General features: G+C 59.7%; 56 protein-coding genes (2 of these 56 running past the window's edge). 34 read left to right on the top strand and 22 right to left on the bottom strand.

Features of this window, described 5'->3' with window-relative positions:
* Together CKW21_RS15320 and CKW21_RS15315 are read right to left on the bottom strand one after the other, a co-directional pair.
* A protein-coding gene (locus tag CKW21_RS15320) for a crotonase/enoyl-CoA hydratase family protein (protein ID WP_095194781.1) crosses the window boundary here: on the bottom strand, window positions 1–182 show its beginning. 631 nt of this gene lie to the left of the window's left edge; the window shows 182 of its 813 coding nt (coding positions 1–182); its start codon is at window positions 180–182; the stop codon falls past the left edge of the window.
* A gap of 207 nt (window positions 183–389) precedes the next feature.
* Window positions 390–1,163 carry a class I SAM-dependent methyltransferase gene (locus CKW21_RS15315; protein ID WP_095194780.1) on the bottom strand — a complete coding sequence of 258 codons (774 nt, stop codon included), beginning with the start codon at window positions 1,161–1,163 and terminating at the stop codon, window positions 390–392.
* A 187-nt stretch (window positions 1,164–1,350) separates the two neighbouring features.
* Here CKW21_RS15315 and CKW21_RS15310 point away from each other — a divergent pair, with 187 nt between their 5' ends.
* The 3 genes from CKW21_RS15310 (at window position 1,351) to CKW21_RS15300 (ending at window position 3,194) form a co-directional block, all read left to right on the top strand.
* Window positions 1,351–1,884: a tetratricopeptide repeat protein gene (locus tag CKW21_RS15310; protein WP_095194779.1), complete on the top strand. Its 534-nt coding sequence runs from the start codon at window positions 1,351–1,353 to the stop codon at window positions 1,882–1,884.
* Window positions 1,885–1,950: 66 nt separating this feature from the next.
* Window positions 1,951–2,436 carry a sigma-70 family RNA polymerase sigma factor gene (locus CKW21_RS15305; protein ID WP_095194778.1) on the top strand — a complete coding sequence of 162 codons (486 nt, stop codon included), beginning with the start codon at window positions 1,951–1,953 and terminating at the stop codon, window positions 2,434–2,436.
* Window positions 2,433–3,194 (top strand): anti-sigma factor, encoded by a 762-nt coding sequence (locus CKW21_RS15300; RefSeq protein WP_095194777.1) that lies wholly within the window; start codon window positions 2,433–2,435, stop codon window positions 3,192–3,194. Before CKW21_RS15305 ends, CKW21_RS15300 begins: the two co-directional genes overlap by 4 nt.
* Window positions 3,195–3,334: 140 nt before the next feature.
* Here the strand turns inward: CKW21_RS15300 and CKW21_RS15295 are convergent, their stop codons facing one another.
* From CKW21_RS15295 to CKW21_RS15285, 3 genes are all read right to left on the bottom strand, one after another.
* Entirely contained in the window at window positions 3,335–3,607 is a 273-nt protein-coding gene (locus CKW21_RS15295; protein WP_095194776.1) for a hypothetical protein, read from the bottom strand.
* Window positions 3,608–3,716: 109 nt separating this feature from the next.
* Window positions 3,717–5,015, bottom strand: a complete 1,299-nt coding sequence (locus CKW21_RS15290) for an ATP-binding protein (RefSeq protein ID WP_095194775.1) — start codon at window positions 5,013–5,015, stop codon at window positions 3,717–3,719.
* A 4-nt stretch (window positions 5,016–5,019) separates the two neighbouring features.
* The gene (locus CKW21_RS15285; RefSeq protein WP_095194774.1) at window positions 5,020–5,721 is read right to left on the bottom strand and encodes a response regulator transcription factor; all 702 of its coding nucleotides are present in this window, start codon (window positions 5,719–5,721) and stop codon (window positions 5,020–5,022) included.
* Between the two features lie 291 nt (window positions 5,722–6,012).
* On the opposite strand from CKW21_RS15285, the gene CKW21_RS15280 reads away from it, so the two are divergent.
* From CKW21_RS15280 to CKW21_RS15235, 10 genes are all read left to right on the top strand, one after another.
* Entirely contained in the window at window positions 6,013–7,170 is a 1,158-nt protein-coding gene (locus CKW21_RS15280; protein ID WP_095194773.1) for an efflux RND transporter periplasmic adaptor subunit, read from the top strand.
* A 15-nt stretch (window positions 7,171–7,185) separates the two neighbouring features.
* Complete coding sequence (locus tag CKW21_RS15275) at window positions 7,186–10,284, top strand: efflux RND transporter permease subunit (RefSeq protein ID WP_095194772.1); 3,099 nt, start codon at window positions 7,186–7,188, stop codon at window positions 10,282–10,284.
* Window positions 10,285–10,475: 191 nt separating this feature from the next.
* Entirely contained in the window at window positions 10,476–11,117 is a 642-nt protein-coding gene (locus CKW21_RS15270; RefSeq protein ID WP_095194771.1) for a DUF1345 domain-containing protein, read from the top strand.
* Between the two features lie 77 nt (window positions 11,118–11,194).
* Window positions 11,195–12,034, top strand: coding sequence for an AraC family transcriptional regulator (locus CKW21_RS15265; protein WP_095194770.1), 840 nt, complete (start codon window positions 11,195–11,197; stop codon window positions 12,032–12,034).
* Window positions 12,035–12,086: 52 nt separating this feature from the next.
* Complete coding sequence (locus CKW21_RS15260) at window positions 12,087–12,695, top strand: LysE family translocator (RefSeq protein WP_095194769.1); 609 nt, start codon at window positions 12,087–12,089, stop codon at window positions 12,693–12,695.
* 135 nt (window positions 12,696–12,830) lie between these two features.
* Window positions 12,831–13,856: a LacI family DNA-binding transcriptional regulator gene (locus CKW21_RS15255; protein WP_095194768.1), complete on the top strand. Its 1,026-nt coding sequence runs from the start codon at window positions 12,831–12,833 to the stop codon at window positions 13,854–13,856.
* Between the two features lie 153 nt (window positions 13,857–14,009).
* The gene (locus CKW21_RS15250; RefSeq protein ID WP_095194767.1) at window positions 14,010–14,792 is read left to right on the top strand and encodes a sugar phosphate isomerase/epimerase; all 783 of its coding nucleotides are present in this window, start codon (window positions 14,010–14,012) and stop codon (window positions 14,790–14,792) included.
* The gene (locus CKW21_RS15245; protein ID WP_141232968.1) at window positions 14,785–15,819 is read left to right on the top strand and encodes a sugar kinase; all 1,035 of its coding nucleotides are present in this window, start codon (window positions 14,785–14,787) and stop codon (window positions 15,817–15,819) included. The genes CKW21_RS15250 and CKW21_RS15245 overlap by 8 nt, the downstream gene beginning before the upstream one ends.
* A gap of 47 nt (window positions 15,820–15,866) precedes the next feature.
* Window positions 15,867–17,159 carry an MFS transporter gene (locus tag CKW21_RS15240; RefSeq protein ID WP_095194766.1) on the top strand — a complete coding sequence of 431 codons (1,293 nt, stop codon included), beginning with the start codon at window positions 15,867–15,869 and terminating at the stop codon, window positions 17,157–17,159.
* Window positions 17,160–17,180: 21 nt separating this feature from the next.
* A complete protein-coding gene (locus CKW21_RS15235; protein WP_095194765.1) occupies window positions 17,181–18,158 on the top strand; it encodes a D-glycerate dehydrogenase in 978 nt (325 codons plus the stop codon).
* A 436-nt stretch (window positions 18,159–18,594) separates the two neighbouring features.
* On the opposite strand, the gene CKW21_RS15225 is transcribed toward CKW21_RS15235, so the two are convergent.
* Window positions 18,595–19,782 carry a pyridoxal phosphate-dependent aminotransferase gene (locus CKW21_RS15225; RefSeq protein ID WP_095194900.1) on the bottom strand — a complete coding sequence of 396 codons (1,188 nt, stop codon included), beginning with the start codon at window positions 19,780–19,782 and terminating at the stop codon, window positions 18,595–18,597.
* Between the two features lie 337 nt (window positions 19,783–20,119).
* Here CKW21_RS15225 and CKW21_RS15220 point away from each other — a divergent pair, with 337 nt between their 5' ends.
* The gene (locus tag CKW21_RS15220) at window positions 20,120–20,404 is read left to right on the top strand and encodes a LuxR family transcriptional regulator (protein ID WP_095194764.1); all 285 of its coding nucleotides are present in this window, start codon (window positions 20,120–20,122) and stop codon (window positions 20,402–20,404) included.
* Between the two features lie 145 nt (window positions 20,405–20,549).
* Here CKW21_RS15220 and CKW21_RS15215 read toward each other — a convergent pair whose 3' ends face one another.
* Together CKW21_RS15215 and CKW21_RS15210 are read right to left on the bottom strand one after the other, a co-directional pair.
* Entirely contained in the window at window positions 20,550–21,392 is an 843-nt protein-coding gene (locus tag CKW21_RS15215; RefSeq protein WP_095194763.1) for an RHS repeat-associated core domain-containing protein, read from the bottom strand.
* Window positions 21,392–21,916, bottom strand: coding sequence for a hypothetical protein (locus CKW21_RS15210; protein WP_141232966.1), 525 nt, complete (start codon window positions 21,914–21,916; stop codon window positions 21,392–21,394). The genes CKW21_RS15215 and CKW21_RS15210 overlap by 1 nt, the downstream gene beginning before the upstream one ends.
* Between CKW21_RS15210 and CKW21_RS15205 the strand changes: the two genes are divergently transcribed.
* A complete protein-coding gene (locus CKW21_RS15205; RefSeq protein ID WP_095194761.1) occupies window positions 21,909–22,169 on the top strand; it encodes a FimD/PapC C-terminal domain-containing protein in 261 nt (86 codons plus the stop codon). The genes CKW21_RS15210 and CKW21_RS15205 overlap by 8 nt on opposite strands.
* Window positions 22,170–22,218: 49 nt before the next feature.
* A complete protein-coding gene (locus CKW21_RS15200; RefSeq protein WP_095194760.1) occupies window positions 22,219–22,917 on the top strand; it encodes a hypothetical protein in 699 nt (232 codons plus the stop codon).
* A 479-nt stretch (window positions 22,918–23,396) separates the two neighbouring features.
* On the opposite strand, the gene CKW21_RS15195 is transcribed toward CKW21_RS15200, so the two are convergent.
* The 4 genes from CKW21_RS15195 to CKW21_RS15165 form a co-directional block, all read right to left on the bottom strand.
* The gene (locus CKW21_RS15195) at window positions 23,397–25,376 is read right to left on the bottom strand and encodes a hypothetical protein (RefSeq protein WP_095194759.1); all 1,980 of its coding nucleotides are present in this window, start codon (window positions 25,374–25,376) and stop codon (window positions 23,397–23,399) included.
* Window positions 25,377–25,763: 387 nt separating this feature from the next.
* Window positions 25,764–26,906 (bottom strand): glycerate kinase, encoded by a 1,143-nt coding sequence (locus CKW21_RS15190; RefSeq protein ID WP_095194758.1) that lies wholly within the window; start codon window positions 26,904–26,906, stop codon window positions 25,764–25,766.
* A 171-nt stretch (window positions 26,907–27,077) separates the two neighbouring features.
* Window positions 27,078–27,536: a transposase gene (locus tag CKW21_RS15185; protein WP_095194757.1), complete on the bottom strand. Its 459-nt coding sequence runs from the start codon at window positions 27,534–27,536 to the stop codon at window positions 27,078–27,080.
* 814 nt (window positions 27,537–28,350) lie between these two features.
* Window positions 28,351–29,472 carry a sugar diacid recognition domain-containing protein gene (locus CKW21_RS15165; protein ID WP_095194756.1) on the bottom strand — a complete coding sequence of 374 codons (1,122 nt, stop codon included), beginning with the start codon at window positions 29,470–29,472 and terminating at the stop codon, window positions 28,351–28,353.
* Between the two features lie 168 nt (window positions 29,473–29,640).
* Here CKW21_RS15165 and CKW21_RS15160 point away from each other — a divergent pair, with 168 nt between their 5' ends.
* The 3 genes from CKW21_RS15160 (at window position 29,641) to rarD (ending at window position 33,240) form a co-directional block, all read left to right on the top strand.
* Window positions 29,641–30,951: an MFS transporter gene (locus tag CKW21_RS15160; RefSeq protein WP_095194755.1), complete on the top strand. Its 1,311-nt coding sequence runs from the start codon at window positions 29,641–29,643 to the stop codon at window positions 30,949–30,951.
* 193 nt (window positions 30,952–31,144) lie between these two features.
* A complete protein-coding gene (locus CKW21_RS15155) occupies window positions 31,145–32,158 on the top strand; it encodes an aldo/keto reductase (protein ID WP_095194754.1) in 1,014 nt (337 codons plus the stop codon).
* Between the two features lie 200 nt (window positions 32,159–32,358).
* Complete coding sequence (gene rarD / locus CKW21_RS15150; protein WP_095194753.1) at window positions 32,359–33,240, top strand: EamA family transporter RarD; 882 nt, start codon at window positions 32,359–32,361, stop codon at window positions 33,238–33,240.
* 127 nt (window positions 33,241–33,367) lie between these two features.
* Here the strand turns inward: rarD and hppD are convergent, their stop codons facing one another.
* Both hppD and CKW21_RS15140 read right to left on the bottom strand, forming a co-directional pair.
* A complete protein-coding gene (gene hppD / locus CKW21_RS15145) occupies window positions 33,368–34,444 on the bottom strand; it encodes a 4-hydroxyphenylpyruvate dioxygenase (RefSeq protein WP_095194752.1) in 1,077 nt (358 codons plus the stop codon).
* 227 nt (window positions 34,445–34,671) lie between these two features.
* Complete coding sequence (locus CKW21_RS15140) at window positions 34,672–35,637, bottom strand: DMT family transporter (protein WP_095194751.1); 966 nt, start codon at window positions 35,635–35,637, stop codon at window positions 34,672–34,674.
* Between the two features lie 77 nt (window positions 35,638–35,714).
* On the opposite strand from CKW21_RS15140, the gene CKW21_RS15135 reads away from it, so the two are divergent.
* The 3 genes from CKW21_RS15135 to CKW21_RS15125 all read left to right on the top strand — a co-directional run bounded on the left by CKW21_RS15135 (window position 35,715) and on the right by CKW21_RS15125 (window position 38,833).
* The gene (locus CKW21_RS15135) at window positions 35,715–36,587 is read left to right on the top strand and encodes a LysR family transcriptional regulator (protein ID WP_095194750.1); all 873 of its coding nucleotides are present in this window, start codon (window positions 35,715–35,717) and stop codon (window positions 36,585–36,587) included.
* 112 nt (window positions 36,588–36,699) lie between these two features.
* The gene (locus CKW21_RS15130) at window positions 36,700–38,232 is read left to right on the top strand and encodes a cyclic diguanylate phosphodiesterase (protein ID WP_095194749.1); all 1,533 of its coding nucleotides are present in this window, start codon (window positions 36,700–36,702) and stop codon (window positions 38,230–38,232) included.
* Window positions 38,233–38,467: 235 nt separating this feature from the next.
* Window positions 38,468–38,833 carry a histone-like nucleoid-structuring protein, MvaT/MvaU family gene (locus CKW21_RS15125; RefSeq protein ID WP_095194748.1) on the top strand — a complete coding sequence of 122 codons (366 nt, stop codon included), beginning with the start codon at window positions 38,468–38,470 and terminating at the stop codon, window positions 38,831–38,833.
* Between the two features lie 176 nt (window positions 38,834–39,009).
* Here CKW21_RS15125 and CKW21_RS15120 read toward each other — a convergent pair whose 3' ends face one another.
* A complete protein-coding gene (locus tag CKW21_RS15120; RefSeq protein ID WP_095194747.1) occupies window positions 39,010–39,534 on the bottom strand; it encodes a DUF4946 domain-containing protein in 525 nt (174 codons plus the stop codon).
* 145 nt (window positions 39,535–39,679) lie between these two features.
* Between CKW21_RS15120 and gloA the strand changes: the two genes are divergently transcribed.
* A complete protein-coding gene (gene gloA / locus CKW21_RS15115; RefSeq protein ID WP_095194746.1) occupies window positions 39,680–40,201 on the top strand; it encodes a lactoylglutathione lyase in 522 nt (173 codons plus the stop codon).
* 317 nt (window positions 40,202–40,518) lie between these two features.
* On the opposite strand, the gene ahpF is transcribed toward gloA, so the two are convergent.
* From ahpF to CKW21_RS15095, 3 genes are all read right to left on the bottom strand, one after another.
* Complete coding sequence (gene ahpF / locus CKW21_RS15105) at window positions 40,519–42,081, bottom strand: alkyl hydroperoxide reductase subunit F (RefSeq protein WP_095194744.1); 1,563 nt, start codon at window positions 42,079–42,081, stop codon at window positions 40,519–40,521.
* Between the two features lie 129 nt (window positions 42,082–42,210).
* Window positions 42,211–42,774 carry an alkyl hydroperoxide reductase subunit C gene (ahpC, locus tag CKW21_RS15100; protein ID WP_095194743.1) on the bottom strand — a complete coding sequence of 188 codons (564 nt, stop codon included), beginning with the start codon at window positions 42,772–42,774 and terminating at the stop codon, window positions 42,211–42,213.
* A gap of 233 nt (window positions 42,775–43,007) precedes the next feature.
* A complete protein-coding gene (locus CKW21_RS15095) occupies window positions 43,008–43,940 on the bottom strand; it encodes a site-specific integrase (protein ID WP_095194742.1) in 933 nt (310 codons plus the stop codon).
* 278 nt (window positions 43,941–44,218) lie between these two features.
* Between CKW21_RS15095 and CKW21_RS15090 the strand changes: the two genes are divergently transcribed.
* Window positions 44,219–45,214, top strand: coding sequence for a DNA-binding protein (locus CKW21_RS15090; RefSeq protein ID WP_095194741.1), 996 nt, complete (start codon window positions 44,219–44,221; stop codon window positions 45,212–45,214).
* Window positions 45,215–45,585: 371 nt separating this feature from the next.
* Here CKW21_RS15090 and gorA read toward each other — a convergent pair whose 3' ends face one another.
* Window positions 45,586–46,944, bottom strand: coding sequence for a glutathione-disulfide reductase (gorA, locus tag CKW21_RS15080; protein ID WP_095194739.1), 1,359 nt, complete (start codon window positions 46,942–46,944; stop codon window positions 45,586–45,588).
* 114 nt (window positions 46,945–47,058) lie between these two features.
* Window positions 47,059–47,898: a UTP--glucose-1-phosphate uridylyltransferase GalU gene (gene galU / locus CKW21_RS15075; protein WP_095194738.1), complete on the bottom strand. Its 840-nt coding sequence runs from the start codon at window positions 47,896–47,898 to the stop codon at window positions 47,059–47,061.
* Between the two features lie 290 nt (window positions 47,899–48,188).
* Between galU and CKW21_RS15070 the strand changes: the two genes are divergently transcribed.
* Both CKW21_RS15070 and CKW21_RS15065 read left to right on the top strand, forming a co-directional pair.
* Complete coding sequence (locus CKW21_RS15070; RefSeq protein ID WP_095194737.1) at window positions 48,189–48,377, top strand: hypothetical protein; 189 nt, start codon at window positions 48,189–48,191, stop codon at window positions 48,375–48,377.
* 127 nt (window positions 48,378–48,504) lie between these two features.
* The gene (locus CKW21_RS15065; RefSeq protein WP_095194736.1) at window positions 48,505–48,786 is read left to right on the top strand and encodes a hypothetical protein; all 282 of its coding nucleotides are present in this window, start codon (window positions 48,505–48,507) and stop codon (window positions 48,784–48,786) included.
* Window positions 48,787–48,823: 37 nt separating this feature from the next.
* On the opposite strand, the gene CKW21_RS15060 is transcribed toward CKW21_RS15065, so the two are convergent.
* Complete coding sequence (locus CKW21_RS15060) at window positions 48,824–49,180, bottom strand: hypothetical protein (protein ID WP_095194735.1); 357 nt, start codon at window positions 49,178–49,180, stop codon at window positions 48,824–48,826.
* Between the two features lie 213 nt (window positions 49,181–49,393).
* On the opposite strand from CKW21_RS15060, the gene CKW21_RS15055 reads away from it, so the two are divergent.
* From CKW21_RS15055 to ada, 5 genes are all read left to right on the top strand, one after another.
* The gene (locus tag CKW21_RS15055; RefSeq protein ID WP_057400164.1) at window positions 49,394–49,696 is read left to right on the top strand and encodes a DUF1883 domain-containing protein; all 303 of its coding nucleotides are present in this window, start codon (window positions 49,394–49,396) and stop codon (window positions 49,694–49,696) included.
* Between the two features lie 48 nt (window positions 49,697–49,744).
* Window positions 49,745–49,915, top strand: coding sequence for a hypothetical protein (locus CKW21_RS31505; RefSeq protein ID WP_095194899.1), 171 nt, complete (start codon window positions 49,745–49,747; stop codon window positions 49,913–49,915).
* Between the two features lie 94 nt (window positions 49,916–50,009).
* Window positions 50,010–50,714, top strand: a complete 705-nt coding sequence (locus CKW21_RS15045) for a 2OG-Fe(II) oxygenase (RefSeq protein WP_095194734.1) — start codon at window positions 50,010–50,012, stop codon at window positions 50,712–50,714.
* A gap of 5 nt (window positions 50,715–50,719) precedes the next feature.
* Complete coding sequence (gene alkB, locus CKW21_RS15040) at window positions 50,720–51,385, top strand: DNA oxidative demethylase AlkB (protein WP_095194733.1); 666 nt, start codon at window positions 50,720–50,722, stop codon at window positions 51,383–51,385.
* 87 nt (window positions 51,386–51,472) lie between these two features.
* A complete protein-coding gene (gene ada / locus CKW21_RS15035) occupies window positions 51,473–52,540 on the top strand; it encodes a bifunctional DNA-binding transcriptional regulator/O6-methylguanine-DNA methyltransferase Ada (protein ID WP_095194732.1) in 1,068 nt (355 codons plus the stop codon).
* A 118-nt stretch (window positions 52,541–52,658) separates the two neighbouring features.
* On the opposite strand, the gene CKW21_RS15030 is transcribed toward ada, so the two are convergent.
* Window positions 52,659–53,642, bottom strand: a complete 984-nt coding sequence (locus CKW21_RS15030) for an MDR family oxidoreductase (protein WP_095194731.1) — start codon at window positions 53,640–53,642, stop codon at window positions 52,659–52,661.
* Between the two features lie 194 nt (window positions 53,643–53,836).
* Here CKW21_RS15030 and CKW21_RS15025 point away from each other — a divergent pair, with 194 nt between their 5' ends.
* From CKW21_RS15025 to modB, 3 genes are all read left to right on the top strand, one after another.
* Window positions 53,837–54,901: a nitronate monooxygenase family protein gene (locus tag CKW21_RS15025; RefSeq protein ID WP_095194730.1), complete on the top strand. Its 1,065-nt coding sequence runs from the start codon at window positions 53,837–53,839 to the stop codon at window positions 54,899–54,901.
* Between the two features lie 274 nt (window positions 54,902–55,175).
* Window positions 55,176–55,943, top strand: a complete 768-nt coding sequence (modA, locus tag CKW21_RS15020) for a molybdate ABC transporter substrate-binding protein (protein ID WP_095194729.1) — start codon at window positions 55,176–55,178, stop codon at window positions 55,941–55,943.
* Window positions 55,944–56,228, top strand: the 5' end (the start) of a protein-coding gene (gene modB / locus CKW21_RS15015; protein ID WP_095194728.1) for a molybdate ABC transporter permease subunit. Its footprint extends 396 nt past the window's final position; the window shows 285 of its 681 coding nt (coding positions 1–285); it begins with the start codon at window positions 55,944–55,946; its stop codon lies off the right edge, out of view.

Here is a 56,228-nt window from a genome sequence, read left to right as displayed (position 1 = left end):
TGCTTGCCGGCGCCGCTGAGGACCACCACGCGCACTTCGTCGGTGTCGTCGACCCACTGGAATATCTCGATGATTTCGCTCCAGAACGCAGCGTTCATCGAGTTGATCTTTTCCGGGCGATTGATCTGCACATGAGCGATTTTATCGACCAGTTCGACGGTGAACGCGGTGTATTGAGACATGCCGGTGATCCTTTTAGCGGGCAAAAAAAGAGACCCGACTATAACAAGGCATGGAGGTGGGCAGTAAGGCAGTGGTTCGGCCAAAAGCGGGACTGCTTTTGGACATGGGGTGTCTGGGCGGGCCTCTTCGCGAGCAGGCTCGCTCCCACATTTGAAATGCGTTCCACTGTGGGAGCGAGCCTGCTCGCGAATGGCCGCACAACCGATCTAACTGCCCTTCACCGCCACAAACACCGCCGTTTCATAGGGCACCGTCACCACATCCCGCCCCCGCAGCCCAGGCTCACCCGCGATCATCGCCCGGATCTGTTCATCAACCTTCGCCCGCTCAGCCTCCGGCAGCGCTGCGATGAAACTGGTGGAGCGCACCCGATTGAAAATCACATCCTCCGGCGACCCGGTATGGCCATGGCTGAAATGCTGCCCCTGCAACGGCCCGAACGCTGGATGCGGAAACACCCGACGCCAGGCCCCGGTGTAATAACGCGGTGTATCGCCTTGCAGCGCATTGACGATCGCGTCCAGTTTCGGCACCCAACCGACGCGGGTGTCACGCAGGTTCCACACCAGCCCCAGCTTGCCGCCGGGCTTGAGTACGCGGGCGATTTCGTCAAGGGCTGCGCCGCTGGCGAACCAGTGAAACGCCTGGGCACAGACCACCGCATCCACCGAGGCATCCGGCAAGGGCAAGTCCGTCGCCGTGCCGTCGACAGCCAGGACGTCGGGAAATGCCCCGGACAGTTTTTCCAGCATCTGGGCCACCGGTTCCACGGCGATGACTTGTGCGCCGGTCGCCACCAGCCGGCCGGTGAACTTGCCGGTGCCGGCGCCGAGGTCGACGACGGTTTTATCCGCATTCAACCCGAGGGTGCCCGTCAACCAATCACCTACCTGCGGCGGATAGTCCGGGCGCCCGCGCACGTAAGTGTCGGTACCGGTCTTGTAGCCGGCGGCCGCCGCGTGGTGAATGTGATCTTTCATGGCAAAACTCCAGATCGACGAACGATGCCAACGAGCATAACCCTTCGATTTGAGCTTTCCTTGCACAGAACGCCACAAAAAAATGAATAATTGTTCACGCTGTGGTGTTCAAGTTAAGCGGGTCACCGGCTCACGAGTTTTTCGGCCTGTTCGATGTCCCAACCCTGACACCCCTGGAGCATTGTCCATGATTAGCCGTTATTCGATGTTCACCGTTGCGCTGACATTGGCGACTGTCCTGCCCGGCTCGCACGCCTGGGCCAACGGCGAGGAAGACACCCCGGCCAAACCCCAGTGCCCCAGAGATCAGGTCTACGACCCCAAGTCGCACAAATGCGTCAAGCAGACCAGCAACCGGGTGTCCGATGCAGACCGTACCGATTACGCGTATCGACTGGCCAAGGACGGACGCTACGAAGAAGCGCTGGCATTGCTCGACACACTCAAGGAACCCCGCACCGCCAAGGCCTTGAACTATCGCGGCTACGCCACGCGCAAACTGGGGCGCACCGATGAAGGCATCGGCTTTTACCTGCAATCGGTCAAGCTCGACCCGCACTACGCAAAGGTCCGCGAGTATCTCGGCGAAGCCTACGTCATCAAGGGTCAACTGGATCTCGCCCGGGAACAGTTGCAGACAATCAAATCGATCTGCGGCAACACCACCTGCGAGGAATACCAGGACCTGGCCGAAGCCATCAACGACTCATCGAAAACCTGATATTTCGAAATAACGGAGGCCGTTATCGCCAGCGATCAGGCAATACGGACAGAACTGGGCCAGCACCTGGCGCGTTTGTGGCGCTACGGCCTGCTGCTGTCCCGGCAGCGGCACGTCGCCGAAGACCTGGTGCAAGCCACCTGCGTGCGGGCGCTGGAACGGGCCGGGCAATTTGAGTCGGGCACGCGCATGGACCGTTGGCTGATGAGCATTCTGCATTCGATCTGGCTCAATGAGGTGCGTGCGCGGCGGGTGCGTCACGGCCAAGGCACAATAGAGGGTGATGAGGTGTTGTCGTTCGACGGTGAGTACGTGGCGCAAACCCATGTCATGGCGGCGCAAGTCATCCGCCGTGTGGATGCGCTGCCTGAAGCCCAGCGCGAAACGGTGTTTCTGGCCTATGTCGAAGGCTTGTCCTACCGCGAAGTCGCCGACGTGCTGCAAGTGCCCATCGGCACCGTCATGAGCCGCCTGGCCGCCGCCCGGGGCAAACTTGCTGAATACCCGCCGTTGCAGTCCGTGTCCAACCCTTTCACCGGAGAACGTCGATGAACGCGTCAATCCCGGATGAGCAACTGGTGGCTTACCTGGACGACCAACTCGACGCCGAACAGCGCCGGCGCATCGACGCGGCCGTGGCCGAAGACCCGATGCTCGGCCTGCGCCTGCAATGGCTCAACCGCAGCAGCCTGCCGTTCAAGGCGGCCTACGATGAGTTGGGGCACCAGGCGCCGGTGGATCGCCTGCAAGCCATGCTCGACACCCTGCCCTCGCCGGCCCGTCCGGCACTCAATCGCCGCTGGTTCCTGGCGGCGGCGGCCGGGTTGGTGGTGAGTGGCGTGCTGGCGGACCGCCTGTTTTTAGGCTGGCAAGCGAGCCAGGAAAATAGCAGCTGGCGCCAATTGGTGGCGGACTACATGGTGCTTTACGTCCCGCAAACCCTTGAGCATTTGCCCAACGACGAAGCCGCCCAGCGCCTGCAACTGCACACCATCGACAAGCGCCTGGGCTTGCACCTCGCGCCCGCGCAGTTGACCTTGCCCCGCGCCGAATTCAAACGCGCGCAAATCCTCGAATACGATGGCGTCCCCATCGCCCAGATCAACTTCCTCGATCCGATCCATGGACCGATGGCGCTGTGCATCACCCGTTCCAACAGCGGCAGCCGGGACTTCGCCCAGGAGCGCCGGCACGAGATGAACATCGTTTACTGGGCTGACATGGAACATGCGTGGATGTTGATCGGACGCAATCCGATGGCGGAGCTGGAGGGCATGGCCAAGGCGTTGCGCACCCGCTTAAGTGCGTGATGAGCCCTTTGTGGCGAGGGAGCTCGCTCCCGCTCGGCTGCGAAGCAGTCGCGAGACCTGCGCGCCGATGACTGAAATAATGCCGGGGCCGCTTCGCGCCCCAACGGGAGCGAGCTCCCTCGCCACAGAGTCGCCGGCGATCAGACAGACCTGCTGCCAGCTCCAGACTTCACAAGATCCTGCGCCCTCGGAAATTCCCCTGAAGAATCCAGTACCAACGTGTATTTCACCTTGTCGCCCACGAAAAACTGATCCTGTCCCCCCGGCGTGAGATTGGGGCCGATCCTGACCGCCAGCCTGGAACAGCCGTCATCCGGCATGACCATGGCGAACTTCGTCCACAGGGTATCGACCCAGACTAGCCTGATCGCGTTGATCGTCCCTTTGCCAATGCTTGTTGTTGGCGCTTCCATCTCCACCCTCCAGTCATCAGTGCGTGGCGCGACATCCTGACTGCACAGGGACCATGAAACGCCTAAATGGCAAAGGTGACTACTGTCAGGTTTGACAGGTCATGTGGTGTCAAACCGGCGTCGGCAACCACAACCTGAACCGCGCCCCGCCCAACGGCGAGGCTTCCACGGTCAAGGTGCCGCCCTGCGCTTCCAGCGCCCGGCGACTGATCGCCAGCCCCAGGCCAAAGCCGCCGGTGGCGCGATCCCGGCTGCGGTCGAGGCGGTAGAACGGTTCGAAAATCCGCTCGCGCTCGTCATCCGGAATGCCGATGCCGTCATCGTCCACCCAGATTTCACAGCCCTTGGGGCACACCTGCACACCGATCTGGATGCGTTTTTCGCAGTAACGCATGGCGTTGCGCAGCAGGTTTTGCAAGGCGCGGGCGGTCAGGCGCGGGTCGAGGGTGAAGCGTTCGAGCTGGCCGTGCAGCAGCACGTCGATGACAATGTCCGGCGATTGCTCGTCGTCGACGCTGCCCAGGATGCTGTCGATGAATTCATCCAGCGACACTTCCACCTGTTCCGGCACCCGCGCCGGGTTTTGCAGGCGGCTGTAGGACAGCAGCTCCAGCACCAATTCATCGAGTTCGCGAATGTGATCCACCAACCCTTGCAGGCGCTGGCGGCTGGTGGCCGGCAGGTCGTCGGACAGGGCCAGGGCCAGGCCGAAATCCAGGCGGGTCAAGGGTGTGCGCAGTTCGTGGGACACCGCGTTGAGCAGGTCGCGCTGCTGGTTCAGCAGGTTTTCGATATCACCGGCCATGGTGTCGAAGACGTTGGCCAGGCTACCGATGTTGGAATGGGCGGGAATCTGCGTGCGCTCGCTCAACAGGCCCTTGCCGAACCGTTCAGCGGTGCCTTTGAGTCGTTCCAGATCGCGCCAGTGCGGCCGTAGCCACAGCAACAGGCAGGCGAGCATGGTGGCGCCGATCAGCACGTTGATGCTCCAGTACAACAGGCTGACGTCCATCGGGTCCGGCGGCACCACCATTTGCACCACGGTGTGCTCGTCCAATGGCGCCACCGCCAGGGTGCGCCAGCCCCAGTCGCCGATGCGCACCACGTTCTCGCCACGCTGCAATCGTTCCTGCTCATCGAGGGTCAAATCAGGATCGTCGTTGGCGCTGAGCACGATGTGCAACGGATGGAACTCTTTGTCCATTTCCGCCGCCAACGCTGGCCACTCTTCGGTCGGCACCGCCTTGAACTGTTTGACGATGAGGGTTTGCAGCCCTCGGGAGTAATCGAGGTTGTAGGTGAGAAAACGCTCCTGGAACACCTTGATCACCAGGTCCGGCACCAGATAGATCGCCGCGCTGTACGAAATGATCGTCACCAGGTACAGGCGAAACAGCAGTCTGAACATGACCTCAGCATTCCCATTCGGAACGGCTGAACAGGTAACCCTTGCCCCACACGGTCTTGATCTTGCGCGCCTCGCCGGCATGATCATCGAATTTGCGCCGCAGCTTGGAGATCGCCACGTCCACCGAACGGTCGGTGCCGTTGAACTCGATGCCGCGCAGGCGTTGCAGGATCTGGTCGCGGCTCAGCACTTCGCCGGCATGCCGGGCCAGCACCACCAACAAATTGTATTCGCCGCTGGACAGTTCCACCGGCTGCTCGCGCCAGGTCACGGTGCGCTCGGACAGGTCGATGCACAGGTTACCCATCAGAATGCGGTCATTGGCGGTCTGCGGTTCGCTGAGACTGCTGCGCCGCAGCAAGGTACGCACCCGGGCCAGCAATACCCGTGGTTCGCAGGGCTTGGTGACGTAGTCGTCGGCGCCCATTTCCAGGCCCAGCACCTGATCGTGGCTGTCGTCGCGGGCGGTGAGCATCAGGATCGGCAGCGTCGCGGAGTCGGCACGCAGCAGGCGACAGACTTGCAGGCCGTCGAGACCGGGCAGCATCAGGTCGAGGATCACCAGATCCGGCGGCGTGACCCGCGCCCGCTCGCGCACCTGATCGCCACGGCTGATGACGCTGACGGAATAACCGTTGCGTTCCAGGTAGCTGGCGATCAGTTCGGCAAGGGCGGTGTCGTCTTCGACCAGGAGGATGTTGGGCATGGGTGTTTCCAGAAAGTGCAGTGGCGTCAGTCAGGGCCTCATCGCTGGCAAGCCAGCTCCCACAAGGTCCGGTGTGTACATAAATCATGTGAACACCATCAACCACTGTGGGAGCTGGCTTGCCAGCGATAGCGGCCTGACAGGCGCGATAAATTTCAAGGATTCAAGGATATACGCCCCTGCACACTCCTGAGTAAAACCCTTACACAATTTCACACAGCGCCAACAAAGCTTCACCGCTACCCTCGCCGTCGCCCAGTAGGATGCTGGGGGTCATTATTGGGGTAATTCATGTCTAAGAATCTGCTTGCCAGACTCAGCCTTCTGGCCCTGGCGTTGACGCTGAGTGCGTGCGACAAGGCCTCGACCGCCGAAGAACAGGCGCCGTTGGCCAGTGTCCGCGTCGAGACTGTCGAAGCCCGGCCGCTATCGATCACCAGTGAACTGAGCGGACGCATCGCCGCGCCGCGCATTGCCGAAGTCCGTGCCCGTGTCGCCGGCGTGGTCCTGCAGCGCACCTTCCGCGAAGGCACCGACGTGAAAAAAGGCGATGTGCTGTTGCGCATCGACCCGGCACCGTTCAAGGCTGACCTGGACAGTGCCGAAGCGGTATTGCGCAAAGCCGAGGCCAACGCCTTCCAGGCCCGGTTGCAAGAGCAGCGTTACGCGCAGTTGATCGACGACAAGGCCATCAGCGGCCAGGACTACGACAACGCCCGGGCCACTGCGCGACAGACCGCCGCCGACGTTGCCGCCAGCAAGGCCGCCGTTGAACGGGCGAAATTGAACCTCGGCTACGCCACCGTCACCGCGCCGATTTCCGGGCGCATCGGTCGCGCACTGGTCACTGAAGGCGCCCTGGTCGGGCAGAACGAAACCACGCCACTGGCGCTGATTCAGCAGCTGAACCCGATCCACGCCGACCTCACCCAATCGACCCGCGAACTCAACGATCTGCGCCGCGCCTTCCGTTCCGGCCAGTTGCAGGAGGTCGGCCAGGGTCAGGCCAAAGCCACGCTGATTCAGGACGATGGCAGCCTCTACCCATTGCCGGGCAAATTGTTGTTCAGCGACATCACGGTCGACCCGGGCACCGGCCAGATCATCCTGCGCAGCGAATTCCCCAACCCGGACCTCGACTTGCTGCCCGGCAGCTTTGTGCGGGTGCGCCTGGAGCAAGCGGTGAACCAGCAAGGCATCAGCGTGCCGCAACGGGCGATCCAGCGAGACAGTGCCGGCGTCGCGCAAGTGCTGCTGCTCGATGCCGAACAACGGGTCGGCCAGCAACCGGTGGAGTTGGGCGCGGTGCAGAACGATCGCTGGATCGTCACCCGTGGCCTCAAGCCCGGCGACCGCATTGTCATCGAAGGCCTGCAACACGCCAAACCCGGCGAAAAAGTGCAGATCGACGACACCCCTCTTCCACTTGCCCAGGTTTCTGGCCAGTAAGCAGGACGCTAGTTTATGCCGCAGTTCTTTATCGACCGCCCGGTGTTCGCCTGGGTGGTCGCCCTGTTCATCCTGCTGGCCGGTGCCCTGGCCATTCCACAGTTGCCGGTGGCGCAATACCCCGACGTCGCGCCGCCGCAGATCGAAATCTATGCCGTATACCCCGGTGCGTCGGCGCAGACCGTCGACGAAAGCGTGGTCAACCTGATCGAGGAAGAGCTCAACGGCGCGGACCACCTGTTGTATTTCGAGTCGCAAAGCAGCCTCGGCAGCGCGACGATCAAGGCGACCTTCCAACCGGGCACCGACCCGGAAATGGCCCAGGTGGATGTGCAGAACCGGTTGAAAGTCGTGGAGTCGCGCCTGCCGCAAGCAGTCAATCAGCAAGGCTTGCAGGTGGAGAAGGTCTCCGCCGGTTTCCTGTTGCTGATTACCCTCACCTCCAGCGACGGCAAGCTCGACGACGTGGCGCTCAGCGACTATCTGGCGCGTAACGTGATGAACGAGATCAAGCGTCTGGACGGTGTCGGAAAGGCCCAGTTGTACGGCGCCGAGCGAGCGATGCGCATCTGGATCGACCCGCAGAAACTGATCGGTTTCAACCTCACCCCCGCCGACGTCAACGCCGCCATCGTCGCGCAGAACGCCCAGGTTTCCGCTGGCAGCATCGGTGATTTGCCGAGCCGCACGACCCAGGAAATCACCGCGACCATTCTGGTGAAAGGCCAGCTGTCGACGCCCGAAGAATTCGCCGACATCGTGCTCAAGGCCAACCCGGACGGCTCGACGGTGCGCATCGCCGATGTCGCTCGGGTCGAGATCGGCAGTCAGGAATACCAGTTTTCCACGCGCCTGAACGGCAAGCCGTCGACCGCCGTCGGCGTGCAACTGTCGCCGGGGGCCAACGCCCTGAGCACCGCGACGCTGGTGCGGGCGAAGATGGATGAGCTGTCGCGCTACTTCCCGGCCAACGTGGAGTACAAGATTCCCTACGACACGTCGCCCTTCGTCAAAGTCTCGATCACCAAAGTGGTCTACACCCTGCTTGAGGCGATGGTGCTGGTGTTCGCAGTGATGTTCCTGTTCCTGCAAAACATCCGCTACACGCTGATCCCGACCCTGGTGGTGCCGGTGGCGTTGATGGGCACCTTCGCGACCATGCTGGCCCTGGGTTTCTCGATCAACGTGCTGACCATGTTCGGCATGGTGTTGGCCATCGGCATCCTGGTAGACGACGCGATCGTGGTGGTGGAGAACGTCGAGCGGATCATGGCCACCGAAGGCCTGTCGCCCAGGGACGCGACACGCAAGGCGATGAAGCAGATCACCGGCGCGATCATCGGCATCACCCTGGTGCTGGTGGCGGTGTTCATTCCGATGGCGTTCATGCAGGGTTCGGTCGGCGTGATTTACCGGCAATTCTCGCTGTCCATGGCCACCTCGATCCTGTTCTCGGCCTTCCTCGCCCTGACCTTGACCCCGGCGCTGTGCGCGACGCTGCTCAAGCCCATCGCCAAGGGTGAGCATCACGAAAAAACCGGGTTCTTCGGTTGGTTCAACCGCCGTTTCGAGCAGCTCACCACACGTTATCAAGGCTGGGTCGCCTATGCGTTGAAACGCAGCGGTCGTTATCTGCTGATCTATGGGGTACTGCTGGTCGGTCTGGGACTGTGCTTCAGTCGTCTGCCCTCCTCGTTCCTGCCGGTGGAGGATCAGGGCTACACCATCACTGACATCCAGCTGCCACCGGGTGCGAGCAAGAACCGCACGGTGCAGGTGGTCGAGCAGATCGAAGCGCACAACGCCACGGAACCGGGCGTTGGCGACAGCACGGTGATTCTCGGCTTCAGCTTCTCCGGCAGCGGCCAGAATGCGGCGCTGGCGTTTACCACGCTCAAGGACTGGTCCGAGCGTGGCGGCGATGACTCGGCGAGTTCGATTGCCGATCGCGCCAATATCGCCCTGAGCCAGATCAAGGACGCCATGGCCTTTGCGGTCTTGCCGCCACCGGTGGATGGCCTCGGCACCTCCAGCGGCTTCGAGTTCCGCCTGCAGGACCGTGGCGGCCTCGGTCACGCCACGTTGATGCGCGCGCGCACCGAGCTGCTGGCGGCCGCCGAGAAGAGCCCGATCCTGATGAACGTGCGCGAAAGCGCCCTGGCCGAAGCACCGCAAGTGCAATTGATCGTCGACCGCAAACAGGCGAATGCGCTGGGCGTGTCCTTCGCCGATATCGGCAGCGTGCTGAACACCGCCGTCGGTTCCGCCTACATCAACGACTTCCCCAATCAGGGGCGCATGCAGCGGGTGGTGGTGCAGGCTGAAGGCGATCAACGCAGTCAGGTCGAGGACCTGTTGAAGATCCACGTGCGCAACAACGCCGGGAACATGGTGCCGCTGTCGGCGTTTGTCCAGGCGAAATGGACCCAGGGGCCGGCGCAGCTGACCCGCTACAACGGCTATCCGGCGATCAGCATTTCCGGCGAACCAAAGCCCGGGTACAGCACCGGTGAAGCGATGACCGAAATCGAGCGCCTGGTGTCACTCGGCCCGGCGGGACTGGGTCAGGAATGGACCGGCCTGTCGTTGCAGGAGCGTTTGTCCGGCAGTCAGGCGCCGATCTTGCTCGGCTTGTCGTTACTGATCGTGTTCCTGTGCCTGGCGGCATTGTACGAGAGTTGGTCGATACCGACCTCGGTGCTTTTGGTGGTGCCGCTGGGTGTACTCGGCGCAGTGTTGGCCGTGACGTTGCGTGGCATGCCCAACGACGTGTTTTTCAAGGTCGGCCTGATCACCATCATCGGCCTGTCGGCGAAAAACGCGATCCTGATCATCGAGTTCGCCAAGAGCCTGGTCGACGAAGGCCACGACCTGATCGACGCCACCCTGCAAGCCGCGCGCCTGCGGTTGCGGCCGATCGTCATGACCTCCCTGGCGTTCATCCTCGGCGTGGTTCCGCTGGCGATTGCCACCGGCGCCAGCTCGGCAAGCCAGCAAGCCATCGGCACCGGGGTGATCGGCGGCATGATCACCGCGACCCTGGCAGTGGTGTTCGTGCCGGTGTTTTTTGTGGTGGTGATGAAGCTGGTGCGGGGACGGCACCGGCAGGCTTAAGCCACACGCCGACCCACTGTGGGAGCGAGCCTGCTCGCGAAAGCGGTCTAACAGTCAACTTGGATGTTGGATGTGATGACGCCTTCGCGAGCAGGCTCGCTCCCACAATGGAGATCATCAACCTCAAGGTTATGGTCATAGCTGAGATCGCTGGGCTAAGGTGTTTGCATACCCCACCCCAACGAGCCTCCATGCCCTACCTCACCCACACCCACCCGCGCCTGTCCGCCGCCACCACGCTGGGTATCGCCGCGGGCATTCTGGTCCCTGCCCATTCAATCATCAGCAAAATCCTCATCGGCTGGAACGTCGGGGTCTGGACTTATCTGGTGCTGATGCTCTGGCTCACCGTGCGCTCCAAAGCCCCGGACGTGAAACGCATCGCCGAGATCGAAGACGAAAACGCCGGACTGGTGCTGTTCATCGTGTGCATCGCCGCCATCGCCAGCCTGGCAACCATCGCCTTCGAACTGGCCGGCAGCAAAGACCTGGAAACCACCCGCAAACTGCTGCATTACGGATTCACCGCGCTGACGGTACTCGGTTCGTGGCTGCTGATCGGGGTGATTTTCAGCGTGCACTACGCGCGGTTGTTCTACACCTGGGACGGCAAAGAACCGGCGCTGCGCTTTGCCGAAGGATTGACCACGCCCAACTACTGGGATTTTTTATACTTCTCGTTCACCCTCAGCGTGGCGGTACAAACATCGGATGTCGGCGTGGCGACTCGGGAATTACGCAAGATTGTGCTGGCGCAATCGCTGATCGGCTTTCTGTTCAATACGGCGATTCTCGGGTTTTCGATCAACATCGCTGCAGGCCTGTTCAACTGACCTTTGTGCACAAACGTTCTAGTCATTGCCCCCCTGCAGGCGTTAAATGACTCGGTAATCCGTCCCGCAGGTGCCGCATGACCTCTCACAACTGGATCGACCTGGCCCAGGACGCCGACACCGGCATCGAGACCCTGCGCGCGCATTTCGAAGGCCACGCCTACGATCCGCACTGGCATGACAGTTATCTGGTGGGCATCACCGAGCAAGGGGTCCAGCAATTCAACTGTCGGCGGGCCAGGCATCAGAGCACGCCGGGCAAAGTGTTCCTGCTCGAACCCGGTGACATTCACGACGGCGAAGCGCCGACGGTCGACGGATTTACCTACCGCACGTTGTACCTCGATCCGCAGTGGTTGAAGCGCGAACTCAGCGCCGTGTTCGACAGCGCGCCCGACCAGGGTGAGTTGAGCTTCGCCAATACACTGGCCAGCGACGTGCGCCTGGCCCACGCCACGAGCCTGGCGTTCGAAGCATTGCATCGGGGCGAGCTGAAAATCGTTCGCCAGACCGCCCTCGACGGCTTGCTCGAACGCCTCACCACGCACCTGCACTGGCGCGCCCGTTATGCCAACGACCCGCGCTTGCCGCTGGTGGCGCAAAAGGCTCGGGACTTTCTGCACGCCCATGCCCACGAAGACGTCGGCCTCGACCAGGTGGCCGCCGCCGCAGGGGTCGACCGCTTCCGCCTGACCCGCGCCTTCAAGGCCGCTTATGGCATCGCGCCCCACGCTTATCTGGTGCAGTTGCGCCTGGCCACGGCCCGACGGATGCTGGCCCGGGGCGAGCAACCGGCGACGGTGGCCATGGCGCTGGGCTTTGCCGATCAGAGTCATCTGGGACGCTGGTTCGTGCGCGCCTACGGCCTGACGCCGGCGTTGTACCGCAAGCGCTGCTCAAATCTTCCAGACCGCTGATTCGCCGCAGGTGAAGATCGACTTCAACGATCTTCACCGGAGTTTGCCTGCGATGTTTGCCTCTTTCCCCACGTTATTGCCCTTCCTGTTGTTTGCCTTCGTGGCTTCGATCACGCCCGGCCCCACCAACATTCTGGTGTTGAGCAACAGCGCCCGATACGGATTGACCGCCGCGGTGCCGATCATCTTCGGTGGCTGTGCCAGCGCCGCGCTGCTTGTGCTGCTGGTGGGCAGTGGCGCGGGCGCATCGCTGGCTTCTTTGCCTGGCGTACACACCGCGATGCAGTGGATTGGCGTGGCGTGGCTGAGTTATCTGGCCTGGCAGATCTTCAGCGCCCCGGCGCAGGGTGTTGAAGCCTCGTACAGTCAGGCCCGCCTCGGCATGCTGGGCGCCGCGAGCCTGCAATTGATCAACCCGAAAACCTGGATGATGGCGCTGGCGGTTGTCAGCGTGTTCGCCGGGGGCGGCGAGCAGCGGCTGACCCATGTGATGTATTTGTCCCTGGCGTTTTTCCTGATTTCGCTGCCGTGTCTTGGCGTCTGGGCCTTGCTCGGCGCAGGCTCGGCGCGCTGGTTGCGCTCGCCCCGGGCGATGCAACGCTTCAATCGCTGCATGGCCCTGTTACTGCTGGGATCGGCCTGGCTGAGCCTGGTGATCTGACGTCCAGCCGTCGGCCATTGTCGGACAATGTTCATCGAAGGACTTGACGGCAGATTGGCTTTTGGTGTCTTCTGAAACCGGTTTCAGCGATCCGATCGCACGAACCCTATAAATCCAATAACAAGGTTTCAGCCCGTGAACGATTTCTCCGCCGCCCAGCGCAGCCGCGTCACCATGCTCGATGTGGCCGAACACGCCAAGGTCTCCAAGGCCAGCGTGTCGCGGTTCATCGGTGACGACCGCGCCCTGCTCTCCGACGCCATTGCCCGGCGCATCGAACAGGCGATTGCCGAATTGGGCTATCGCCCGAATCAGATGGCCCGCGGCCTGAAACGCGGGCGCACGCGCCTGATCGGCATGTTGGTGGCCGATATCCGTAATCCTTATTCGATTGCGGTGATGCACGGGGTGGAGACCGCCTGCCGTCAGCACGGCTACAGCCTGGTGGTGTGCAACACCGACCGCGACGACGAGCAGGAACGCCAGCACCTGGCCTTGCTGCGCTCGTACAACATCGAAGGCCTGATCGTGAACACCCTGGGCCATCACCGCGACGAATTGCACGAACTGCACCGGGAAATGCCGCTGGTGCTGGTGGATCGCAAGGTCGAGAACCTTGAGAGCGATATGGTCGGGCTGGATAACCCGCAAGCCGTCGACATGGCCCTCACGCATCTTGAGGAGCGTGGCTATCGTGATGTGTTGCTGGTGACTGAACCGTTCGATGGCACCAGTTCGCGAATTGAACGGGTGACGCGGTTCAAAGCGCAGATCGCGCAGCGCTCGACGCTGAGCGGGACGATCATCGAAACCGGCAGCGAGCTGACCGCGAACCTAAGATCCTTCCTCGACACACCCGGCCCCGGCCCGAAAGCGTTGTTCTGTGCCAACGGCATTGCGGCGCTGGCCAGCACCCATGCCTTGCGTGAACTTCAGTGCAGGCTGTTTGAGGACGTGGGTTTGATTGCCCTTGATGATCTGGATTGGTACCCGCTGGTGGGCAGCGGCATCACCGCCCTCGCCCAGCCGACGGAGGAGATGGGCGCGAGTGCGTTTGAGTGTCTGCTCAAGCGTTTGCGCGGGGATGACGGGCCGGTGCGGACCCTGGATTTTTCGGCGCGGTTGATTGTGCGGGGTTCTACCCATGGAGTTTTTCGGTGATTGTTCCGGCCTCTTCGCGAGCAGGCTCGCTCCCACATGAGGTCCTGTGTTCACAGATCCACTGTGGGAGCGAGCCTGCTCGCGAAGAGGCCCGAAAGAACAACACCTATTTTTTTGAACAAAAATGAAACCGGTTTCAGAGGTAGAAAAACAATGAACAAACCCGCCGTCTCCATCAGCCTCTCCAGCTACGGCGCCGATCTGGTACGCCAGCGTGGCCAGGGCAGTTTCATCGAAATACTGGCCGCCGCCGGCGCCAATCGCATCGAATGGCGCGAAGAATTACTCACCGATGAAGACCCCGCACAACTGTCCGAGGCTACTCGTACCCAAGGGCTGGAAAGCGTGTATTCCTCGCCCATGGAGCTGTGGCTGGCCGGCCAGTCGAAGCCCAACCCCGAACTGATCAGCGCCCTGAAACGCGCCCAAGCCTTCGGCGCCAAATGGCTGAAAGTGTCGCTGGGCTACTTCACCGACAACAACGACCTGCAAATCCTGGCCCGCATCCTGGGGCAAAGCCCGGTGCAGTTGCTGGTGGAAAACGACCAGACCCTGCACGGCGGCCGCATCGAACCTTTCCAGCGTTTTTTCACTGAAGTCGAGCAGCACAAGCTGCCCATCAAAATGACCTTCGATATCGGTAACTGGCACTGGCAGGATCAGTCCGCCGCCAGCGCCGCGCGGCTGCTCGGTCGTCACGTCGGCTATGTGCATTGCAAGGCCGTGTCACGGCGGGCCGACGGCAAACTGGTTGCCATACCCCCGGCTGCCAGCGACCTGCATCTGTGGGAACAACTGCTGCGGCACATGACACAAGACGTGATGCGGGCTGCGGAATATCCGCTGCAAGGCGACGACCTGGTGCAGCTCACCACCGAGCATGTCGCGGTCCTCGCCCGCCTCGGTCAGCCGCAGCTGGAGAGCGTCCATGTCTGAGATCGATATTCTGTCGTTCGGCGAAACCATGGCGATGTTCGTCGCCGATCAGAACGGCGACCTGGCCGAGGTCGAGCACTTCCACAAGCGCATAGCCGGGGCCGACAGCAACGTCGCCATAGGCCTGTCGCGCCTGGGTTTCAAGGTGGCGTGGTTGAGCCGGGTCGGTGACGATTCACTGGGGCGGTTCGTGGTCGATACGCTGCAAAGAGAGGGCCTGGACTGCAGCAATGTCGTGACCGACAGCGCGCACTCCACCGGCTTTCAACTCAAGTCGCGCACCGACGACGGCGACGATCCCAGGGTCGAGTACTTCCGGCGTGGTTCGGCGGCGAGTCATTTGTCGCCGCACGCCATCGTTCCCGAATTGCTCAAGGCGCGGCACCTGCACGCCACCGGCATTCCTGCGGCGCTGTCCGCCAGCGCGCGGGAAATGTCCTTCGAGCTGATGACCCGTATGCGCGACGCCGGGCGCAGCGTGTCCTTCGACCCCAACCTGCGCCCGAGCCTATGGGCCAGTACGCAACAGATGATCACCGAAATCAACCGCCTCGCCGCCCTCGCCCACTGGGTGCTGCCGGGCTTGAGCGAAGGTCGTTTGCTGACCGGCTTCGAAGACCCGGCCGACATTGCCGCGTTCTACCTTGACCAAGGTGTTGAAGCGGTGGCGATCAAGCTCGGCCCGCACGGCGCTTATTACCGCACGCATCTGGACGAAGGCTTCGTCGCCGGCGTACCGGTGGAAACGGTGGTCGACACCGTCGGTGCCGGCGATGGTTTTGCCGTGGGCATAATCAGCGCGCTGCTGGAAAACCACAGCATGGCCGACGCTGTGAAGCGCGCCAACTGGGTGGGCAGCCGGGCGGTGCAGAGCCGGGGGGATATGGAGGGGTTGCCGACCCGGTCCGAGATGTCAGCCGAATTTGAAGCCGCCATTCGCGAGCAGGCTCGCTCCCACAAAGACAACACCGTACCTGTGGGAGCGAGCCTGCTCGCGAAGAGGCCAGAACAGCCACTGAAGATATAGAACCGTTACCTGCTGCGACAAAAACAACAAGCTCAGGAGCACCACTGATGAAAACCGCAACCCTCGCCACCCGCCGCTGGTGGTACATCATGCCCATCGTGTTCATCACCTACAGCCTGGCGTACCTGGACCGCGCCAACTACGGCTTCGCCGCCGCGTCCGGCATGGCCGCCGACCTGATGATCACCCCGGGCCTGTCATCGATGCTCGGCGCGCTGTTCTTCCTCGGCTACTTTTTCTTCCAGGTGCCGGGGGCGATCTACGCGCAAAAGCACAGCGTGAAGAAGCTGATTTTCGTCAGCCTGATCCTCTGGGGCAGCCTGGCGACCCTGACCGGCATCGTCTCCAACGCCTACTGGCTGATCGTCATCCGCTTCATGCTCGGCGTGGTCGAGGCCGCGGTGATGCCGGCGATGCTGATTTACCTGTGCCACTGGTTCACCCGCGCCGAACGCTCCCGGGCCAACACCTTCCTGATCCTCGGCAACCCGGTGACCATGCTCTGGATGTCGGTGGTCTCGGGCTATCTGGTGCAGCACTACAGCTGGCGCTGGATGTTCATCATCGAAGGTTTGCCGGCGGTGCTCTGGGCGTTCATCTGGTGGAAGCTGGCGGATGATCGTCCAGCCCAGGCCAAGTGGCTCAACGACCAGGAAAAACACGACCTGGAAAGCGCCCTCGCCGCCGAACAGGTGGGCATCAAGGCGGTGAAGAACTACGCCGAAGCCTTCCGTTCGCCGAAAGTGATCATCCTGGCCCTGCAGTTTTTCTGCTGGAGCATCGGTGTCTATGGCTTCGTGTTGTGGCTGCCGTCGATCCTCAAGGCCGGTGCGCAGATGGACATGGTCGAAGCCGGCTGGCTCTCGGCGCTGCCGTATCTGGCGGCGGTGATCGGCATGTTGCTGGTGTCCTGGGGCTCGGACAAGTTGCAGAAGCGCAAACGCTTCGTCTGGCCGCCGCTGCTGATCGCCTCGATTGCCTTCTACGGCTCCTACGCCCTGGGCGCCGAACACTTCTGGTGGTCCTACACCCTGCTGGTGATCGCCGGTGCCTGCATGTACGCGCCTTACGGGCCATTCTTCGCGATCATCCCGGAGATCCTCCCGGCCAACGTCGCCGGTGGCGCCATGGCGCTGATCAACAGCATGGGCGCCCTCGGTTCGTTTGGCGGTTCCTATCTGGTCGGCTACCTCAACAGCTCCACCGGTTCGCCCGGCGCCTCGTACCTGTTGATGAGCGGTGCGTTGATGCTCTCGGTGGTGCTGACGATTGTCCTCAAGCCCGGCGCCAGTGACCGCGAACGGCCCCCGGTTACTGTGACCCGCCCTGCCCACTCCTGAATTGAAGTAGAGAAACTGACGATGAAAAAGCAGGTTGTGCTGTACAAGAAACTCTCGCCGTCGCTGATGGCCCGTCTTCAGGAACAGGCCGAGGTGACGCTGATCGACAGCCTTGATGCCGATGGCTTGAACCGATTGCGCGCCGCCCTGCCCCATGCCCAAGGCCTGCTCGGCGCCAGTCTGAAACTGGACGCGCAATTACTGGACCTGGCACCGAAGCTTGAAGCCATCGCCAGCGTCTCGGTGGGCGTCGACAACTACGACATCGACTACCTGACCGAGCGGCGCATCCTGCTCACCAACACCCCGGACGTACTCACCGAAACCACCGCCGACACCGGCTTCGCCCTGATCCTGGCCACCGCCCGGCGCGTGGTGGAGCTGGCGAACCTGGTTCGCGCCGGCCACTGGCAGCGCAACATCGGTCCCGTGCACTTTGGCACCGATGTGCACGGCAAGACCCTGGGCATCATCGGCATGGGGCGGATCGGTGAAGCCTTGGCCCAGCGCGGTCATTTCGGGTTCGGCATGCCGGTGATCTATCACAGTCATTCGCCGAAACCGGCGGTGGAACAGCGATTCAACGCGCAGTACCGCAGCTTGCCGGCATTGTTGCAGCAGGCGGATTTCGTGTGCCTTACCTTGCCGCTGACCGCTGAAACCGAAGGCTTGATTGGCGCGCAGCAGTTTGCTCAGATGCGGCCGGAGACGATCTTCATCAATATTTCACGGGGCAAGGTGGTGGATGAAGCGGCGCTGATCGAGGCGTTGCGCTCGGGGCAGATTCGGGCGGCCGGGCTGGATGTGTTTGAGCGTGAACCGTTGAATCCCGATTCGCCGTTGTTGCAGTTGGAGAACGTCGTGGCGACACCGCACATCGGTTCGGCGACCCATGAGACGCGGGAAGCCATGGCCCGGTGTGCCGTGGACAATTTGTTGGCGGCGCTGTCGGGGGAGCGACCAGGGAATTTGGTGAATGACAGGGCCTGGAAGGCTTGAGCATCTCTTTGCTTGTCAGGCCGCTTTCGCGAGCAGGCTCGCTCCCACATTTGATCTGCGGCGTTAACAAATCCACTGTGGGAGCGAGCCTGCTCGCGAAGAAGCCGGCACAGGCAACACACCCCCAAGCCAGACAGCAGATCTATCAACACCACAAACCCACTGTGGGAGCGAGCCTGCTCGCGAAGAGGCCGGCACAGGCAACACACACCCAAGCCAGTCAGCAGATCTATCAACACCACAAACCCACTGTGGGAGCGAGCCTGCTCGCGAAGAGGCCGTCACATCCAACATCCCTGCTGACTGACCCACCGCCTTCGCGAGCAGGCTCGCTCCCACAGTGGACGGTGGCGGGGCACAAATGCCATGAACCACGCCAATCCCCCGTGGGAGCGAGCCTGCTCGCGAAGAGGCCGGCACAGGCAACGCACAACTTTCAGGCCCGGCGAGCTTCCAGAAGGTCCATCGCACACAATGCTATCCGCCGACAGGCATCCGCCAGTTTCGGTCGGTCCACCACCAACCCGATGCGAATATGCCCCGCCGCGCTTGGCCCGAAGGCCTCACCGGCCAGCACCGACACGCCATAGCCTTCCAGCAGCCGCTCGGCGAAGTGCTGGGCCGACAATCCGGTCGGGCGCACATCGACCATCACGAACATGCCGCCATCCGGTTGAATGGCACGGATGCCCGGACAATGGTTGAGACTTGCACACACCAGGTCACGCCGCCGGCGATACTCTTCGCGCATCAACGCCACCTCAGGCAAATCTTCATCCAGCGCCAGTTGCGCGGCGTTTTGAATGAACTCGGGAATCCCGAACAGCATGCACAACGACAGATGCTCCAAGTGATCGGCCAAGGGTGGCGGCCCGATCATCCAGCCCACCCGCCAGCCGCTCATGGCGTGGGATTTGGACAAACTGTTGATCGTCACGGTGCGTTCGGCCATGCCCGGCAGGCTGGCAGGGCTGATGTGTTCGCCCTCGTACAACAAATCGCTGTAGACCTCGTCGCTGATCAGCCACAGGTCGTGACGAATGCACAACGACGCCAATGCTTTCCAGATCGATAGCGGCAAGCTCGCGCCGGAAGGATTGTTGGGACTGTTGAGCAGAACGGCGCGGGTCTTCGCCGTGATCAAGGCCGCGACATCCTCGGGATCAACCCGAAAGCCTTTCTCCGGTCGTACTGCCACCGGCAGCACTTTCGCGCCGATGGCGCCGAACACGCCTTCATACGTGACGTACATCGGTTCGGCGACAATCACTTCATCGCCGGGGTCGAGCAGGCATTGCGCAACCGAGTACACCGCACACTGGGCGCCGGGAAACACAATCACATGCCCGGCCTCAACCACCTGGCCGCTGCGCTGTGTGTGTCGACGGGCGATGCTGGTGCGCAATCCGTGGGTACCGCGTACGGGAGGATAGTGGGTGTCACCGGCCACCAGGCTGTCGATGGCGGCCCGGATGATGGGCCGCGGCGTATCGAAATCCGGATCGCCGATCGACAACAGCAACACGTCGACACCCTGCTCACGCAACGCCAGCGCTCGATCATGAATCCGCCAGGCCGCTGCTCCGTCACCGGCGATTCGTTGGGTCAGGGCTGAGTAGCGCATGTCGTTCTCCATTCGCGCGGGTTCCTGAGTCAACCCTATCTCAATTCGGGAAACGCGCCAGCATGGCGTTTGAAATAGATGCTCAACCGAGACAGCTCACAGGCGTCCATTTTTTTTTGAGGGAAAAAGACAACGCACTCAGCAGCTTACACAGATCCAGGTCAGTCACCTGTAATTTGTGACAGGTCCCAGAAATTTTCATTCGGGATATAAGGAATTCGAACCTGCAGCCGCCTGCCCGGACGGCCGAGGGAAAGTCACGCGCCCCCCTGCCGATGTGGAGCAGGACGATCGAGCGCAGCCCGCAATCATTGTCGATAGATGGGAGACACCGAATATGTACCGTGCCCAATCAGCGCAATTGCATTCATCACCGGCTCAGGCCCATTTTCAACATCAGGGTCCGGAGCAAACCACGACCATCAAACTGACCGCCAGGGAAAAGGAAGTGCTGCAGTGGAGCGCCGCCGGCAAGTCATCCTGGGAAATCGGCATGATCTTCAACTGCACCGAGGCGGGTGTGAACTATCACTTTTCCAATATCCGCCGGAAATTTGGTGTGAGTTCTCGCGGCTGCGCCGTGGTCAAGGCGTTGGAGTTGGGGTTGATTGAGTTGCCTTGAGCCTGATCGACATTAGAATAATGCGCAGAGGAACAGACTCGGTGATCAACTGTAGTGCTGGCGAGGTCTTTGAGAAAGTCCAATGATTAAAAGCTACCGTGTAATACGCAGGGCGTTTTAAGGCGTGTTACACGGTAGCGACGACTCATCTTCCGTCGGCTTTCCTGATGTCCTTTATTTTTTGTTTTTTGAACCACTCGTCATCTAGTTTCTGTTGCTGCGGGGCCTTTTGCGGTGCCTGTTGAGTGTTGGACGCCCCCTGACGTGCTGACGACCCTGCCCCCCTGGAACTCGTGGATGGCGTTGAGCCTTTCGGTGTTTTCGGAGCGGTTTTTGCTCTATTTTTAAGCGCCAACGCCTGTTGGAATGCCTCATCAGAAGATTGAGGCGCGATATGAGTAACGTTACTGGCTTCCCGAGACAAAGTCAGTGATTTTGCCTGTGGCGGAGGGGAAAGCGAATAGTCGGGCTTCGGTATAACCGGACCGTTGGAACTGTTGGGACTGCCCCTGACAGCTTTTGTTTTTGCCATTGATCGGGACGGACGGAGACCAGCCAGATCATCGGTGACATTTGGTAAGCGTCTCGCTCCCCCCCCGGCTTTTGACACCAATTTACCTGTCTGAGCAACATAGTCGTCGCCTGCATACATTAATAGCGTCAGAATCTTGAGGATTGAACGTCCCGTCGGATCCACATAATTCATCGGGTCCCCTTCACAATATGCATAAGCATTAGGTCCACCTTTCGCAAACGGGCTCTCGACGTCTGGACTGTAAAACTTCATCAACACCGGGCTATAAAACCGATGACCATTGCCCAGCGCGTAACCACCGGTTGTCACTTCAAGCCTTTCACCGTTGTAGCCTAGTGCACTGCTCATCAGCGCACCATCTCCACGATGACCATAGGCCGTGTAGGCGGCATCGTTGCGTCCCGCCTGGCTCAATTCACTCTGCACAGTGTTCTTGTAGTCACCGGCCAGCATCAAGACTTTGGGACAACACCTGCCCAGAGCTCAGCGAGCGCAGTGTTGTCACCCCACATGAACGTGCGGCTTTCAGTACCCTTGACCTGGTTGGCCAACTGATCGCCCTGGTAAAAACGCTGCGCCTGTCCGCTGCCGTCGTCATTGCCAGCGATGTTATCCAGGGGGGTGTAGATGTAGTTGGTGCTTTTCGACGCCCCTCCCGACGGTACGCTGACACTGATCAACCGGCCAAGGGCATCGTAATCGAGCGAACGCTGCTTCTCGTCCTTTATCAGTTGCCCGTCCCGGTTGTAGAGCAGATCGATCACCGATGGATAGTCCGCATGAGTGTTGGTGACCATGCTCAGTTGCACCTTGTCCGGATTGTCATAACGATATGTCGCCCGATTGGAGGTGTTGTCAAAATAGGTCATCACCAATCTGATGTTATCCAGCGCATCGAGTGTGAACACCTGTTTGTTGATGACTTTGCCGTAGGAGTCAACAGGGCACAGTCGGCCGGTGCATTCATAGTTGGTCAACCGTCTGATCATCACCGGCCGCACACCGCAGGGCCACCCACTGCCCTTCGGTGCTCAAGTCAGCGATATCGACGGCACTGTCATGGGAATCGTCGGTCAGGCCGGCCAGGTCATGCTTTCCACCAGTACCGAACCCAGGACACTCGACGTACGTTGGGGGGAGCAGAACGATCCGCAATGCCGGCTGAATATCGACCCCGGCAACATGGAACAGGTCCAGGGCTACCGAATGCAGGAGCTGACATGCCTGTGAGCAAACCTGAGGCAACAGACGTCATCGACCATCCCCGAGGAAATACACAATGAAATCTTCGATACACCGCCTGCTGCGGGGAGCAACGCTGGCCGCCAGTTGCATGGCTCCCCTGGCGATGGCCAGCAATTGCACCTGGATTACGGGCGGGCCGGCAATGATGAACTACCAGCGCAACCTGGGAACCCTGTATGTTCCACGGGATGCGCGTATCGGAACCATCATCGGCACCGTTGACGTCAATCACTCCACGCCCAACAACGCAGGCCAGGTCATTGAATGCCGTAACGATGGTACTAAACGCCTGGATTTCCACGCCCGCGCCACAGCCCCTATCTTTCCTGGCCCGCTGGATCCGATCAACGGCGAGGATGTCACCGGCAAAGTCATGCAAACCAACATCCCGGGTGTAGGTATACGCGTAAAACTGGGATTTCCACTCAATAACGGACCTGACAATTCCTTTACCCCTATCGGTGCTGCGACCGTGCCCTATGACGGTTTCAATGACAAAAATCTGCTGACCCCGATACGACTCAACAGCCTTTCCAATCGCATCACCCTGGTTAAAACCGGTCCTGTAGCGCCAGGACTCCACTCGCTGGATGGCCGCGAATTGTTCAGTGGTCACCCGCTCGCCCTCATAAAAGATCGCCCCGGACGGGATGATTACCGTGGCACCCGCAACCGCATCGCCCGGTTTCAACACGCCGCTGGTTGCACCGCCGTTGGCCTCCTTGACCTTTGACGGTAGAAAGGTCCGCGGAATCGGCTCGGCATCAACATCCAGCTCAACAAAGCCGGAACTCAAGCTCGGGTTACCGGCGCGGTCCAGTACCTCATACCTCACATACCGAAGGCCTTTCCCCTTGTCCCGCAGGAACTGGGCTCTGATCGTGATGACAATGGGATGGGTGTAGTTTGTACCGTCACCATCAATGATTCTTGCCAGCGAGTGAGTACTGGTCAGCAACAGCGGCAAGAGCGTCATCCACTTCAAGGACACCGCAAGAGGGTGAAAGGCAAGGGTTCGTCTAGCGTTCATCAAGCACCACAAAAGTCATTGAGCTGGAGTTCGTCAGGGCTGATGGCTTTGCCCTACAAACCGGGGCGGCAAAGTTATTCAGAATCTCCAGATGCGTCTGTAGGACTTTTCCGAAATCTGGCCACACTCAATGACCGGCAGCAGGAAAATGCGCTCTTCCTGCTGCCTGTTGTTAAATGGCTTCAAGGTCTGGGGATTATGCAGTTCATGTTGCCCGCACCGCCGTCAGCTTCAAATACGGCAATGAACCTTTCAACCGTGGCGGATGGCACAGGAAGTCCGCGTACGGTGATTGTGTAGTTCATCTTGCCTACCCCATAACTGTAAGTGGGATACGTCGGTTTCAGGCATTTGTCATGGGGTACGAGCCAATCGAGACCGTTATCTTCCTCTTCCTGGGAAACAGTCAGCGTCTCGGTGTGGGTGGCTATTTCCGTACCACCGGGCTCATAAGTGTTCCACTCAAGCGCTACCGCTGTATTTTTTTTCAAATAGGTCGATTTTGGAATGTGCATGATAATGCCCCATTCCCCATCTTTCTGGCGCAGGAAGTTGCAGTTGATCAAATTCGCCGGCTCGCCCGGTATTTCCGGGAATTGCGGATCAGGATGTCGGACGGTTTCAACGAGCACATCGATGTGGGTAGGAAGTGAATGCTGCGGGTTATTGAAGTCTGGATGCGTCAGGGTGTAATCAATCGCCAAGTTTTCCATGACTGGAAACTGTTTGATTTCGTCCCACGTCACGGTGAAGGGTATTTTTTGGTTTGGCGTTTCGCTTCCATTGACTTCATACGGGGCCGCCAGGAGGGGAACGCCATTGTAGCGCGGCGTAAAGATAACGCCGATCTCAGGGTCATCGTACAGCTCGATAGATAAGGCTGCGTCTTCATCGATATCGGCCACTGTCAATTTGGTACTGCTGCCACTGAAACTCAAGAATTCAATTTTGTTCAGACTGATATCGATCGGATCGGGGTCTGGATCACCCGGCTTGGGGAGCGCTAAATCCGTATTGATGTTGACGGGACCCGGCGAATCAAAGGGGTAATCGCCTACCAGAATCTGGTAGTCGACATCGATAGGTTGTACATGCGTAGGCGAGTCAAAGTCGTACACGAGTGCAATGATGGACCAGGGCACCGGAATTTTCAGTGGCCACTTACTGTGTGCACCAACAGATGTGATGGGAAGCTTGTGCCCCCCCCACCGAATCTGTACGCCATGACTATCGTGCCATTCTGTGTACTCCTTGATGTGAACCTCGGTTGGAAAAGCCGCGTCGGCCCGATCAATCAATGTCTCGGCGTCCTCGGCCAGAGGTACCGTGCAAAGATGCAAGCCACTGGGCAGCGTACCCAGCGCAACCGGTACCGTAGCCGGAAGCGACCGTTCACCCAGGTTACCTGCCTTATCGCGCAGGACGGCCACTGCGTATTGGGTCTTGGAGCCATAACCCTTGATCGCATCCTCAGGTATCAGTACTCTGCGATTTGCAGGAAGCTGGATGGAAAGCACGAGAGAATCGGCAATATTCTCCGTCGGCAACGGCGGCCTGATCATCAAGTACACGTTAACCCATACCTCAACCCTGTTAGCCTCGACAAAATCCGGGATGGTGCAAAAGACCCCTCTGTCTCGCGCCAAAACAGCATCGGTGATCACGGGCTTTTCAACGATATCGATCATGGCCGTGAGCGGATTGACCCAGACCGGCCCGGTTCTATCGAGCAGCACCGGGGCCGTCGCTGATACTCGTTCGGTTGCGTTATTCCAGTTTTTTACGCGGTAACGAAATTCAAACGGCCCTTCGTGATCCCTGAATACGTCAACCGGGATACTCCTATCCAGTGGGAATTTGAGGTCGGGCGCATCAATGGGCCCTGGAATATCTTCAGGGTCACCGAAATCTTGCCATTGCTTTGAAGAGGGAAGCAGCCACTCCATCCTCAACACATTGGGGGGCGCACCTGAAAAGAGTGGTCGGTCACTCCACTCTGGAATTTCGACTTTCAATGGGAAGTCAAGCTTGCTGCTGTGTATCAATCCGGTGCCATCCATGGCATCAACGATCGTGGGTTTCACTAGATCGGCCCGTGGGAAGCTTTGACGATAACGGTCCCGCACCTGCTCGGCAGTCAGTTTCTGGAATGAACCGGCCATGTGTGTCTCTCCAAATCCGTTTCAGTTCGGTCATGAACAGCGCCATGACCTTCAAACTTCTCTGGCAGTCCAACCCATGGCTAAACACTGCTAAGCGCTTGTCGTTCTGCCCGGTCGCAAGACCTGGAGGAATTAAGCGCCGGTTTTTTAAAACGCGATACTGTCAAAGTTGACAGGTACCCGGGTGAAGGCAGTGCGAACTCCCACTTTGAAATCGCTGCATATTGCTTGTTTAAGCGCGGTTACCCGGAGCCTTTGTGGCGAGGGAGCTTGCTCCCGCCGGGCTGCGAAGCGGCCCCCTCTTACCCCAAAAAGAAGGGGCCTGCTGCGCAGTCCAGCGGGAGCAAGCTCCCTCGCCACATTGATCTCTTTGACTGATGTAATGAGTCAGGCTCTACGTGCTGCCACCCGCCACACCCGCGCAATATCGCTTGCCCGCTCACGCAACAGGCGAGGCGCCTCACTGCAGGCTTGTGCCAGAGTCATCGGCCCGCTCGCCAACGCGAACGCGGCGTCGATGCCGTGTTCGTACAGCGCCTGGTATCCCTCGCCCAGGGTGCCGGCGATGACGATCACTGGAACACCCTGTTGCCGGGCAATCCGAGCGACGCCGAAGGGCGTTTTCCCACGCAGGGTCTGGGCATCGAAACGCCCTTCGCCGGTGATGACCAGATCAGCGTTTTGCACGGCATCCGCCAGACCGACCAACTCCGCCACCACCTCGACACCTGCCTTGAACTGCGCACCGAGAAACGCCTTGGCGGCAAAACCCAAGCCGCCTGCGGCACCGCTACCGGGCTCGTCGCGTACATCCTTGCTCAACACATTTGCGCAGTGATCGGCGAAGTGACCGAGGGCGTGGTCCAGTAGCTGGACCTGCTCGGGCGAGGCACCTTTTTGCGGGCCGAAAATCGCTGAAGCGCCGTGGGGGCCGCAGAGGGGATTGTTCACGTCGGCGGCGATGTCGAAGCGCACATTGGCCAGGCGCGGATCGATCTCGCTCAGATCAATGCGAAACAGCTGCGCGAGGGCGAGGCCGCCCGGTGCCAAGGGCAGGCCTTGGGCATCGAGCAGTTTCACGCCCAGGGCTTGCATCGCCCCGGCGCCGCCGTCATTGGTGGCACTGCCGCCGATGGCGAGAATGATGCGCTGCGCGCCGGCATCCAGTGCCGCGCGGATCAGTTCACCGGTGCCGAAGGTGCTGCTGATGCAGGCATCGCGCTGATCGACCGGCACCAATTGCAAGCCGCTGGCCTCGGCCATTTCGATGATCGCGGTGTGGCTGTGGGGCAACCAGCCCCAGGCGGCTTCGACCGTCGTGCCCAGCGGCCCTTGCACCGCGGCATGCCGAAGCTGACCATCGCACGCCGCCAGCACCGACTCCACCGTCCCTTCCCCGCCGTCAGCCATCGGGCATTTGATCAACTGCGCATCGGGCCAGACCTCGGCCAGGCCAAGGGCAATGGCATCGGCCACGCCTTGGGCACTCAGGCTGTCCTTGAACGAATCGGGGGCAATCACGATTTTCATGGGAATTCTCCAGTTCCAATGCCCCCATGCTGCCAGCCGGCAAGCACAATGACGCCGGTCCGCTGCACAAGCGGTACTGAGGATTATTGTTCATTTCCACAAAACCCGAGAATTAACACAAGCCCCTGTGGGAGCGAGCCTGCTCGCGAAGAAGGGCAACCCGGTTTCAGCTCAAACCCAAATGGCATCCCACAGCGGGTAGTCACCCAGTTTATCGACCAGCCCCGCCCTTAACGGGTTTGCGACAATGTACCGGGCCACTTTTACCAGGTCTTCATCACGGCGCAGTGCTCGGTCATGAAAGCCTTGCTGCCAGAGACTTGCCTGTGGGCCAGTGAACCGGTTGATCGCCTTGGTGCTCAAGGATTTGGTTCTTTGCATCAACTCGCTTAATGATCCGCGCTGCAAATCGATCAACCAGTGAAAGTGATCAGGCATGACCACCCAGGCCAATGAATGGGCATGACCCAGATCTTGTGCGGCACGAAACTGAGCGACGACCAATCTGCCCAAGGCAAAGTCGTTGAATACAGGCTCTCTTCCAAGGGTATTAGTCGTCAGTAGGTAGATCCGATTGGGTTCGGTAAAACGACCGAGACGCAGACGATGCGAAGCGGATAAATCAGGCATTCCGTTGCCCCTTGCATGGTTAAGTCATTCAGAAGGCTAGTCCTGTGGTTGCCAGAGGGTGAGACCGGTTTTTAGCAGGATGTGTCTGGAAGAATGCCTTCGCGAGCAGGCTCGCTCCCACAGGGGGTTGGCGTGGTTCATGGCATTTGTGTCCCGACACCGCCCATTGTGGGAGCGAGCCTGCTCGCGAAGGCGGTGGGTCAGTCAGCAGGGATGTTGGATGTGACGGCCTCTTCGCGAGCAGGCTCGCTCCCACGGGGGATTGGCGTGGTTCATGGCATTTGTGCCCCGCCACCGTCCATTGTGGGAGCGAGCCTGCTCGCGAAGGCGGTGGGTCAATCAGCTGGGATGTTGGATGAGACGGCCTCTTCGCGGGCAAGCCCGCTCCCACAGAGGGTTGGCGTGGTTCATGGCATTTGTGCCCCGCCACCGTCCATTGTGGGAGCGAGCCTGCTCGCGAAGGCGGTGGGTCAGTCAGCTGGGATGTTGGATGTGACGGCCTCTTCGCGGGCAAGCCCGCTCCCACAGAGGGTTGGCGTGGTTCATGGCATTTGTGTCCCGACACCTTCCATTGTGGGAGCGAGCCTGCTCGCGAAGGCGGTGGGTCAGTCAGCTGGGATGTTGGATGTGACGGCCTCTTCGCGGGCAAGCCCGCTCTCACAGGGGGTTGGCGTGGTTCATGGCATTTGTGCCCCACCACCGCCCATTGTGGGAGCGAGCCTGCTCGCGAAGGCGGTGGGTCAGTCAGCAGGGATGTTGGATGTGACGGCCTCTTCGCGAGCCGGCTCGCTCCCACAGGAAGGAGATGTGTGGGTTATGGGCTTGGGTCGGTCTGGGGGAGCAGCTGGACGCCGAGGTACAGGGCGAGCATGCCATCGAGGCGCAGGGGGTCGACGCCGCTCAGCTCGGCGATCCGCTCCATCCGGTAGCGCAAGCTGTTGCGATGAATCCCCAGCGCTTCAGCGCAGGCCTGGCTCTGACCATCGTGGTCGCACCAACTGCGCAGGGTCGCCAACAGTTGGCCGTTGCTGTCCTTGGCGATGACTTTGCGCAACGGGTTGAGCAATTCATCAAGGGCGTCGTCGTTGCGATGACGCCAGAGCATCACCGGCAAGCGATAGCGGGTCAGCGTCAACAAACGCGATTGCGGCAGCACATCGCGTCCGTAAGCCAACAGATCACCGACCCGACGATAACAGCGACGCAACCCCGCCAGCCCGTCCGCCTGCCCGCCCACGGCGATGCGCAAAATGTTCCAGCCCAGGCCGTCGAGCTTTTCCAGCAAGCGGTCATGCTCGATGTTCTGGCTGGCCGGCCGGCACCACAGCAACGAGGACTTGGCCGAACTCACGCACCAACTGTCGGGGTATCGGCTGGTCAACCAGGCACTGAGCGCCTCGACGGTTTGCCCCGGCCCGTGCTCCAGGCCCAGTTCGAACAAGTACGGCACCCGGGTCATTTGCGGCTTCAGCCCGAGCTGTTGCGCCTCGTCGATCAAGCGCGGTGAACTCCCGGCGTCGCTGAGCAGCAACGCCAACAGGTCATCGCAACGCTGGCGCCGCCATTGCTGCTCGGCCTGTTGATTGCGCTGGCCCACCAACATCTCGGCGGTCATCCGTACCAGTTCGGCGTAAGTGCGCAATTGTTCGGGTTCGCCGGTGATGCCCAGCACACCGATCAAGCGCTGATCGAGCATCAATGGCAGGTTGATCCCCGGCTGCACGCCTTTGAGATGAATCGCAGTCTGCGCGTCGATTTCCACCACACGCCCATTGGCCAGCACCAATTGCGCGCCTTCATGGCGGGTGTTAACCCGCTCCGGTTCGCCGCTGCCGAGGATCAATCCCTGACTGTCCATGACGTTGACGTTGTACGGCAGGATGGCCATCGCCCGGTCGACGATGTCCTGGGCCAGGTCGTGATCGAGTTCGAACATAACGGTGTTCCTTGAATACAGGATGGGCTGATTGTTCGCCCGCACAGGGCTGGGTGGCAATCCCTGTGCGCCGGCACAAAGACAACGACCCGGGCGGTGGCCGAGACTCGCAGGGCGATCAACGTTACCCTTTGCATCGCAAAAAATCATAATAAAGAGAGAGCCGCCATGTCACAGAGCGCCGCCGCTACCCAGGCCATCGTTGACGAGAAAAACGCCGTCTACAAGCGCATCACCCTGCGTTTGATCCCCTTCATCTTCATCTGCTACCTGTTCAACTACCTGGACCGGGTCAACGTCGGCTTCGCCAAGTTGCAGATGCTCGACGCGCTGAAGTTCAGCGAAACCGTGTACGGCCTCGGCGCCGGGATTTTCTTCATCGGCTACGTGCTGTGCGGCGTGCCGAGCAACCTGGCCCTGACCAAATTCGGCCCACGGCGCTGGATCGCGCTGATGATGATCACCTGGGGCACGCTGTCGACCTGCCTGCTGTTCGTCACCACGCCGACCGAGTTCTACACGCTGCGCCTGTTCACCGGCGCGGCCGAAGCCGGGTTCTTCCCGGGCGTGGTGCTCTACCTTTCGCAGTGGTTCCCGACCTTCCGCCGTGGCCGCATCATGGCGCTGTTCATGTCGGCGATCCCGGTTTCGGGCCTGTTGGGCAGTCCGTTTTCCGGCTGGATCCTCAACCATTTCGCCGCAGGCCAGGGCGGTATGGCGGGCTGGCAGTGGATGTTCCTGCTGCAAGGCATTCCGACTGTGATCCTCGGCGCCCTCGCCTATTTCCTGCTCAGCGACAGTTACGCCAACGCCAAATGGCTCACGCCGTTCGAGCGTTCGGTGCTGGAAGCCGACCACGCAGAAGACCTGGCGAACAAACCGAAGACCACCAGCGATTCGCTGCTGGCGGTGTTCAAGAACCCGGCGATCTGGGCCTTCGGCCTGATCTACTTCTGCATCCAGAGCGGCGTATACGCGATCAACTTCTGGCTGCCGTCGATCATCAAGAATCTGGGTTTCAGCGATAACCTGGTGATCGGTTGGTTGAGTGCGATTCCCTATCTGTTGGCGGCGCTGTTCATGTTGATGGTCGGCCGCTCGGCGGATCTGCGCAAGGAGCGCCGCTGGCATTTGGTGGTGCCGATGCTGATGGGTGCTGTCGGTCTATTGATCGCCGTGAATTTTGCCGCTCACCCGGCCATCGCCATCCTCGGCCTGACCATTGCCACCATGGGCGCCCTCACCGGCCTGCCGATGTTCTGGCCGGTGCCGACCGCAATGCTCAGCGCCGGCGCAGCCGCCGGTGGCCTGGCGCTGATCAACTCCATGGGGCAGATGGCCGGTTTCCTCAGCCCGTACCTGGTGGGTTGGGTCAAGGACACCAGCGGGTCGACCGATGCCGCTTTGTATGTACTGGCGGGGGTGATCGTCGGCGGGAGTCTGCTGGCGTTGCGCATGACGCGCACTCTGCGGGTGTAAAACCAATCCCCTGCGGGAGCGAGCCTGCTCGCGAATACGGTATGAAATTCAACAAACAAGTTGACTGACACTCCGCTTTCGCGAGCAGGCTCGCTCCCACAGTTTTGATTTTGTGTGGTTGATAAATCAGTTTGCCCCGCGCGGTTGTTCTGGTATTTGTTTGAGCCTTTCCCACTGGCAAAAGGACTTCACCATGAGCTACCGCACGCTGGGTCATTCGGGTTTGCAGGTGTCTACCCTGACCCTGGGCACCATGATGTTCGGCGAACAGACCAGCACCGAAGATTCCCTGCGGATCATCGGCAAGGCCTGGGATCAGGGCATCAATTTCATCGACACCGCCGACGTCTACACCAACGGCCGCTCCGAAGAAATCGTCGGTGAAGCGATCGCCAGTCGCCGCCATGAATGGGTGCTGGCCACCAAGGTCGGTTTCGGTCCGGTGGATGGGGTACCGAACCGCAGCGGCCTGAGCCGCAAGCACCTGTTCAATGGCATCGACGCCAGCCTGACGCGCCTCGGTACTGACTACCTCGACATCTATTACCTGCACCGCGAAGACCACAACACGCCGCTGGAGGTCACGGTGTCGGCGATTGGCGATCTGATTCGTCAGGGCAAGATCCGCTATTGGGGTTTGTCGAACTACCGGGGCTGGCGCATTGCCGAAGTCATACACGTCGCGGATAAGCTGGGGGTCGACCGGCCAGTGATCAGTCAGCCGCTGTACAACATCGTCAACCGCCAGGCCGAAACCGAGCAGATCACCGCCGCGCAGAACTATGGTCTGGGCGTGGTGCCCTACAGCCCGCTGGCGCGCGGCGTACTCAGCGGCAAGTACGCGCCGGACGTGAAACCGGATGCCAACAGCCGCGCCGGGCGCCAGGACAAACGCATCCTGGAAACCGAATGGCGCGTAGAGTCCTTGCGCATCGCCCAGCAGATCCAGCAATACACCCAGGAACGCGGGGTGGGCATCGTCGAGTTCGCCATCGCCTGGGTGCTGAACAACCGCGCCGTCACCTCGGCCATCGTCGGCCCGCGCACCGAAGCGCAGTGGGATGCCTACACTAAGGCGCAGGCGGTGCAGATCACGGTTGAAGATGAAGCCTTTATCGACTCGCTGGTGACGCCGGGGCATGCGTCGACACCGGGGTTCAATGATGTGAGCCATTTCGTCTCGGGTCGTAAACCACATACCAACTGAAGTAACACAAAGCCCTCTTGTGGGAGCGAGCCTGCTCGCGAAAGCGGTCTACCCTTCAGCATCAATGTTGACTGGAAGATCGCATTCGCGAGCAGGCTCGCTCCCACAGGGGATCTTATTGATCGAACGGACAATATTTATCACTAAAACAACGTATCCTCTGCGGCCGTTTTACCCACTCAAATTCACGCGAGGACAGCTTGTCTAAAGGTATCGCTCTATCGGTTTCAGCCTCGGTGCTGTTTGCCGTCATGTATTACTACACTTCGCTGCTCACCCCCCTGAGCGGCGTGGAGATTTTTGGCTGGCGCATGCTGCTGACCGTGCCGTGCATGACCGTGTTCATGGTGGTGTCCGGCGAATGGCGGCGTGTGGCTGACCTGGTGCGGCGGATCAACCTCCGACCGAAGTTGATTGGCGGCCTGATCGTCTCGTCGGCGTTGCTGGGTGTACAACTCTGGCTGTTCATGTGGGCGCCGCTCAACGGCTACAGCCTTGACGTGTCGTTGGGCTATTTCCTGTTGCCGCTGGCCATGGTGCTGACCGGGCGCATCGCCTACGGGGAACGTCTGTCGTATCTGCAAAAGGTCGCGGTGTTCTTCGCCAGCCTGGGCGTGGTCAATGAGTTGTATCAGGTCGGTGGTTTTTCCTGGGCCACCCTGGTGGTGGTCGTGGGCTATCCGCTGTACTTCGTGCTGCGCAAATGGCTGAAGGCTGACAACCTCGGCGGACTGTGGGTGGACATGACCCTGATGCTGCCGATTGCCTACTGGTTCGTGCACGGTGGCGAGCAAGGCTTCGGCGTCTTCGATCAGCACCCGGCCCTCGCCTGGCTGATCCCGCTGCTCGGTCTGATCAGCGCCTCGGCACTGGTGGTCTACATCATCGCCAGCCGCTTGCTGCCGTTCAGCCTGTTCGGTCTATTGAGCTATGTGGAGCCGGTGCTATTGCTCGGCGTGGCGTTGTTGCTGGGTGAAAGCATCAAGCCGGGAGAATGGCTGACCTATATCCCGATCTGGTTGGCGGTGCTGGTGTTGGTGTTTGAAGGGTTCAAGCACCTGATGCGCCAGCGCAGGCTTTGAGGCAATCACAAAACAAATGTGGGAGCGAGCCTGCTCGCGAATGCGGTCATTCAGTCAACATCAATGTTGAATCTGAAGACGCTTTCGCGAGCAGGCTCGCTCCCACAGTTTTTAGCGGTGGACCGGGTTAATCAGTGGACAACACGCCGCGACGAACCTGGTCGCGCTCGATGGATTCGAACAGCGCCTTGAAGTTACCTTCACCGAAACCATCGTCACCCTTGCGCTGGATGAACTCGAAGAACACCGGCCCCATCAGGGTTTCCGAGAAGATCTGCAGCAGCAGACGCTTGTCGCCCGATTCGGACGAGCCGTCCAGCAGAATGCCCCTTGCCTGCAGTTCGCCAACCGGCTCGCCGTGGTTCGGCAAACGGCCTTCGAGCATTTCATAGTAGGTGTCCGGTGGCGCAGTCATGAAGCGCATGCCGATGCTTTTCAGGTGATCCCAGGTCTTGATCAGGTCGTCGGAGAGGAACGCAACGTGCTGGATGCCTTCGCCGTTGAACTGCATCAGGAACTCTTCGATCTGCCCGGCACCCTTGGACGATTCTTCGTTCAACGGGATGCGGATCATGCCATCCGGTGCGGTCATGGCCTTGGACGTCAGGCCGGTGTATTCGCCCTTGATGTCGAAGTAGCGGATCTCGCGGAAGTTGAATAGCTTCTCGTAGAAGTTCGCCCAGTAGGCCATGCGGCCGCGGTACACGTTGTGGGTCAGGTGGTCGATGATTTTCAGGCCGGCACCGACCGGGTGGCGGTCCACGCCTTCGAGGTACACGAAGTCGATGTCGTAGATCGAGCTGCCTTCACCGAAACGGTCGATCAGGTACAGCGGCGCGCCGCCGATGCCTTTGATCGCCGGCAGATGCAGCTCCATCGGGCCGGTTTCGATATGGATCGGCTGGGCGCCCAGTTCCAGGGCACGCTTATAGGCTTTCTGCGAATCCTTGACCCGGAACGCCATGCCGCACACCGACGGACCGTGCTCGGCCGCAAAGTACGAGGCCACGCTGTTGGGTTCGTTGTTGAGGATCAAGTTGATTGCGCCCTGACGATACAGGTGCACGTCTTTGGATCGGTGGGTCGCGACCTTGGTGAAGCCCATGATCTTGAAGATCGGCTCCAGGGTGTTGGGGGTTGGCGATGCGAATTCGATGAACTCAAAGCCCATCAGGCCCATTGGGTTTTCGTATAAATCTGCCATGGTTGGCGCCTCATCATTCTTATCAATTAACAAAGGTTAGTTGCTAGCAATGCTGAGACCGGTGGGTGGCGCACAGGAGATGCCCCGCACGCTGCGGGCGAGGAAGTCACCGTAGATCAATTGAAACCCAAAACTCTTCATTGTCGACCCAAGGCTCTTGCGGGCGAGGCTTCTGCTGCCAGAAGACGTTATTCTTATATGCGTAACCTGATTCTACACAGCGTAAATCAGTTTGTCCGCCTTCTGTATAAAATCCGCTTTTTCCCCGTGGGCGCAAGGGGTTTGTTGCACAGGTAAATCCCCGCCAGAACCAGCCCTCCCCCCACGTACATCGCCAGCGTCAGTTGCTCGCCCAGCAGCAGCGCGCCGAGGATCACCGCTGTCAGCGGGTTCAGGGCGATAAACACACCGGAACGGGTCGCACCGATCTTGCGGATGCCGTCGTAGTAGCCAATGTACGCCAGGGCTGAGCCCAATACGCCCAGGTACATCAGGCTCAGCCACTGTGTCGGGCCAAGACTGGCGAGTACATCCACCCTCACCTCGCCGCGAAATGCGCAAGTCAGCCACAGCATCAAGGTGCCCAGTAGAATCGACCAAGTCACCGTTTGCACCGGCCCCAGGCAGTGATTCAGCTCCCTGGAGCACAGCGAATAAATACCCCAGCCGAGCACGCAGCCGAGAATCAACAGGTCGCCGATCCAGGCGTCGGGATTGTCGGCAAGCAGTTGCGGGTTGCGGCTGACGATCACCAGGCTTGCGCCGGCAATGCAGATGGCGATACCGACGACTTTCAGCCGGCTCAAGTGCTCCTTGAACATCAGCCACGAGGCCAGGCCGATCACCGCAGGGTTGAGCGCCACGATCAACGACGCCCGCGAGGCGTTGATGTAGTGCAGGCCATAAAAGAAACACAAGTTGTAAAAGAAGATCCCGAAAAAACCCAGCAGCACCAGTTGCAACCATTGCCTGGGGCTGGGTCGCACCAGCCGTACGCGGGTCAGGAGTAAAAACAGCAGCAGCGCCGCACTGGCCAGAAGGAACCGCAGGCTGGCGGCAAACAGCGGACTGAGGCTGTCAGCCAGAAACCGCCCTGCCACAAAGGTGCCGCCCCAGATCATGGTGACCGTCGCCAGTTTCAAATAAACCGGCACATCGGACTGCCTGGACAGGCTTTGTTCACATGTGGACATAGGTCTCCGGATTTGTGATCGATTGGATGACGTATCATTGGGCTAATACTTGGTCATCGTAAAATGAGTAAAAGCTCATGACTCTCACTCAGCTGGAGATCTTCTCCACCGTCGCCGAGTTGCACGGCTTCACGGCGGCAGCCAATCGCCTGGGGATTACCCAATCGGCGGTGTCCCATGCGTTGAAATCCCTGGAGCAGGAACTGGGCGTCGAACTGCTGCGCCGCCATCAATCCCAGGTTGAATTGAGCGACATCGGCCAACTGCTCCTGCTGCGCGCGCGGGCCATGCTGGGGCTGGCCAACACGCTGCGCCAGGAAGCGGCGGATGCCCGGGGCATGAAGCGCGGCACCTTGCGCATAGGCTCGTTCGGCCCCACCTCATCAATCAAGTTATTGCCCTTGATCCTGCAGCACTACCGTGCCGAACATCCGGGCATCGAGGTTCACATCGATGAAGGCCCGGACCGTCAGGTGATCCAGTGGCTGGAAGAACGGCGGATCGACATTGGCTTTGTGGTGCTGCCGGACGAGCGTTTCGACACGGTGGCGCTGATGGAAGACCAGATGGTCGCGCTGCTGCCGGCCAATCATCCGCTGGCGATCCGCGACAGCGTGAGCCTGAGCGACTTGTGCCACGACCCTTTCGTGTTGACCGAGGCCGGATCCTCGGAGCTGGTGACACGGTTGTTCAACGCCGCCCGGTTGACACCCAACATCCGTTTTCGCTGCTCGCAGCTGCTGAGCACCCTGGACACGGTGGGGCGCGGCGACGGGTTGACCGTGGTCGCCGAAGGCTCGTTGCCCGAACTGAATGACAGCCGCCATGTGAAAAAGAATCTGTCCCCCGCCGTGGCCCGACAGGTCGGCCTGGCCGTACTCGATCAGCGCCAGGCATCTCCGGCGGCGCTGGCCTTCATCAAACTGGCCCAGCGACTCGATTACCGTTGAGCGGCATAAGTGCCAAGGGCCAACTATCATGGCTCGAACTTGAACGCTTCCTGCAGGGCGATGCTTCCTGCCGGTATTTGAGAGCCCTATTTCATTGTTACAGGTTTCGCGAATGCCCCTGAACGCCAAGACCCGCAAACGCAGCACCAGGATTGCTGTGACCCTCGCAAGCGGATTACTCCCGCTCGTGCTGGGTGCTGTCATACTTTATATGCAGGCTGAACGAACACTTAAACAAAGCGCTGAACTAACCGCCGAAGAGGCCATTCGCCAATTCGAACTGATGCTCGACAACACAGCGCAGGCTGCTCGGGAATTACTGCCGCTGGCCGGACAAAGTTGCATCGACGTCAACCTGGCGTTGCGCGAACAAGTCACCCGACGTCCCTTCGTGCGTTCGACCAATCTGGTGTGGGATGACACCATTTATTGCAGTTCCCTGTTTGGCGACTATCACGAGAAGATCGCATCCGGGGACTATACCGGTGGTCGTTTGCTATTAATGAAGGGCAACCCGGTCACGCCCGACACCGCATTGCTGGTGTACCGCCTCGGCGAAGGCAAACGCGGCGCCATGAGCACACTTGATGGCTACCACCTGAGTAACGTCTTGCGCATGATCGGCGGCAAGACTCTCCTGGTTTTGCAGGTTGGCTCCAATTGGTTGTCCGCCGACGGCCACTTTCATGATGATGCCTTGCCCGAATTTCCGGTGGCGCAAACCAGGCTCGACTCTTCCCGTTATGCCTTTGGCGTAGAGGCCGGTTTTCCCGAAGGCGAAACCTGGCGCTACATGAGCAGTGAATATCCGCCACTGTTCAGCCTGCTGATCTTTTTTGGTGCTGTTTCCGGTTTGATCGGGCACCTGCTGCAAAAACGTTCATCATCACCGACTCATGAAATGAAGCGTGCGCTGGAAGCGGCGGAGTTCGTTCCTTACTTCCAGGCGGTCGTGCACGGTGACAGCAAAAAACTGTCGGGCATTGAAGTATTGATGCGCTGGAATCACCCGAAAGAGGGCCTGGTGCGTCCGGACCTGTTCATTCCGTTCGCCGAATACTCCGGACTGATCGTGCCGATGACCCGTTCATTGATGCAACAGACCTGCGCGTTGCTGGCGCCGCTGTCCGCGTCGTTCAAAGAGCCCTTTCACATCGGCATCAACATCACCGCCAGTCACTGCCAGGATCTGGACCTGGTCGAAGATTGCCGCCGATTCCTGGCAGCTTTCGCGCCAGGGTCCATTTACCTAGTGCTGGAGTTGACCGAGCGCGAACTGATCGAGCCCACGCCTGTTACCCATCAATTGTTCGAGCAGTTGCACGAACTTGGGGTGAAGATCGCCATCGATGACTTCGGTACAGGCCATTCCAGCCTCGGCTACCTGCGCCAGTTCAATGTGGACTACCTGAAAATCGACCAGAGTTTCGTTGCCATGATCGGTATCGACACACTGTCCGGCCACATTCTGGACAGCATCATGGAGCTGGCCGCCAAGCTCGATCTGGCGATGGTTGCAGAAGGCGTGGAAACCCAGGTGCAAAGTGATTACCTGACCGCCCATAACGTTAACTTCCTGCAAGGCTATCTGTATGGGCGACCGATGCCCGGTGTGGAGTTCATTAGTGCATTAAGTGACCATTAACTAACGTTTTCAAGCGACGAGACAGCGATAGAACGCACCAATTTGAAACAAAAAACCGCTCTTGGTTACATGAAAAAAAAGACATGATTTACTCTTGCGCCATTAACTACTACAATTTTTCATGCCTGCGGTTATTTGGCAGGTGAGCCATTTATCACCGAGTCGCTTCAAGGCTCTTGGCTTATAGCTTTGTTTGCGGTTGGTATCAGCCAAACACACTATTGGAGTAAAGATATTGTCCAGACTCGCTGAATTTCGTGCAGCTGAAAAGGCCCTTCAAGAGCAGCTCAAGCAGCTTGAGTCCCTGAAGAACGATGCCGGGCTCAAGAAAGAAATCGAATTCGAAGAGAAGCTCCAGGGGCTGATGAAAACCTACGGCAAGAGCCTGCGCGACATCATCGCCATTCTCGATCCGAACCCGGCCAAATCCGGCCTGCAACAGGCTACGGCGCCTAAGACCCGCCGCGCTCGCGTGGTCAAGGTTTATCAGAACCCGCACACCGGTGAACTGATTGAAACCAAGGGTGGCAACCACCGCGGCCTGAAAGCCTGGAAGGAACAATACGGTGCCTCTACCGTTGATTCCTGGTTGCGCGGCTAAGCACTTGCGCCGTAAAAAAAAGCCCTGCGAATGCAGGGCTTTTTCATGAATAGCCGCTAAATGCAACGATGTTGGTCGATCAACTCGCTACTTGCCGGCTAACTTTTTGCTTAATCCTTTTGGGTATCTAAACATTTCCGCATGGGCATAAAGCCTGAAGTCACTAAAGTCTTCGATTAAAGTTTCAAGGCGCTACGCGCCGCCTGTATTTCATCCAGGCTGGCCTTATAAGCCTCGGCCTGCCCGGCGTAGGAAAGAACGTAGGCTTTATTGGCGTCCACTGCAGCGACCAAAGTTTGAGAAAGGACATGACGGCCGTTTTGCGTAATGGTGCAGGTGGTTTCCAGCGCCGACAATCGGCTCAAGGTCGTCGGATGAATCCGGTTGCAGACACTTTGATAGCCACCCTGAAAAAAGTCTTTTTGCACTGACTTGCGCATCTCCAGCAACACGCCTTCAAGGTTCACCTGGTGACCACTTTCCACTTGCGTCATGGTCAATTCCATCACCATCACCGGCGTGCCGCCCGAATCGACTTTCACCGCGCGCTGGCGGGAAACAGTGGAAGCGGCATCACTTGGGGCCATCTCTTCGACCTGCCAGCCCGCAGGCCAAATCATGACCGGCGCCTCGGCCCGGGCGCTGGCAACCCAGGACAGCATGCCAACCAGGACGAACACCGATGTACTGAATCGAATCATTGCAATCAACACTCGCGTTTTGAGCCGTGAAGTCTGAGCCCGGGCCGGCTGTCAGGCAATAGCCGACGCATTGGGTTTGGTGATGTCCGAACCCTTGCGTATCATTGTCGCCATTCGATAGCCCCGCTTATATTCCGGAGGGCCCATGAGCCTGCACGAACTGAACACCTTCCCCGGCGTCACCGCCCAACCTGATGCCGCGACGCAAAAATTTGTCTTCAACCACACCATGCTGCGGGTCAAGGACATCACCAGGTCGCTGGATTTCTACACGCGCATCCTCGGTTTTACTCTGGTGGAAAAACGCGATTTCCCGGAAGCCGAATTCAGCCTGTACTTCCTCGCGCTGGTCGATAAATCACAGATCCCGGCCGACGCCGCCGCGCGCACCGAGTGGATGAAATCAATCCCCGGCATTCTCGAACTGACCCACAACCACGGCACCGAAAACGACCCGGACTTCGCCTACCACAACGGCAACACCGACCCGCGCGGCTTTGGCCACATCTGCATCTCGGTACCGGACATCGTCGCCGCATGCGAGCGCTTTGAAGCACTGGGCTGCGACTTCCAGAAACGCCTGAACGACGGCCGCATGAAGAGCCTGGCGTTCATCAAGGACCCGGACAACTATTGGGTCGAAATCATCCAGCCTGCCCCGCTGTAAGCCTCACCGCAGAATCCCTTGTGGGAGCGGGCTTGCTCCGGGCGGCGTTCCGACGAAGGCGACTTATCATTCAGCATCTTAGTTGACTGACCCACCGCTTTCGCGAGCAGGCTCGCTCCCACAAAGATCAATCCATTATTTGGATTGCGCAACACACAAAAAAACCCATGATCGCTCATGGGGTTTTTCTTAGTAGGAGCGAGCTTGCTCGCGATGAACATGAAATCGCCACGGGGTATCTGGCAGCCCGCGTTATCGTTGACGACCATCGCGAGCGAGCTCGCTCCTACAAGGTTTTGTGTTTTCAGCCTTGGCGTTTATGCCGGGGCCGACGTGCGGATCAGATGATCGAAAGCGCTCAGGGAAGCCTTGGCGCCCTCGCCCACCGCGATCACGATCTGCTTGTACGGCACGGTGGTCACGTCACCGGCGGCGAACACGCCTGGTATCGAGGTTTCACCACGGGCATCGACGATGATCTCGCCGCGCGGTGACAGCTCGATGGTGCCTTTGAGCCAATCGGTGTTGGGCAACAGGCCAATCTGCACAAAGATGCCTTCCAGCTCCACGCTGCGCAGTTCGTCGGTCTGACGATCCTTGTAGCGCAGGCCGTTGACCTTCTGGCCGTCGCCGGTCACTTCAGTGGTTTGCGCACTGGTGATCACAGTAACGTTCGGCAGGCTGTGCAACTTGCGCTGCAACACCGCGTCGGCGCGCAGTTGCACGTCGAACTCCAGCAGCGTGACATGGGACACGATGCCGGCCAGGTCGATGGCCGCTTCGACGCCGGAGTTACCGCCGCCAATCACTGCCACGCGCTTGCCTTTGAACAGCGGGCCGTCACAGTGCGGGCAGTACGCCACGCCTTTGTTGCGGTATTGCTGTTCACCCGGCACGTTCATTTCACGCCACCGCGCACCGGTCGCCAGGATCACGGTCCTGGCTTTGAGCCTGGCGCCGCTGGCGAATTGAATTTCATGCAGCTCGCCATTCGTGCCCGGCACCAGCTTGTCGGCACGTTGCAGGTTCATGATGTCCACGTCGTACTGCTTGACGTGCTCTTCCAGCGCCACCGCCAATTTCGGCCCTTCGGTTTCCTGCACCGAAATGAAGTTCTCAATAGCCATGGTGTCCAGCACCTGGCCGCCGAAACGCTCAGCCGCGACACCGGTGCGAATGCCTTTACGCGCGGCGTAGATGGCCGCCGAAGCACCGGCCGGGCCACCGCCGACCACCAGCACATCAAAGGCTTCCTTGGCGCTGATCTTTTCGGCCTGACGCTCGATGCCGCTGGTGTCGATCTTGGCGATGATTTCTTCCAGGCCCATGCGACCCTGACCGAAGTTCACCCCGTTGAGGTAGATGCCGGGCACCGCCATGATCTGGCGCGCATCGACTTCGGCCTGGAACAGTGCACCGTCGATGGCGACGTGACGAATGTTCGGGTTCAACACGGCCATCAGGTTCAACGCCTGGACCACGTCCGGGCAATTCTGGCAGGACAGCGAGAAGTAAGTCTCGAAGTTGAACTCGCCTTTGAGCGAACGGATCTGTTCAATGACCTCGACACTGGCCTTCGAAGGGTGGCCGCCGACTTGCAGCAGGGCCAGCACCAGCGAAGCGAATTCGTGCCCCATCGGGATGCCGGCGAAACGCAGGCTGATATCGGCACCCGGGCGATTGATCGAGAACGATGGCTTGCGGGCATCGTCACCGTTGTCGAGCAAGGTAATTTGGTTAGAAAGACTGGCAACGTCTTTGAGCAGTTCGAGCATTTCCCGGGATTTCGCACCGTCGTCGAGGGAGGCAACGATCTCGATCGGTTGGGTGACCCGTTCCAGGTACGATTTCAACTGGGCTTTAAGATTGGCGTCCAACATACGGGCGATTTCCTTTACTGAATTTTTTGCATAAAAAAACGCCCGAGCGAATCTCGCCCGGGCGTTTTATTGGGCGGTGCAGCTTACTGAGCAGGTGCGGAGTTCCGCCCCGGATTACGCGTCACAGACTTAGATCTTGCCGACCAGGTCCAGGGACGGAGCCAGAGTGGCCTCGCCTTCTTTCCACTTGGCTGGGCAAACCTGGCCCGGGTGAGCGGCAACGTACTGGGCAGCCTTGATTTTGCGCAGCAGCTCGGAAGCGTCACGACCCACGCCGCCATCGTTCAGCTCGACGATTTTGATCTGGCCTTCAGGGTTGATCACGAAGGTGCCACGGTCAGCCAGGCCAGCTTCTTCGATCAGCACGTCGAAGTTGCGGGAGATCACGTGAGTCGGGTCGCCGATCATGGTGTACTGGATTTTGCCGATGGCTGGCGAAGTGTTGTGCCAGGCAGCGTGAGCGAAGTGAGTGTCGGTGGAAACGCTGTAGATCTCGACGCCCAGCTTCTGGAATGCGTCGTAGTTGTCGGCCAGGTCTTCCAGCTCGGTTGGGCACACGAAGGTGAAGTCGGCTGGGTAGAAGAACACGACCGACCACTTGCCTTTCAGGTCAGCGTCCGACACTTGTACGAAGTCGCCGTTTTTGTAGGCGGTAGCTTTGAACGGTTTAACTTGGCTGTTGATGATAGGCATCGTTGACTCTCCGTCAGGGGTTAAGAACTTGATGGAGTGAACTTTACCCACTCGACGGACGGTTGGCTCATTGGCAAACCTGATGCTGCTGATTGGCTTTCGCTATTAGCCAACAGTATTAATAGAAGAAAACGATCTTGTGGGAGCGAGCCTGCTCGCGATGGTCGTCAACGTTGACACGTACCTCCTGAATGTACGCAGCGCCCTCAAGTCCATCGCGAGCAAGCTCGCTCCTACAATGGTTTTTCGGTGAGGCGGGTCATGCCGAGAAATGGGCTGGCCTCGATGTAGCGCATGGCGGATTTCAGGTCCTTCCAGCCTACGTAACTCATCAATGACTTCAAGTCCCAGCCGCTCTGATGTGCCCAGGAGGCAAAACCGCGGCGCAACGAGTGGCTGGTGTAGTGTTCGGCGGCGATGCCAGAACGCTCAAGCGCCTGACGCAGCAATGGGATCACGCTGTTGGCGTGCAAGCCCTCCTCGCTCAAATGGCCCCAGCGATCAATGCCGCGAAAAACCGCTCCGCGCACCAGAGCGGCCTCAGTGATCCAGGCGATGTATGCCTGCACCGGGCATAACCGCTGCAAGGCCGGGGTCTGGTAAGTCTTGCCGAGGTTTTCCCGGTCACTTTTACTGCGTGGCAGGTACAAGCTGATGCCGGAGCCGGCTGTGGCTTGCACATGTTCGACCTGCAAACGACACAACTCGTCGCTCCGGAAGCCTCGCCAGAAGCCCAACAGGATCAACGCCGTGTCGCGCCTGGCTCGCAGCAGTCCCGGTCGATCACCCTGACTCAGGGCGGTTTGCGCTTCTCGCGCCAGGGATTCGATCACTTGTTCCAGATGCTGAAGCTGCAATGGCTCGGCCTGTTTTTCCTGGGCCGGATGCAATGCACGAATCCCCTTGAATACCTTGCGTACCACCGGCGCTTTCGTCGGGTCGGCGAAGCCCTGGCTGTTGTGCCACTGCGCCAGCGCCGACAATCGTAGCTTCAAGGTGTTGATCGACAGCACACCGGCATGGGCGACCAGATAACGCGCCACGCTGTCACCGGTGGCCGGCAGAAATCCACCCCAGGTGACTTCGAAGTGCTCGATGGCTGCGCGATAGCTGCGACGGGTGTTGTCGCGCGTGGCGGCTTGCAGGTAACGGTCGAGCTCACTCATCGCAATGGCCTTGCGGGAAACCTGTGGGAGCGAGCTTGCTCGCGATGGTCGTGAACGATAACGCGTGAAACCTGATACCCAGCGGCGTCTGTGAATTCATCGCGAGCAAGCTCGCTCCTACAGGGGGGTGTACACATGGAATATCTCAAAACTGCTTTGACACGGGGTAATACCAGTATATCCCGTGTCAATAACATGCTGTATTTAACTTTTATAATACAATGGTACAATGTGTATTTACGTAATACGTACCACATCACGAAATCGTAGGAGCAGTCATGGCCCGTGGCGGTGTAAATAAGGCAGTAGTGCAGGCTGCGCGTTTGGCGATCCTCGCTCGCGGCGAGAACCCCAGCATCGATGCAGTACGGATCGAAATGGGCAATACCGGCTCCAAGACCACGATTCATCGGTATTTGAAAGAATTGGGCGATGGCCCCGAAACGGCGGAAACAGAGCCTTCCGAGCCCATCGACGACGAGTTGCTGGCACTGGTTTCACGACTGGCACAACGCTTGAAGGAGCAGGCGCAAGCGCCGATCGATCAGGCTCGCGAAGCGTTCGAAACGCAACGTAAAGCGCTGGAAACGCAACTGGAAGCAGCCCGGGAAGCCAACACCGAACTGCATCAGCAGTACGAGATTCAGAGCCTGGCACTGACCCAGGAATCCGAGGCACTGCACGAAACCCGCGCCCTGCTGCAGACCGAGCAAACCCGCAATGCCGGGCTGAATCAGGCGTTGGCCGATTTTGAATTACGCTTGCAGGACAAAGACGAGCAGATCCGCTCGCTGGAGGAAAAGCACCTGCATGCGCGCGACGCGCTTGAGCACTACCGCAATGCCGTCAAGGAGCAACGCGAACAGGAACACAGCCGCCATGAAAGTCAGGTGCAGCAGTTGCAGATGGAGTTGCGTCAGGCCCAGCAAAACGCGCTGGTCCGACAGGATGAAATCACCCAGCTGCACCGCGACAACGAGCGTTTGCTGACGGAAAATCGCGGCACCTTGCGCGAGCTGAGCCTGCTGCAGGAACAACTCAAGCAGAGCAACAACCGTCAGGATCAGTTGCTGGAGCAAACCACCCGTGTCGACGGCGAACGCACCCTCCTCCAGGAACGCTTGCGCGTCGCCCTGCTGGAAAGTCAGTCGCTTAAACAGAATGTCGATGAACAGGCACAGATCAACAAATCACTGGAAATCGAATTGACCAAGGCCCAGGCGGAGCTTGAAGAAAACGTGCGCCGGAACAAACCCGACCCACTGCCCGAATGAACATGCTCACGAAGACGCCTTCACATCCAACACCCCCGCTGGCTGACCCACCGCTTTCGCGAGCAGGCTCGCTCCCACAAGGGACAGTGGCGGAACACAAACATCATGAACCACACAAACTCCCAGTGGGAGCGAGCCCGCTCGCGAAGACGCCTTCACATCCAACATCCCCGCTGGCTGACCCACCGCTTTCGCGAGCAGGCTCGCTCCCACAAGGGACAGTGGCGGAACACAAACATCATGAACCACACAAACTCCCTGTGGGAGCGAGCCAGCTCCGGGCGGCGTTCCGACGAAGAGGCCAGCACAGCCAACACCACTGCCGATTGACCCACCGCTTTCGCGAGCAGGCTCGCCCCCACAAGGGATGATTAACCGGCGACCGGCGTACGCATGGTGACGAACTCTTCGGCGGCCGTCGGGTGTACGCCGATGGTTTCGTCGAAGTCGCGTTTGGTGGCGCCTGCCTTCAATGCGATCGCCAGACCCTGCACGATCTCGCCGGCTTCCGGCCCGACCATGTGGCAACCCAGCACCTTGTCGGTCTTGGCATCCACCACCAGCTTCATCAGCGTGCGCTCCTGGCATTCGGTCAGGGTCAGCTTCATCGGCCGGAAACGGCTTTCGAAGATCACCACCTCATGCCCGGCATCACGCGCTTCTTCTTCGGTCAATCCGACGGTACCGATGTTCGGCAGGCTGAACACCGCCGTCGGGATCATCTTGTAATCCACCGGGCGATACTGCTCGGGCTTGAACAAACGCCGCGCCACCGCCATGCCTTCGGCCAGTGCCACCGGCGTCAGTTGAACGCGGCCGATCACATCGCCCAGGGCCAGGATCGACGGCTCGGCGGTTTGATACTGCTCGTCCACTTCGACGAAACCTTTCTTGTCGAGTTTGACCCCGGTGTTTTCCAGCCCGAGATTGTCCAGCATCGGACGCCGGCCCGTGGCGTAGAACACACAATCGGCCTCCAGCTGGCGACCGTCCTTGAGCGTCACCTTCAGGCTGCCATCAGCCTGTTTGTCGATACGCTCGATGTCGGCGTTGAATTGCAGGTCCATGCCGCGCTTGGTCAGCTCTTCCTGCAAATGCTTGCGCACCGAACCGTCGAAACCACGCAGGAACAATTCACCGCGATACAGCAGCGTCGTTTGCGCGCCGAGACCGTGAAAAATCCCGGCGAATTCGACAGCGATGTAACCGCCACCCACCACCAGTACGCGCTTGGGCAGTTCTTTGAGGAAGAACGCCTGGTTGGAACTGATCGCGTGTTCATGCCCCGGAATTTCCGGGATCTGCGGCCAGCCGCCGGTGGCGATCAATATGTTCTTCGCCGTGAAACGCTCGCCATTGATCTCGACGGTATGCGGGTCGACGATTTTCGCGTGACCTTCATGCAGGGTCACACCGCTGTTGACCAGCAGGTTGCGGTAAATGCCATTCAGGCGATTGATCTCGCGGTCCTTGTTGCCGATCAGCGTCGCCCAGTCGAACTGCGCCTCATCCAGACTCCAGCCAAACCCCGACGCCTGCTCGAAGTCCTCGGCGAAATGCGCGCCATAGACCAGCAACTTTTTCGGCACGCAGCCGACGTTCACGCAGGTACCACCCAGGTAGCGACTCTCGGCCACCGCCACTTTCGCGCCGAAACCGGCCGCAAATCGAGCCGCCCGCACACCGCCTGAACCGGCGCCAATCACATAAAGGTCAAAATCGTGGGCCATTTTCTATCTCCTCGGCAGGTGACCAGCATACCCGTGAGCGCTCGTTGGGCAAGCGCCACCAACGAAAAAGCCACCCGAAGGTGGCTTTTCAATACAAGCAGGTCGAGCGCGCTATCAGTACGCCTTACCCGTCTTGTAGAAGTTCTCGAAGCAGAAGTTGGTCGCGTCGATGTAGCCTTCGGCGCCGCCGCAGTCGAAACGCTTGCCCTTGAACTTATAGGCCATGACGCAGCCGTTCTGGGCTTGTTTCATCAGGGCGTCGGTGATCTGGATTTCACCGCCCTTGCCTGGTTCGGTCTGTTCGATCAGGTCGAAGATGTCCGGGGTCAGGATGTAGCGACCGATGATGGCCAGGTTCGATGGCGCGTCTTCCGGTTTTGGTTTTTCGACCATGCTATGAACGCGGTAGATATCGTCGCGGATCATTTCACCGGCGATGACACCGTACTTGTTGGTTTCTTGCGGGTCGACTTCCTGGATGGCCACGATCGAGCAGCGGAACTGCTTGTACAGCTTGACCATCTGGGTCAGTACGCCGTCGCCTTCAAGGTTGACGCACAAGTCGTCCGCCAGCACCACGGCGAACGGCTCGTCGCCGATCAGCGGACGGCCGGTCAGGATCGCGTGACCCAGGCCTTTCATTTCGGTCTGGCGGGTGTAGGAGAACGAGCAGTTGTCGAGCAATTTGCGGATGCCGACCAGGTACTTTTCCTTGTCGGTGCCTTTGATCTGGTTTTCCAGCTCGTAGCTGATGTCGAAATGGTCTTCCAGGGCGCGCTTGCCGCGACCGGTGACGATGGAGATTTCGTTCAAACCAGCGTCCAGTGCTTCTTCGACGCCGTACTGGATCAGTGGCTTGTTTACCACCGGCAGCATTTCCTTGGGCATGGCTTTAGTCGCTGGCAGGAAGCGAGTACCGTAACCGGCTGCTGGGAACAAGCATTTCTTGATCATATAAGTCCTTGAAAGGGCTGTGTGTACGAGTTTCGGCGCAGTCTAATCAGGCGGCGTGCACCTTACAATGCCCCGCGCTGGCTAACCGATGCCATCATAGAGAAATATTCTGGCGGATAGTTCCGCAAGAGGTGGTGTTCGTCCTTCGGCAACCTGTAAGTGATAGCAGAGACCGCCAGAATTGCACGCCCTGTCGACTGACAAACAATCACACCTCCCGCATCCTTCGACACCCGCCGGGTTATTTGGCGCTATCATGGCGCACTTGAACCAGCCAACGAGGCAGATAGATGTCGGCAGCAAAAAGCGTCAACGGGTACCTGATCAACAAGGCAAAAGACGGCCAGTGGTGGATAGGCAACGCTGGGGGCGAAAATATCGTCGGGCCTTTTCCGACCGAAGCCATGGCGATCGAAGTGGCGTCGGTACTGGAGCTGGAACACCCGGAACCTAAACGACGCGGTAAAGACAAGAACTGACATGCCCACAGCCCTGCCATTGCGCAGGGCTTTTTTGTGACTGCTGAAGAAAAGTGGCCTTTCGCTATAATTTTTTGCCCGCGGCGCTGTCACAGGCTTTGCCCATCACTATGACGATGACAACGACATGATCCGATTTTTGCCACTGATTGCGGTATTAGCCCTGAGTGGCTGCGCGACGTCCGAAACCACCTACCTCAACAACGGCGAACAAGGCCTGGCCATTGATTGCTCCGGGGAAGCCAATTCCTGGGCGGCCTGCTATGAAAAGGCCGATGCCTCCTGCGCCGGTACCGGTTACCGCATCGTGGGCACCGACGGCACGCCGGCCCCCGAGGAAAGCGACAAGACCCTGGGAGTCGACGTCGGAAACTACAAGAACCGTAGCGTGGTGGTGGTCTGCAAGTAAGGCGCCCTGCCCCTACCCATTGAATAGGGCTGGTTTCTCAGCCGGAAATGCACGCGGTCGCGGCATTGCGTACATCAAAGGGGCGCAGCGGTACGTTGGAGATACGTTCATGGAGCTTGATCCCGCTGCCGCCGGAGCGCTCTTCGATATCGAATACGGCGGCCGGCCCCGATGACAGCTTCTGCGGCACGATTACCCGAACCCCGTCTTTTTGTGGCTCGATCTGCAGCGCGCCGCGGCTGCCGGCGAGTTTTTCGCTCAGGCATTGCGCGTATTCATGGGGTTTCTTGCCGGAAATCACGTTCATGGTGGGCAGGGTCTCGTTGATGTCCGAGACACTTGCGCAACCACCTGTCGCCAACGCCATTGGCAAAACCCACACACCCCACTTCATACGAAAGCTCCCGATAAAGACCCTCCGACAGCGCAGAGGCGGTTTTTCTCCGGGCGTTCATGCTTTTATCGCCCAAAGATTGCCGGATAACCGTTTTTAATTGTCAAAGCGGGCTTTTACAGCCAGATAATAACGGCTGCGGGCTGATAAACTGCGCCCATTGCCCACTGCTATCGTTTTGATTTTGTAGAAAAAGCCCTTCTGGAGGCGCCCATGAAATTTATCCACCAGCGCGAGCACCTCAACGAAGACGACATCGTCGTCATTCAATGCTCGCAGATGTGCAACATCCGTTTGATGAACGACGCCAATTTCCGCAGCTTCAAGAATGGCGGCCGTCACACCTACCACGGTGGCGCGTTCGACACCTTCCCGGCCCGCATCACAGCGCCGAGCACCGGTTTCTGGAACATCACCATCGACACGGTCAACCGCCGGGCGATCAGCGTGACCCGCAAACCGACCCTGACCCATTCGATCAAGATCATCCGCCGCTCCAGCTCGAAACTGAGCTGAGTGACGCCCCCCGCTCCTGAACAGAGCGTCAAACAGACAGGTATGACCGTGGCCCAGACAACCAAATACGTCATCAAATACAAGCTCAACGGCGAACGCCGCTTCGAATTCGCCCAACTGGAAAACGGCACCGAGGAAGAAGCCAAGGCGGCACTGGACGCTTTGCACGGCCAGGGCGAAGACGTCATCAGCGAAATCAGTGTGAGCAAAGCGCTGTAATGCCATCCGCATGTTGAAATTTGACCGCAAGCGCCGGAGTGTTCGCAACGTCAGCGTTTTCTAAACTGGCCCCTCTATCACGTGAGGCCCGGTAATGAGCGAGAACTACCTGAACAGGCTGGATTGGCCGTTGCTCGAGCAGCAGCTTGATCAGGATGGTTGCGCGGTCATCCCGTCGCTGTTGAGTCGCAAGGCGTGTGATGACATCAGCGCCTTGTACGCCCAATCCGAGCCTTTTCGTTCGCAAGTGATCATGGCCCGTCATGGTTTTGGTCGCGGCGAGTACAAATACTTCCGATACCCGTTACCCGACCTCGTGGCCCGGCTGCGCACTTCGCTGTACCCGCGACTGGTGCCGATCGCCAATCGCTGGCATGAACAGATGGGCTTGCCGAACCGGTTTCCTGACACGCATGAAGCCTTTCTCGAACGTTGTCATGCCGCCGGTCAGGAGCGTCCGACACCCCTGTTGCTGCAATACGGGCCGCAGGACTACAACTGCCTGCATCAGGATCTGTACGGCGAACACGTCTTCCCGCTGCAAATAGCGATTCTTCTGTCAGAACCGGGTGAAGATTTCACTGGTGGCGAGTTCGTGCTGACCGAGCAGCGCCCGCGCATGCAGTCGCGCCCGCAGGTCATCGGCCTGAAAAAAGGTGACAGCCTGATCTTTGCGGTCAATCAGCGCCCGGTCAAAGGTGCGCGCGGTTACTATCGAGTGACCCTGCGTCATGGCGTCAGTCGCCTGCACAGCGGAAAACGGCATACCCTTGGCATTATCTTCCACGACGCATCATGAACCCCATGAACCCCACCACCTTTGACCTGTTTGCTGACGAAGAGCCCGAGCAGCCACCTCGGCGCGAGCGGATCGGCGAACAATCCTGGGTCTTGAGAGGCTTTGCCCTGCCCTGGCTGGAGCGCTTGTTGCCTGCACTGGAGGCGGTACTGGCGACTGCGCCGTTTCGGCAGATGGTCACGCCGGGCGGTTTCACCATGTCGGTCGCCTTGACCAGCTGCGGTACATGGGGCTGGACCACCGACCGCAGCGGTTATCGTTATACCCATAACGATCCGGAAACTGGCCGGCCCTGGCCACCCATGCCTGAGGTGTTCCTCCAACTGGCGCAAGCCGCGGCGCGGGAAGCGGGGTTCACGGAGTTTGTGCCGGACTCCTGTCTGATCAACCGCTATATCCCCGGTGCGAAAATGTCATTGCATCAGGACAAGGACGAGAAATCCTACGCGGCGCCTATTGTTTCGGTGTCACTGGGGCTACCGGCCATGTTCCTGTTCGGTGGCTTTGAACGCGGTGATAAAAGCCAACGGGTGCCGTTGTTGCATGGCGACATCGTAGTCTGGGGCGGTGTCGATCGCTTGCGTTATCACGGCGTCCTGCCGATCAAGGATGGCCAGCACCCGCATTTGGGTCAGCAGCGAATCAACTTCACTTTTCGCACCGCTGGATGAAGCATTGGAGTTTGACCGCAAGCGCCGGAGTGTGGGCGTGTTGGCGAGTGGTTAATCTGCGGCAAACGGGTCAAAGGATGTAAAGCCATGACAAGCCAATCGACAAAAATCAGCACCGAAAACGATCCACGCTGGGCCGCTGTTGTCGCCCGCGATCCGCAGGCGGACGGGCAGTTTGTCTACGCAGTGAAAACCACCGGGATCTACTGCAATCCCAGCAGTCTGGCACGCTTGCCCAAGCCGCAGAATGTCGAATTCTTCGATACCGCCGAACAGGCGCAGGCGGCGGGTTATCGTCCGAGCAAGCGTGCGGCTAAGGATCAGAGCGAGATGGCCGCCCGGCACGCGGCCACTGTGGCCGCCGCCTGCCGTCAGATCGAAATCGCCGAAGAGCTTCCTGCCCTGAACGAGCTGGCGGAGGCCGCGGGCCTGAGCAGCTTTCACTTCCATCGGGTGTTCAAGGCCGTCACCGGCCTGACGCCCAAGGGTTACGCCGCGGCCCATCGCTCACGCCGGGTACGGGAGCGGCTGGCGGATGGCAGTTCGGTCACTGACGCCTTGTACGATGCCGGCTTCAATTCCAACGGGCGTTTCTATGAAGCGGCGGATCAGGTGCTGGGCATGAAACCCGCCGATTACCGCGCCGCCGGCCAGAACAACGACATTCGTTTTGCCGTCGGCCAGTGCTCCCTCGGGGCGATTCTGGTGGCGCAAAGTGAGCGCGGGGTGTGCGCGATCCTGCTGGGAGATGATCCGCAGCAACTGGTCTGCGATCTGCAGGACAAGTTTCGCCGGGCCAATCTGATCGGTGCCGATCAGGCCTTCGAACAGTTGATCGCCAGGGTCGTGGGTTTTATCGAAGCGCCGGCCCTGGGCCTGGACTTGCCGCTGGATGTGCGCGGCACGGCGTTTCAGGAGCGGGTCTGGCAAGCCTTGCGGGAGATTCCTGCCGGTAGCACTGCGAGTTACGCCGATATCGCTCAACGCATTGGCTCGCCGAAAGCGGTTCGCGCCGTGGCACAAGCCTGCGGCGCGAACAGCCTGGCGGTGGCGATCCCCTGCCACCGCGTGGTGCGCAGCGATGGCAATCTATCGGGATATCGCTGGGGTGTGGAGCGTAAACGGCAGTTGCTCGACCGAGAAAGCAACACCTAACCCTTGTAGGAGCGAGCATGCTCGCGATGGACGTCAACGATTACGTTGGTTATTTGGATAAACGCGGTGTCTTTGCGTTTTTCGCGAGCAAGCTCGCTCCTACAGGGGGTGTGCCCAATCAGCGATTCACATCCACCACAACCCGCCCACGCAATTGCCCGGCGAGCAAGCGTGGCGCCGCATCAATGGCTTCACTCAAGCCGATTTCGTGGCTGATCAACGGCAGCAGATCGAAGTCCAGATCCTGCGCCAGGCGACGCCACGCCTCTATGCGCTTGGCTTTGGGCTGCGTCACGCTGTTGATGCCGGCGAGGGTCACGCCACGCAAAATGAACGGTGCGACCGAAGCCGGGAAATCCATGCCCTGAGCCAGGCCGCACGCGGCGACGGTGCCGTTGGCCTTGGTGCTGGCACAGGCGTTGGCCAGGGTGTGGCTGCCGACCGAGTCGATGACCGCCGCCCAGCGTTCCTTGGCCAGTGGCTTGCCAGGTTCGGACAGTGTGGCGCGGTCAATGATTTCGCTGGCGCCCAATTGCTTGAGGTAGTCGTGTTCCGAGGTACGCCCCGTTGACGCGACCACCCTGTAACCGAGTTTGTTTAACAATGCGATGGCGAAACTGCCCACGCCGCCATTGGCGCCAGTGACCAGCACTTCGCCTTGCCCGGGCGTCACACCGTTATGTTCCAGCGCGAGGATGCACAGCATCGCCGTGTAACCGGCGGTCCCGATGGCCATGGCTTGCGCAGCGCTAAATGCCGTGGGCAGCGGAATCAGCCAATCGCCATTCAGGCGCGCTTTCTGCGCCAGACCGCCCCAATGCCCTTCGCCGACACCCCAGCCATTGAGCAGGACCTGGTCGCCGACCTTGTAGTCCGGATGCCCGGTGACTTCGACAGTCCCCGCCAGATCGATTCCCGGCACCATCGGGAATTTGCGCACCACCGGGCTGCTGCCGGTGATCGCCAGGCCATCCTTGAAATTCAACGTGCTGTACGCCACACGCACCGTCACGTCGCCTTCGGGCAGTTGATCGTCGTTGATCTGTTGCAGGGTGGCTCGGTAACCGCTGTCGTCTTTGTCGATCAAAATGCCTTGGAACATGACTGCCTCCGGTGGGTTCACCTGTTGTGGTGTGATTTAAATACCACATCGCAAAAAAATGCCGTACTCGACTTTAAGCCAATTCATGAAACGACCAGAGCTATAAACAAAACATGACTGGTCTTGGGTCAGCCATGCTGCTACAAATCCTGATCTACCGTCCCTGCCCGATTCCACCGTCGGAGAATACCCAAATGAGCCAATGGCCAGACACCCGCATTCTTGACCTGCTCGGTATTGAACTGCCGATCATCCAGGGGCCGATGGCCGGCGCCACCAACGCTGCCATGGTCATCGCGGCGAGCAACGCCGGTGGCCTGGGTTCCATGCCGGCAGCGATGCTGAGCATCGAGCAGTTGCGCGAAGAGCTGAAGACGATTCGCCAACACACTCAGCGTCCGATCAACATCAACTTTTTCTGCCATCAACCGCCGCCGGCCGACGAGCAGCGGGCGCAAGACTGGAAGAACCTGTTGGAACCCTATTACCGCGAATTGGGCGTCGACTTCGATGCGCCGACACCGGTGTCCAATCGTGCACCATTCGATGCCGCAGGCTGCGCAGTGATCGAGGAGTTTCGCCCGGAAGTCGTGAGTTTCCACTTCGGTCTGCCGGAAAAATCCCTGCTGGAGCGGGTGAAGGCTACCGGGGCAAAAGTGCTGTCCTCGGCCACCACGGTCGAAGAGGCCATCTGGCTTGAGCAACATGGCTGTGACGCGATCATCGCCATGGGTTACGAAGCGGGCGGACACCGCGGGATGTTTCTGAGCGATGACCTGAGCAGCCAGGTCGGCACGTTCGCACTGGTGCCCCAGGTCGTCGATGCGGTGAAAGTGCCGGTGATCGCCGCTGGCGGTATTGCCGATGCGCGCGGTGTGGCGGCCGCGTTCATGCTCGGCGCTTCGGCGGTGCAAGTCGGGACGGCGTATTTGTTTACCCCTGAAGCCAAGGTCAGTGCGTCGCATCACAAAGCGTTGCGTACAGCGAAAGAAAGTGAGACTGCCGTCACCAACCTGTTCACCGGGCGCCCGGCGCGCGGGATTCTGAATCGGGTGATGCGCGAACTTGGACCGATGAGCGCCAAGGCACCGGCCTTCCCGCTGGCCGGTGGCGCGCTGATGCCGTTGCGGGCCAAGGGTGAAGCCGACTTCAGCAACCTCTGGGCCGGACAGGCGTTCACCCTGGGGGTTGAGTTAACGACTGCGGAACTGACCCGGCAGTTGGCCGAGCAAGGCTTGGCGAAACTACTTCGCCGCTGAACAAGCAAAAAACCCTGGGGATGAGGGATTTTTCTGTGGCGAGGGGATTCATCCCCGTTCGGCTGCGCAGCAGACGCAAACTCGTTTAATACAGCTGAAAAAGCGAGGGCCGCTACGCGCCCCAACGGGGATAAATCCCCTCGCCACAGTTAGACGCTCACATCCAGCTCAAAGCGCTCCGAATACAGCACATTCCGTTCACAGGCATTTCGCTATATATTTAAATACATAGCGATTACCCCCTTGCAACATTCACCTGTAACGGAGCCGTTTCATGACCCTGCGCGCCTCACGTTTTGCCCCGACTTGCCTGGCAACCCTGCTTGCTGCATTTACCCTCGGCGCCGCCCAGGCCGATGAAGTCCAGGTCGCTGTCGCCGCCAACTTCACTGCGCCGATTCAGGCGATCGCCGCCGATTTCGAAAAAGACACCGGCCACAAACTGGTGACTTCGTTCGGTGCAACCGGTCAGTTCTATACCCAGATCAAGAATGGCGCGCCGTTCGAAGTGTTCCTGTCGGCTGACGACACCACCCCGGAAAAACTGGAAAAGGAAGGTGACACCGTCAAGGGTTCGCGCTTCACCTACGCCGTTGGCACTCTGGCACTGTGGTCGGCCAAGGAAGGCTATGTCGATGCCAAGGGCAATGTCCTGAGCGACAACCAGTACAGGCATCTGTCCATCGCCAACCCGAAAACCGCGCCTTATGGCCTGGCAGCCACTCAAGTACTGGCCAAACAAGGCCTGACCGACACGGTCAAGGACAAGATCGTTGAAGGCCAGAACATCACCCAGGCCTACCAGTTCGTGTCCACTGGCAACGCCGAGTTGGGCTTCGTGGCCTTGTCGCAGATCTACAAAGACGGCAAAGTCACCGGCGGCTCGGCCTGGATCGTTCCGGCCGACCTGCATGACCCGATCAAACAAGACGCGGTGATTCTCAACAAAGGCAAGGACAATCCGGCCGCCAAGGCGCTGGTTGACTACCTCAAGGGCCCGAAAGCCGCTGCTGTCATCAAATCCTACGGTTACCAACTCTAAATGACGCTGACGAGTGCCGATTTCTCCGCTATCTGGCTGACCCTGAAACTGGCGTCCCTGACGACCGTCATCCTCTTGGTGATCGGCACTCCGCTGGCGTTGTGGCTCTCGCGCACCCAATCCTGGTTGCGCGGTCCGGTCGGGGCGATTGTTGCCCTGCCCCTCGTACTGCCGCCCACGGTGATCGGTTTTTATCTGTTGCTGGCGCTCGGCCCGAACGGGTTCGTCGGCCATTTCACCCAGTCTCTGGGGCTTGGCACCCTCACCTTCAGTTTTGCCGGGTTG

Origin of the sequence: Pseudomonas sp. Irchel 3A7, from assembly GCF_900187565.1 — a bacterium.
Taxonomy (GTDB): domain Bacteria; phylum Pseudomonadota; class Gammaproteobacteria; order Pseudomonadales; family Pseudomonadaceae; genus Aquipseudomonas.
This window is presented reverse-complemented; position numbering and strand designations above follow the sequence as displayed.

Excerpts from the sequence above, each read along its gene's own strand:
- CKW21_RS15315 (WP_095194780.1), bottom strand. The coding sequence starts at position 1,163 with ATGAAAGATCACATTCACCACGCGGCGGCCGCCGGCTACAAGACCGGT.
- CKW21_RS15310 (WP_095194779.1), top strand. The coding sequence starts at position 1,351 with ATGATTAGCCGTTATTCGATGTTCACCGTTGCGCTGACATTGGCGACT.
- CKW21_RS15300 (WP_095194777.1), top strand. The coding sequence starts at position 2,433 with ATGAACGCGTCAATCCCGGATGAGCAACTGGTGGCTTACCTGGACGAC.
- CKW21_RS15295 (WP_095194776.1), bottom strand. The coding sequence starts at position 3,607 with ATGGAAGCGCCAACAACAAGCATTGGCAAAGGGACGATCAACGCGATC.
- CKW21_RS15290 (WP_095194775.1), bottom strand. The coding sequence starts at position 5,015 with ATGTTCAGACTGCTGTTTCGCCTGTACCTGGTGACGATCATTTCGTAC.
- CKW21_RS15285 (WP_095194774.1), bottom strand. The coding sequence starts at position 5,721 with ATGCCCAACATCCTCCTGGTCGAAGACGACACCGCCCTTGCCGAACTG.
- CKW21_RS15280 (WP_095194773.1), top strand. The coding sequence starts at position 6,013 with ATGTCTAAGAATCTGCTTGCCAGACTCAGCCTTCTGGCCCTGGCGTTG.
- CKW21_RS15275 (WP_095194772.1), top strand. The coding sequence starts at position 7,186 with ATGCCGCAGTTCTTTATCGACCGCCCGGTGTTCGCCTGGGTGGTCGCC.
- CKW21_RS15270 (WP_095194771.1), top strand. The coding sequence starts at position 10,476 with ATGCCCTACCTCACCCACACCCACCCGCGCCTGTCCGCCGCCACCACG.
- CKW21_RS15265 (WP_095194770.1), top strand. The coding sequence starts at position 11,195 with ATGACCTCTCACAACTGGATCGACCTGGCCCAGGACGCCGACACCGGC.
- CKW21_RS15260 (WP_095194769.1), top strand. The coding sequence starts at position 12,087 with ATGTTTGCCTCTTTCCCCACGTTATTGCCCTTCCTGTTGTTTGCCTTC.
- CKW21_RS15250 (WP_095194767.1), top strand. The coding sequence starts at position 14,010 with ATGAACAAACCCGCCGTCTCCATCAGCCTCTCCAGCTACGGCGCCGAT.
- CKW21_RS15245 (WP_141232968.1), top strand. The coding sequence starts at position 14,785 with ATGTCTGAGATCGATATTCTGTCGTTCGGCGAAACCATGGCGATGTTC.
- CKW21_RS15240 (WP_095194766.1), top strand. The coding sequence starts at position 15,867 with ATGAAAACCGCAACCCTCGCCACCCGCCGCTGGTGGTACATCATGCCC.
- CKW21_RS15235 (WP_095194765.1), top strand. The coding sequence starts at position 17,181 with ATGAAAAAGCAGGTTGTGCTGTACAAGAAACTCTCGCCGTCGCTGATG.
- CKW21_RS15225 (WP_095194900.1), bottom strand. The coding sequence starts at position 19,782 with ATGCGCTACTCAGCCCTGACCCAACGAATCGCCGGTGACGGAGCAGCG.
- CKW21_RS15220 (WP_095194764.1), top strand. The coding sequence starts at position 20,120 with ATGTACCGTGCCCAATCAGCGCAATTGCATTCATCACCGGCTCAGGCC.
- CKW21_RS15215 (WP_095194763.1), bottom strand. The coding sequence starts at position 21,392 with ATGCTGGCCGGTGACTACAAGAACACTGTGCAGAGTGAATTGAGCCAG.
- CKW21_RS15200 (WP_095194760.1), top strand. The coding sequence starts at position 22,219 with ATGAAATCTTCGATACACCGCCTGCTGCGGGGAGCAACGCTGGCCGCC.
- CKW21_RS15195 (WP_095194759.1), bottom strand. The coding sequence starts at position 25,376 with ATGGCCGGTTCATTCCAGAAACTGACTGCCGAGCAGGTGCGGGACCGT.
- CKW21_RS15190 (WP_095194758.1), bottom strand. The coding sequence starts at position 26,906 with ATGAAAATCGTGATTGCCCCCGATTCGTTCAAGGACAGCCTGAGTGCC.
- CKW21_RS15185 (WP_095194757.1), bottom strand. The coding sequence starts at position 27,536 with ATGCCTGATTTATCCGCTTCGCATCGTCTGCGTCTCGGTCGTTTTACC.
- CKW21_RS15165 (WP_095194756.1), bottom strand. The coding sequence starts at position 29,472 with ATGTTCGAACTCGATCACGACCTGGCCCAGGACATCGTCGACCGGGCG.
- CKW21_RS15160 (WP_095194755.1), top strand. The coding sequence starts at position 29,641 with ATGTCACAGAGCGCCGCCGCTACCCAGGCCATCGTTGACGAGAAAAAC.
- CKW21_RS15155 (WP_095194754.1), top strand. The coding sequence starts at position 31,145 with ATGAGCTACCGCACGCTGGGTCATTCGGGTTTGCAGGTGTCTACCCTG.
- hppD (WP_095194752.1), bottom strand. The coding sequence starts at position 34,444 with ATGGCAGATTTATACGAAAACCCAATGGGCCTGATGGGCTTTGAGTTC.
- CKW21_RS15140 (WP_095194751.1), bottom strand. The coding sequence starts at position 35,637 with ATGTCCACATGTGAACAAAGCCTGTCCAGGCAGTCCGATGTGCCGGTT.
- CKW21_RS15135 (WP_095194750.1), top strand. The coding sequence starts at position 35,715 with ATGACTCTCACTCAGCTGGAGATCTTCTCCACCGTCGCCGAGTTGCAC.
- CKW21_RS15130 (WP_095194749.1), top strand. The coding sequence starts at position 36,700 with ATGCCCCTGAACGCCAAGACCCGCAAACGCAGCACCAGGATTGCTGTG.
- CKW21_RS15120 (WP_095194747.1), bottom strand. The coding sequence starts at position 39,534 with ATGATTCGATTCAGTACATCGGTGTTCGTCCTGGTTGGCATGCTGTCC.
- gloA (WP_095194746.1), top strand. The coding sequence starts at position 39,680 with ATGAGCCTGCACGAACTGAACACCTTCCCCGGCGTCACCGCCCAACCT.
- ahpF (WP_095194744.1), bottom strand. The coding sequence starts at position 42,081 with ATGTTGGACGCCAATCTTAAAGCCCAGTTGAAATCGTACCTGGAACGG.
- ahpC (WP_095194743.1), bottom strand. The coding sequence starts at position 42,774 with ATGCCTATCATCAACAGCCAAGTTAAACCGTTCAAAGCTACCGCCTAC.
- CKW21_RS15095 (WP_095194742.1), bottom strand. The coding sequence starts at position 43,940 with ATGAGTGAGCTCGACCGTTACCTGCAAGCCGCCACGCGCGACAACACC.
- CKW21_RS15090 (WP_095194741.1), top strand. The coding sequence starts at position 44,219 with ATGGCCCGTGGCGGTGTAAATAAGGCAGTAGTGCAGGCTGCGCGTTTG.
- gorA (WP_095194739.1), bottom strand. The coding sequence starts at position 46,944 with ATGGCCCACGATTTTGACCTTTATGTGATTGGCGCCGGTTCAGGCGGT.
- galU (WP_095194738.1), bottom strand. The coding sequence starts at position 47,898 with ATGATCAAGAAATGCTTGTTCCCAGCAGCCGGTTACGGTACTCGCTTC.
- CKW21_RS15070 (WP_095194737.1), top strand. The coding sequence starts at position 48,189 with ATGTCGGCAGCAAAAAGCGTCAACGGGTACCTGATCAACAAGGCAAAA.
- CKW21_RS15065 (WP_095194736.1), top strand. The coding sequence starts at position 48,505 with ATGATCCGATTTTTGCCACTGATTGCGGTATTAGCCCTGAGTGGCTGC.
- CKW21_RS15060 (WP_095194735.1), bottom strand. The coding sequence starts at position 49,180 with ATGAAGTGGGGTGTGTGGGTTTTGCCAATGGCGTTGGCGACAGGTGGT.
- CKW21_RS15055 (WP_057400164.1), top strand. The coding sequence starts at position 49,394 with ATGAAATTTATCCACCAGCGCGAGCACCTCAACGAAGACGACATCGTC.
- CKW21_RS15045 (WP_095194734.1), top strand. The coding sequence starts at position 50,010 with ATGAGCGAGAACTACCTGAACAGGCTGGATTGGCCGTTGCTCGAGCAG.
- alkB (WP_095194733.1), top strand. The coding sequence starts at position 50,720 with ATGAACCCCACCACCTTTGACCTGTTTGCTGACGAAGAGCCCGAGCAG.
- ada (WP_095194732.1), top strand. The coding sequence starts at position 51,473 with ATGACAAGCCAATCGACAAAAATCAGCACCGAAAACGATCCACGCTGG.
- CKW21_RS15030 (WP_095194731.1), bottom strand. The coding sequence starts at position 53,642 with ATGTTCCAAGGCATTTTGATCGACAAAGACGACAGCGGTTACCGAGCC.
- CKW21_RS15025 (WP_095194730.1), top strand. The coding sequence starts at position 53,837 with ATGAGCCAATGGCCAGACACCCGCATTCTTGACCTGCTCGGTATTGAA.
- modA (WP_095194729.1), top strand. The coding sequence starts at position 55,176 with ATGACCCTGCGCGCCTCACGTTTTGCCCCGACTTGCCTGGCAACCCTG.